Source organism: Mumia quercus (assembly GCF_025506335.1).
Classification (GTDB): Bacteria; Actinomycetota; Actinomycetes; order Propionibacteriales; family Nocardioidaceae; genus Mumia; species Mumia quercus.
This window is the reverse complement of the sequence record NZ_JANZYO010000003.1, coordinates 227,251-284,921: the sequence shown is the minus strand read 5'-3', so window position 1 is coordinate 284,921 and position 57,671 is coordinate 227,251. Positions and strand designations below refer to the sequence as shown.

The 57,671-nt window shown below is 71.2% G+C and carries 48 protein-coding genes and 1 tRNA gene (2 of these 49 only partly in view); 15 read left to right on the top strand and 34 right to left on the bottom strand.

Going from position 1 to position 57,671, the window contains the following annotated elements; translation table 11 throughout:
• Positions 1–316, top strand: the 3' end of a protein-coding gene (locus NYZ95_RS07835; RefSeq protein ID WP_262850394.1) for a serine hydrolase domain-containing protein. The gene continues 857 nt to the left of window position 1, outside the view; 316 of the gene's 1,173 nt are visible here — the last part of the coding sequence; its start codon lies off the left edge, out of view; its stop codon occupies positions 314–316.
• A 66-nt stretch (positions 317–382) separates the two neighbouring features.
• On the opposite strand, the gene NYZ95_RS07830 is transcribed toward NYZ95_RS07835, so the two are convergent.
• Positions 383–464, bottom strand: a tRNA-Tyr gene (locus tag NYZ95_RS07830).
• A gap of 98 nt (positions 465–562) precedes the next feature.
• Here NYZ95_RS07830 and NYZ95_RS07825 point away from each other — a divergent pair.
• Positions 563–1,057 carry a YajQ family cyclic di-GMP-binding protein gene (locus tag NYZ95_RS07825; RefSeq protein WP_262850392.1) on the top strand — a complete coding sequence of 165 codons (495 nt, stop codon included), beginning with the start codon at positions 563–565 and terminating at the stop codon, positions 1,055–1,057.
• Between the two features lie 23 nt (positions 1,058–1,080).
• Here NYZ95_RS07825 and NYZ95_RS07820 read toward each other — a convergent pair whose 3' ends face one another.
• From NYZ95_RS07820 to NYZ95_RS07765, 12 genes are all read right to left on the bottom strand, one after another.
• Positions 1,081–1,629: a hypothetical protein gene (locus NYZ95_RS07820; protein ID WP_262850391.1), complete on the bottom strand. Its 549-nt coding sequence runs from the start codon at positions 1,627–1,629 to the stop codon at positions 1,081–1,083.
• Between the two features lie 190 nt (positions 1,630–1,819).
• Complete coding sequence (gene rnhA / locus NYZ95_RS07815; RefSeq protein WP_262850389.1) at positions 1,820–2,272, bottom strand: ribonuclease HI; 453 nt, start codon at positions 2,270–2,272, stop codon at positions 1,820–1,822.
• Positions 2,273–2,301: 29 nt separating this feature from the next.
• Positions 2,302–3,726, bottom strand: coding sequence for an NADH-quinone oxidoreductase subunit N (locus tag NYZ95_RS07810; RefSeq protein ID WP_262850387.1), 1,425 nt, complete (start codon positions 3,724–3,726; stop codon positions 2,302–2,304).
• Positions 3,723–5,234, bottom strand: coding sequence for a complex I subunit 4 family protein (locus tag NYZ95_RS07805; protein WP_262850384.1), 1,512 nt, complete (start codon positions 5,232–5,234; stop codon positions 3,723–3,725). Before NYZ95_RS07805 ends, NYZ95_RS07810 begins: the two co-directional genes overlap by 4 nt.
• Positions 5,231–7,000: an NADH-quinone oxidoreductase subunit 5 family protein gene (locus tag NYZ95_RS07800; protein WP_262850382.1), complete on the bottom strand. Its 1,770-nt coding sequence runs from the start codon at positions 6,998–7,000 to the stop codon at positions 5,231–5,233. Before NYZ95_RS07800 ends, NYZ95_RS07805 begins: the two co-directional genes overlap by 4 nt.
• Positions 6,997–7,329, bottom strand: a complete 333-nt coding sequence (gene nuoK / locus NYZ95_RS07795; protein ID WP_262850380.1) for an NADH-quinone oxidoreductase subunit NuoK — start codon at positions 7,327–7,329, stop codon at positions 6,997–6,999. The genes NYZ95_RS07800 and nuoK (NYZ95_RS07795) overlap by 4 nt, the downstream gene beginning before the upstream one ends.
• The gene (locus NYZ95_RS07790) at positions 7,329–7,832 is read right to left on the bottom strand and encodes an NADH-quinone oxidoreductase subunit J family protein (protein ID WP_262850378.1); all 504 of its coding nucleotides are present in this window, start codon (positions 7,830–7,832) and stop codon (positions 7,329–7,331) included. Before NYZ95_RS07790 ends, nuoK (NYZ95_RS07795) begins: the two co-directional genes overlap by 1 nt.
• Positions 7,829–8,365: a NuoI/complex I 23 kDa subunit family protein gene (locus NYZ95_RS20555; RefSeq protein ID WP_372500462.1), complete on the bottom strand. Its 537-nt coding sequence runs from the start codon at positions 8,363–8,365 to the stop codon at positions 7,829–7,831. Before NYZ95_RS20555 ends, NYZ95_RS07790 begins: the two co-directional genes overlap by 4 nt.
• The gene (nuoH, locus tag NYZ95_RS07780; RefSeq protein ID WP_262850377.1) at positions 8,362–9,312 is read right to left on the bottom strand and encodes an NADH-quinone oxidoreductase subunit NuoH; all 951 of its coding nucleotides are present in this window, start codon (positions 9,310–9,312) and stop codon (positions 8,362–8,364) included. Before nuoH (NYZ95_RS07780) ends, NYZ95_RS20555 begins: the two co-directional genes overlap by 4 nt.
• Entirely contained in the window at positions 9,309–10,064 is a 756-nt protein-coding gene (locus tag NYZ95_RS07775) for an NADH-quinone oxidoreductase subunit C (RefSeq protein WP_262850375.1), read from the bottom strand. The genes nuoH (NYZ95_RS07780) and NYZ95_RS07775 overlap by 4 nt, the downstream gene beginning before the upstream one ends.
• A 5-nt stretch (positions 10,065–10,069) precedes the next feature.
• Positions 10,070–10,675 (bottom strand): NADH-quinone oxidoreductase subunit B, encoded by a 606-nt coding sequence (locus NYZ95_RS07770; RefSeq protein ID WP_262850374.1) that lies wholly within the window; start codon positions 10,673–10,675, stop codon positions 10,070–10,072.
• Positions 10,666–11,040, bottom strand: a complete 375-nt coding sequence (locus NYZ95_RS07765) for an NADH-quinone oxidoreductase subunit A (protein ID WP_262850372.1) — start codon at positions 11,038–11,040, stop codon at positions 10,666–10,668. The genes NYZ95_RS07770 and NYZ95_RS07765 overlap by 10 nt, the downstream gene beginning before the upstream one ends.
• Positions 11,041–11,118: 78 nt before the next feature.
• On the opposite strand from NYZ95_RS07765, the gene NYZ95_RS07760 reads away from it, so the two are divergent.
• From NYZ95_RS07760 to rarD, 7 genes are all read left to right on the top strand, one after another.
• Positions 11,119–13,098, top strand: coding sequence for a S8 family serine peptidase (locus NYZ95_RS07760; protein WP_262850371.1), 1,980 nt, complete (start codon positions 11,119–11,121; stop codon positions 13,096–13,098).
• Positions 13,099–13,167: 69 nt separating this feature from the next.
• On the top strand, positions 13,168–13,671 hold the full coding sequence (locus NYZ95_RS07755) for a hypothetical protein (RefSeq protein WP_262850369.1): 504 nt from the start codon (positions 13,168–13,170) through the stop codon (positions 13,669–13,671).
• A gap of 103 nt (positions 13,672–13,774) precedes the next feature.
• The gene (locus NYZ95_RS07750; protein ID WP_262850367.1) at positions 13,775–15,397 is read left to right on the top strand and encodes a M20/M25/M40 family metallo-hydrolase; all 1,623 of its coding nucleotides are present in this window, start codon (positions 13,775–13,777) and stop codon (positions 15,395–15,397) included.
• Positions 15,398–15,505: 108 nt separating this feature from the next.
• Positions 15,506–16,552, top strand: coding sequence for a cohesin domain-containing protein (locus NYZ95_RS07745; RefSeq protein ID WP_262850365.1), 1,047 nt, complete (start codon positions 15,506–15,508; stop codon positions 16,550–16,552).
• 71 nt (positions 16,553–16,623) lie between these two features.
• The gene (locus tag NYZ95_RS07740; RefSeq protein WP_308212228.1) at positions 16,624–18,558 is read left to right on the top strand and encodes a 2-oxoacid:acceptor oxidoreductase subunit alpha; all 1,935 of its coding nucleotides are present in this window, start codon (positions 16,624–16,626) and stop codon (positions 18,556–18,558) included.
• Positions 18,555–19,631, top strand: a complete 1,077-nt coding sequence (locus NYZ95_RS07735; RefSeq protein WP_262850363.1) for a 2-oxoacid:ferredoxin oxidoreductase subunit beta — start codon at positions 18,555–18,557, stop codon at positions 19,629–19,631. Before NYZ95_RS07740 ends, NYZ95_RS07735 begins: the two co-directional genes overlap by 4 nt.
• A 73-nt stretch (positions 19,632–19,704) precedes the next feature.
• Positions 19,705–20,625 carry an EamA family transporter RarD gene (rarD, locus tag NYZ95_RS07730; RefSeq protein WP_262850361.1) on the top strand — a complete coding sequence of 307 codons (921 nt, stop codon included), beginning with the start codon at positions 19,705–19,707 and terminating at the stop codon, positions 20,623–20,625.
• Positions 20,626–20,631: 6 nt separating this feature from the next.
• Here the strand turns inward: rarD and NYZ95_RS07725 are convergent, their stop codons facing one another.
• From NYZ95_RS07725 to NYZ95_RS07645, 17 genes are all read right to left on the bottom strand, one after another.
• The gene (locus NYZ95_RS07725) at positions 20,632–23,346 is read right to left on the bottom strand and encodes a SpoIIE family protein phosphatase (RefSeq protein WP_262850359.1); all 2,715 of its coding nucleotides are present in this window, start codon (positions 23,344–23,346) and stop codon (positions 20,632–20,634) included.
• 41 nt (positions 23,347–23,387) lie between these two features.
• A complete protein-coding gene (locus NYZ95_RS07720; RefSeq protein WP_262850357.1) occupies positions 23,388–24,386 on the bottom strand; it encodes a polyprenyl synthetase family protein in 999 nt (332 codons plus the stop codon).
• 29 nt (positions 24,387–24,415) lie between these two features.
• Positions 24,416–26,002 carry an NADH-quinone oxidoreductase subunit NuoN gene (nuoN, locus tag NYZ95_RS07715; protein ID WP_262850947.1) on the bottom strand — a complete coding sequence of 529 codons (1,587 nt, stop codon included), beginning with the start codon at positions 26,000–26,002 and terminating at the stop codon, positions 24,416–24,418.
• Positions 26,003–26,028: 26 nt separating this feature from the next.
• Positions 26,029–27,567 (bottom strand): NADH-quinone oxidoreductase subunit M, encoded by a 1,539-nt coding sequence (locus NYZ95_RS07710; RefSeq protein WP_262850945.1) that lies wholly within the window; start codon positions 27,565–27,567, stop codon positions 26,029–26,031.
• 5 nt (positions 27,568–27,572) lie between these two features.
• Positions 27,573–29,528, bottom strand: coding sequence for an NADH-quinone oxidoreductase subunit L (gene nuoL / locus NYZ95_RS07705; RefSeq protein WP_262850355.1), 1,956 nt, complete (start codon positions 29,526–29,528; stop codon positions 27,573–27,575).
• Between the two features lie 11 nt (positions 29,529–29,539).
• Complete coding sequence (nuoK, locus tag NYZ95_RS07700; RefSeq protein ID WP_262850353.1) at positions 29,540–29,839, bottom strand: NADH-quinone oxidoreductase subunit NuoK; 300 nt, start codon at positions 29,837–29,839, stop codon at positions 29,540–29,542.
• Positions 29,836–30,618: an NADH-quinone oxidoreductase subunit J gene (locus tag NYZ95_RS07695; RefSeq protein ID WP_372500468.1), complete on the bottom strand. Its 783-nt coding sequence runs from the start codon at positions 30,616–30,618 to the stop codon at positions 29,836–29,838. The genes nuoK (NYZ95_RS07700) and NYZ95_RS07695 overlap by 4 nt, the downstream gene beginning before the upstream one ends.
• 26 nt (positions 30,619–30,644) lie before the next feature.
• Complete coding sequence (gene nuoI, locus NYZ95_RS07690) at positions 30,645–31,205, bottom strand: NADH-quinone oxidoreductase subunit NuoI (RefSeq protein WP_262850349.1); 561 nt, start codon at positions 31,203–31,205, stop codon at positions 30,645–30,647.
• 5 nt (positions 31,206–31,210) lie between these two features.
• Positions 31,211–32,467 (bottom strand): NADH-quinone oxidoreductase subunit NuoH, encoded by a 1,257-nt coding sequence (gene nuoH / locus NYZ95_RS07685; RefSeq protein ID WP_262850347.1) that lies wholly within the window; start codon positions 32,465–32,467, stop codon positions 31,211–31,213.
• Positions 32,464–34,977, bottom strand: coding sequence for an NADH-quinone oxidoreductase subunit G (locus NYZ95_RS07680; protein ID WP_262850345.1), 2,514 nt, complete (start codon positions 34,975–34,977; stop codon positions 32,464–32,466). Before NYZ95_RS07680 ends, nuoH (NYZ95_RS07685) begins: the two co-directional genes overlap by 4 nt.
• Entirely contained in the window at positions 34,974–36,293 is a 1,320-nt protein-coding gene (nuoF, locus tag NYZ95_RS07675; protein ID WP_262850344.1) for an NADH-quinone oxidoreductase subunit NuoF, read from the bottom strand. Before nuoF ends, NYZ95_RS07680 begins: the two co-directional genes overlap by 4 nt.
• Positions 36,290–37,102 carry an NADH-quinone oxidoreductase subunit NuoE gene (gene nuoE / locus NYZ95_RS07670; protein ID WP_262850342.1) on the bottom strand — a complete coding sequence of 271 codons (813 nt, stop codon included), beginning with the start codon at positions 37,100–37,102 and terminating at the stop codon, positions 36,290–36,292. The genes nuoF and nuoE overlap by 4 nt, the downstream gene beginning before the upstream one ends.
• Positions 37,099–38,448 (bottom strand): NADH-quinone oxidoreductase subunit D, encoded by a 1,350-nt coding sequence (locus tag NYZ95_RS07665; protein WP_262850340.1) that lies wholly within the window; start codon positions 38,446–38,448, stop codon positions 37,099–37,101. Before NYZ95_RS07665 ends, nuoE begins: the two co-directional genes overlap by 4 nt.
• Positions 38,445–39,185, bottom strand: a complete 741-nt coding sequence (locus NYZ95_RS07660; protein ID WP_372500461.1) for an NADH-quinone oxidoreductase subunit C — start codon at positions 39,183–39,185, stop codon at positions 38,445–38,447. The genes NYZ95_RS07665 and NYZ95_RS07660 overlap by 4 nt, the downstream gene beginning before the upstream one ends.
• The gene (locus tag NYZ95_RS07655) at positions 39,182–39,736 is read right to left on the bottom strand and encodes a NuoB/complex I 20 kDa subunit family protein (protein ID WP_262850338.1); all 555 of its coding nucleotides are present in this window, start codon (positions 39,734–39,736) and stop codon (positions 39,182–39,184) included. Before NYZ95_RS07655 ends, NYZ95_RS07660 begins: the two co-directional genes overlap by 4 nt.
• Before the next feature lies 1 nt (position 39,737).
• A complete protein-coding gene (locus NYZ95_RS07650; RefSeq protein WP_262850336.1) occupies positions 39,738–40,097 on the bottom strand; it encodes an NADH-quinone oxidoreductase subunit A in 360 nt (119 codons plus the stop codon).
• A 282-nt stretch (positions 40,098–40,379) separates the two neighbouring features.
• A complete protein-coding gene (locus NYZ95_RS07645) occupies positions 40,380–41,078 on the bottom strand; it encodes a demethylmenaquinone methyltransferase (protein ID WP_262850334.1) in 699 nt (232 codons plus the stop codon).
• Positions 41,079–41,138: 60 nt separating this feature from the next.
• On the opposite strand from NYZ95_RS07645, the gene NYZ95_RS07640 reads away from it, so the two are divergent.
• Entirely contained in the window at positions 41,139–42,446 is a 1,308-nt protein-coding gene (locus tag NYZ95_RS07640; RefSeq protein ID WP_262850332.1) for an isochorismate synthase, read from the top strand.
• On the opposite strand, the gene NYZ95_RS07635 is transcribed toward NYZ95_RS07640, so the two are convergent.
• Together NYZ95_RS07635 and ggt are read right to left on the bottom strand one after the other, a co-directional pair.
• Entirely contained in the window at positions 42,424–45,828 is a 3,405-nt protein-coding gene (locus NYZ95_RS07635) for a DEAD/DEAH box helicase (RefSeq protein ID WP_262850330.1), read from the bottom strand. The genes NYZ95_RS07640 and NYZ95_RS07635 overlap by 23 nt on opposite strands.
• Positions 45,829–45,889: 61 nt before the next feature.
• Positions 45,890–47,710: a gamma-glutamyltransferase gene (gene ggt, locus NYZ95_RS07630; RefSeq protein WP_262850328.1), complete on the bottom strand. Its 1,821-nt coding sequence runs from the start codon at positions 47,708–47,710 to the stop codon at positions 45,890–45,892.
• A gap of 109 nt (positions 47,711–47,819) precedes the next feature.
• Here ggt and NYZ95_RS07625 point away from each other — a divergent pair, with 109 nt between their 5' ends.
• Complete coding sequence (locus NYZ95_RS07625; RefSeq protein WP_262850327.1) at positions 47,820–48,788, top strand: type IV toxin-antitoxin system AbiEi family antitoxin domain-containing protein; 969 nt, start codon at positions 47,820–47,822, stop codon at positions 48,786–48,788.
• Between the two features lie 26 nt (positions 48,789–48,814).
• On the opposite strand, the gene NYZ95_RS07620 is transcribed toward NYZ95_RS07625, so the two are convergent.
• Positions 48,815–49,585: an SGNH/GDSL hydrolase family protein gene (locus NYZ95_RS07620; protein WP_262850326.1), complete on the bottom strand. Its 771-nt coding sequence runs from the start codon at positions 49,583–49,585 to the stop codon at positions 48,815–48,817.
• Between the two features lie 82 nt (positions 49,586–49,667).
• On the opposite strand from NYZ95_RS07620, the gene NYZ95_RS07615 reads away from it, so the two are divergent.
• Genes NYZ95_RS07615 through pta form a run of 3 tightly spaced genes read left to right on the top strand, consistent with a single transcriptional unit; the run spans position 49,668 to position 54,884 of the window.
• On the top strand, positions 49,668–52,226 hold the full coding sequence (locus NYZ95_RS07615) for a DEAD/DEAH box helicase (protein WP_262850325.1): 2,559 nt from the start codon (positions 49,668–49,670) through the stop codon (positions 52,224–52,226).
• A 30-nt stretch (positions 52,227–52,256) separates the two neighbouring features.
• Positions 52,257–52,775 (top strand): GNAT family N-acetyltransferase, encoded by a 519-nt coding sequence (locus NYZ95_RS07610; protein ID WP_262850323.1) that lies wholly within the window; start codon positions 52,257–52,259, stop codon positions 52,773–52,775.
• Positions 52,776–52,802: 27 nt separating this feature from the next.
• Positions 52,803–54,884 (top strand): phosphate acetyltransferase, encoded by a 2,082-nt coding sequence (gene pta, locus NYZ95_RS07605; protein ID WP_262850322.1) that lies wholly within the window; start codon positions 52,803–52,805, stop codon positions 54,882–54,884.
• A gap of 57 nt (positions 54,885–54,941) precedes the next feature.
• On the opposite strand, the gene NYZ95_RS07600 is transcribed toward pta, so the two are convergent.
• Positions 54,942–56,507 carry an aldehyde dehydrogenase family protein gene (locus tag NYZ95_RS07600; RefSeq protein ID WP_262850321.1) on the bottom strand — a complete coding sequence of 522 codons (1,566 nt, stop codon included), beginning with the start codon at positions 56,505–56,507 and terminating at the stop codon, positions 54,942–54,944.
• 868 nt (positions 56,508–57,375) lie between these two features.
• Here NYZ95_RS07600 and NYZ95_RS07595 point away from each other — a divergent pair.
• Positions 57,376–57,671, top strand: partial view of an alpha/beta fold hydrolase gene (locus NYZ95_RS07595; protein WP_262850320.1) — the 5' end (the start) only. The gene runs 520 nt beyond the window's last position; only the first 296 of its 816 coding nucleotides appear in the window; it begins with the start codon at positions 57,376–57,378; its stop codon lies off the right edge, out of view.

Sequence of the window (57,671 nt, the reverse complement as noted above, 5' to 3'; positions counted from 1 at the left end):
GGAGCAGGCCACCGGACGCTCGTCGTCGCGGCTCAACGCGGCGTACGGGCTCCTGTGGTGGGTCAACCGCAAGGGCCCCGTCCTCGGGACGCGGACGGCGACCGGTGGCGGCGCGGCGGCCTCCTCGTCCCCCGAGGGGCGGCTCGCGCCGCGCGTCCCCAAGGACGCCTTCTGGGCGCTCGGCCTGGGCAACCAGGTCGTCGCCGTGGTGCCGTCGGAAGGGATCGTGGCCGTACGGATGGGGGCCGTCCCGCGCGACCCGCAGGCGGTCTCCCCCGACACCTTCACACGCGCGGTGCTCGACGCCCGGCGCTGAGCGCGCCCCGTACTCCGGACGCGGACGAGCCCGGCCCCGCGCAGGCGGGACCGGGCTCGTCGGACGTGGCAGGTGCAGGATTCGAACCTGCGAAGGCATTGCCGGCTGATTTACAGTCAGCTCCCATTGGCCGCTCGGGCAACCTGCCAGGGATTGTTACTCTGCGCGAGCAACAGCACGACTTTAGCGCAGCAGTCCGGCGCACCCGAAATCGGGTGACCCTGCTGACCTACCGAGAGGATCATCATGGCCGCGGACTCGTCGTTCGACATCGTGAGCAAGCTCGACCACGCCGAGATCGACAACGCGATCAATCAGGCGGCGCGCGAGATCTCGACCCGCTACGACTTCAAGAACACCGGCGCCTCGATCGAGAAGAGCGGCTCGACGGCCGTCGTCATCAAGGCCAACGCCGACGAGCGGGCGCTGGCGGTGCTCGACGTGCTCAAGGACAAGCTGGTCAAGCGTGGGGTCTCCCTCAAGACCCTGGAGGCGAGCGACCCGAAGCAGTCCGGCAAGGAGTCGGTCATCAACGGGACGTTCTCCGAAGGGATCACCCAGGAGCAGGCCAAGAAGGTCTCCAAGCTGATCCGCGACGAGGGACCCAAGGGCGTCAAGGTGCAGATCCAGGGCGAGGAGCTGCGAGTCTCGGGCAAGAAGCGCGACGACCTGCAGGAGGTCATCGCACTGGTGAAGGGCGCCGACCTCGACTTCGCCGTGCAGTTCGTGAATTACCGCTGAGCCGTGCCGCCGAGCCGGTCGCCCTACGACCGCGCGGGTTGGTCGTCCTCGCGGAGCGCGTACGACTCGATCGCGGTCGCGGCCTCGTCGACCGCGGCGCGGGCCTTGCGCCACCGCTCCTGCAGCAACGGGTCGACGTCGTCCATGTCGCAGTCGAAGTCGGTAGCGCACTCGGACCAGAGGCGGTTGGCCTTCACGTAGTGGTTCAGCGCGCGCTCGAGCTTGAGCCCGACGGCGGCGAGACAGCTGTCATCGAGAGTGGGCGCCTCCTTCGCTGCCTGGTCGTAGGCGACCCGGATGTCGCCCACCTCGGTGCCGTACTCCGCGACGCGCAGGCCGACACCGAGCCGTGAGCCGAGCTCCTCGAGGGTGCTGAGCAGATCGGAGAAGACCGCGGCGCACGCGCTTCGTGACGCCGTTGTCGCGTCCGCGAGCTCTTCGGCCCACGGATCCTCCGTCGCTGTGGTCCTGGTCGAGGCTGGGCTCGACTCGAGCGCGTCCTTCGCGTCGGTGGCGCTGCAGGCGGTGAGCAGACCGAGTACGACGGCAAGGACCCCGAGAGGGAGCTTCATGGCGACCGACCTCCAAGACGAGCGAGGGGGCTGCCGTCCAGTCTGGAACGCACCGCATCCCGTTTTGGTCGTTTTGTCGCAATCAGGCTGCCGGCCGTGCGGGCCCGGCGGTGAGTCAGGTCCCACGCGAAGCGCCGCGGTGGGACCCAGCTCACCGCCGCGGACCGGGCGGGGGACGCGGGAGGGGCGGTTAGCGCTGGGCTTTCGCCTCGAGCGCCCCGATGCCGGCGAGGGCGTCGGCGCGCTCGTTGCCGGGATCGCCTGCGTGGCCCTTGACCCAGTGCCACCGGACCTCGTGCACCTGCGCGGCCTCGTCGAGGCGCCTCCAGAGGTCCTCGTTCTTGACGGGCTGCTTGGCAGCGGTACGCCAGCCGTTGCCCTTCCACTTCGCGACCCAGCTCATGATCCCGTTGCGGACGTAGCTGCTGTCGGTGTGGAGGTCGACCACCGCAGGGCGGGTCAGGGCCTCGAGCGCCGAGATGGCCGCCATCAGCTCCATGCGGTTGTTCGTCGTCGCGGGGTCTCCCCCGTACAGCTCCTTCACGTGGTCGCCGTACCGGAGCACGGCGCCCCAGCCGCCCGGCCCCGGGTTGCCGAGGCAGGCACCGTCGGTGTGGATGGTCACGCTCACGTCGTCAGGCACGGACGAAGGCTAGACCGCGCGGTCGGGCGTCAGGGCAGCGCCCCGAGCAGCAGCGTCGGCGCGACCGAGGTCGCCGCGAGGGCGACCGCGCCGACGACCACCACCGCGTACGCGAGCCGGGCTCCGCGGCCCTCGCGGACGCTGGTGACCGGCGGCACGCCGTTGCCGACCCGGTCCGCCGGGGCGTACGCGACGACGACCAGCCGCAGGTAGTAGACGAGGCCCAGGGCGACGTTGACCGCCATCACGCCCGCCAGCCACGCGTACCCTCCGACGACCACCGGCTGGAGGACGAGGTACTTCGCGAGGAGCCCGATCACCGCCGGCGGGAACCCCGCGAGGGTGAGGAGCCCGAGGACGAGCGCGGCGCCGAGGAGCGGGTCGCGGCGCCCGACGCCGGCGAGATGCGCGTACGTCGTGCCGCCGAACCTGCGCGCGGCGACGACGGCGACCGCGAAGACGGTCAGGTTGGCCATCGCGTAGACGGCGAGGTAGCGCAGCGGCGCCGTCAGCACGAGGTCGGCCTGGACGGCGAGCGCGACCATCGGCGCCACGACGAAGCCACCTTGGGCGATCGAGGACCAGGCGAGCATCCCGACCATCTCGCGCTGGACCAGCGCGCCGATGTTGCCGAGCGTCATCGACAACCCGGCGACGACGGCCACGAAGACGTCCCACCGCGGCTGCAGCGGCAGCAGCGGGTACGCGAGCACGACCAGCAGCGCGGCGAGCGCACCGCCCTTGGAGACGACCGAGAGGAACGCCGCCACGGGGATGGGCGCACCGCGGTACGCGTCGGGGATCCACAGGTGGAACGGCACGGCGCCCACCTTGAAGACCAGACCGACCAGGACCATCACGACCACGGCCGCCATCACGCGTACGGGCGCCTCCGACGTCTGCAGCGCCTCGTTGACCCCGGCGTACGTGAGCGTGCCGGTGAGGCCGTAGAGCAGCGACAACCCCATCAGCGTGACGGCGGTCGCGGTGGCCGAGGCGAGGAAGAACGTCCATGCCGCGCTCACGGACTCGCGCCGGTCGCGGCGCAGGGCGACGAGCGCGATGGAGGGCAGCGAGAGCAGCTCGAGCGCGACGACGAGGGTGACGAAGTCCCGGGCCGCGGCGAGGGTCAGCGCACCCGCGGTGGCCGACAGCAGGAGGAACGTCGACTCCCCCGGCGGCATCGCGGGGTCGTCCTCCAGCGACTGGGTGAGGACCACCACGACCAGAGCGGCGACGAGGATCACCCACGAGAAGCCGGCGACGAGCGGACCGTGCGAGCCCGTCTCGGCCAGCCAGGCACCGGCAGCGACCAGCCCTGCGACGGCGACGACGCCCTGACGGCGCCACCCTCCCCCGGGCCAGAACGCGTCCACGAGGAGCGCCGCGATCGCGCCGACCGCGACCAGGAGCGGGACGCCGACCGATGCCCAGTCCACCGCCTCGGGGTTCATCGGGCACTCCCCAGGATCGCGGGGATGCTCGGCTCCACGACCCCCACCACCAGGCCGGGCGCGAGCCCGAGGAGGAGCACGGCGACGACGAGCACAGCCGCGATCCCCCGCTCGGAGCCGACGAGGTCGACGTCTGCGTCGTGCGGGGTGGGGACGCCTTGGAGCGTGCACCGCAGGAGCCGGAGGAAGTACGCCGAGGTCAGGAGCACACCGACGAGCGCGGCCACCAGCAGCACGGTCGCCACGGCCGGGACCAGCCCTGCACCGGAGTCCACCGCCGACTCGTACGCGCTGCGCAGCGCCATCATCTCTCCCCAGAAGCCCGCCAGGCCGGGAAGTCCGAGGCTGGCGAACGCGGCGAACGCCAGCACCACGGCCAGCGCCGGCATCCGCGCGTAGAGGCCTCGCCCGAGCACCGCCATCTCCGCGCTGCCGAAGCGCCGCTTGAGGGATCCGGCGTTGAAGAACAGCAGCCCCGTCACGACACCGTGGGCGACGCTGGCGAACACCGCGGCGGCCACCCCGATCTCGGTGAGGGTCGCGATGCCGAGGACGACGAAGCCCATGTGGCCGACGCTCGAGTACGCGATGAGGCGCTTGAGGTCGCTCTGCCGCAGACACGCGAGTGCCGCGAGGACGATCCCGATCACGCCGAGGGCGCCCAGCCACGGGGCCAGGTCGCGGGCGGGCCCGGGGAGGACCGAGACGAGCACCCGCAGGAGCCCGTACGTCCCGAGCTTGAGGAAGACCGCCGCCAGCAGCACCGAGCCCACCGTCGGCGCCTTCGCGTGGGCGTCGGGCAGCCACAGGTGGAAAGGCCAGATCGGCGTCTTCACCGCGAGGCCGACGGCGATCATCGCGGCGGCGAAGAGCGCCCACCCGCCGTCGAGGACCTCGGAGCGGGCGGCGAGCTCGGGGATCTGCAACGTGCCGCTCAACGCCCAGACCGTGACGAATCCGACCAGCATGAACGCGGACCCGATGACGGTGTAGAGCAGGAAGCGCGTCGCGGCGACGCGCCGGCCCACCGGGTCGTGCGGATCGCCCCACCGAGCGATCACGAACCACATCGGGATCAGGGCCAGCTCGAAGAACACGAAGAAGAGGAGAAGGTCGAGCGACGCGAAGACGCCGAGCGCCGCGGAGAGCACCACCATGATCAGCGCCACCAGGGCGGGTGTGGCGTTGTCACCCGCCGGCGGGTCGTCCACGAGGGCCCAGCAGACCAGGGCGGAGAGCACGGTCGTCATCAGCAGCAGCGGGAAGGAGATTCCGTCCATCCCGAGGTGGAAGTGCAGCCCGAGGACCCGGACCCACACGGCGTCGATCTCGGCCGCGTAGCCGCCGCCGTCGTGCAGCAGCCAGGCGGCCAGGATGAAGACACCCGAGACCACGGAGGCCGCCACACCGGCCCGCGCCGCGACCCGGTCGGTCACCATGCCCCGCAGGCCCCCCAGCAGCACAGCGGTGAGCGCGGGGACGACGAGCGCGACGACGAGGCCGTTCACCGGACCACCACCAGGCCTGCGAGGAGGAGCGCACCGACCGCGAGGACGGTGACGTACGTCTGGGCGTTACCGGACTGCGCCTTGGTGAACCCCTTCGAGAGCGTCACCGCGACCCAGGCCGTCGCGCGCGGGTAGAACCCGAGGATGTCGCGGTCGGTCGCGACGACGACGTCGCCCGCCCCCCGGGCGGCGGTGCCCGCGCGGTCGTACGCGACGTCCATCGCGAGCTCGCGGTCGAACGCGCGGCGGGCGGGCCCGAGCAGGTCGGCCGGGTCGCGGCCCGCGGCCATCGTCTGCCAGGTGAACCACCCGGCAGCGGCGACCAGGACCGTGGTCACCAGGCCGGTCAGCGGGTGCAGCGGCATCGCGAGGCTCAGGAGGATGCTCGCTGCCGCGAGGACGACCAGCGGACCGACCATCAGCGGCGGCGCCTCGTACGAGCGACCGGTGGCGCTGCGCGCCTCGGCGAGCCTCGCCGCGGCCGCCGGATCTGCGGCGAAGAACACCTTCCACCAGGTCCGGAACGCGTACGCGACCGTCACGACGGCGGTGACGAGCCCGACCACCAGCACGAGCGCGGCGACGACCGGCGCGACGGGCGCGTCGTGGCCGATCCCGTGCCACGCGGCCTCGATCACCGCGTCCTTGCTGAAGAACCCGACGGTCGGCACGACGCCCGCGAGCGCGGCGAACCCGATCGTCGCGGTGGCGAAGGTCCACGGCATCACCGCGCGCAGGCCTCCCAGCTCTGCGAGCGCCGTGGACCCGACCGCGTGCGCGACCGACCCGGCCGCGAGGAAGAGCAGCGCCTTGAACGCGCCGTGGGACAGCAGGTGGTCGATGCCGGCGTCGTACCCGCCGACCGACAACGCCGCGAACATGTACGCCAGCTGGCTCACCGTCGACCACGCGAGCACACGCTTGAGGTCGTGGGAGGTCAGCGCGAACATCGCGGCCAGCAGCATCGTCACGCACGCGATCACCGCGAGCACGGTCATCGTCACCGCGGAGGCCGCGAGCACCGGGTAGAGCCGCGCGACCAGGAAGACGCCCGCCGCCACCATCGTCGCGGCGTGGATGAGGGCGCTGATCGGCGTCGGGCCCGGCATCGCGTCGGCCAGCCACGTGTGCAGCGGGAACTGCGCGGACTTGCCGACGACCGCGAGGACCAGCAGCAGACCGATCCAGGTGAGCCCGTCGGGTGCGTCCGGCGACGCCATCGCGCTGAGGACCTCGCTGATCTCGTACGTGCCGAAGGTCTGCCCGATCGCGAAGATCGCGACCAGCAGGCCGAGGTCGCCGATGCGGGTCAGCAGGAAGGCCTTCACCGCCCCCGCCCGCGCCGGCCCGAGCTCCCAGTGGTGGCTGATGAGCAGGTACGAGCACAGGCCCATCACCTCCCAGCCGACCAGGAGCATCCACAAGTTGTCGGCGACAACGACCGTGGCCATCGCGACGAGGAAGAGCTGGATGATCGTCGTGTATGCGCGGTAGCGCGCGTCGCCGGCCAGGTAGGCGACGGAGTAGATCTGGACCAGCAGTCCGACCCCGGCGGCGAGGAGCAGCATCACCGCGCTGAGGTGGTCGACGAAGAACGTCACCGACACTCCGAGCAGGTCGCCGCCGTCGACGAGCGTCGTACGGATGCCGGCCGGCTCCCCGTACGGCCCGGTGCGCTCCCCCAGCCGCGGGAACGCGACGACCGCCGCGCAGAGCGCCAGCAGCGCCGTGATCGCGACGGCAGGCGCGGACTCGCGTCGCCTCACAGCTCGTCACCCCCGTCCGGGAGCACGTCGGGCAGACGTGCCTGCCCGTCGACGTCGGCGCTGCCGACCGTACGGAACATCACGAGCACGATCGCGAGGCCCAGGCCGATCTCGGCGGCGGCGAGCGCGATCACGAACAGGGTGAGCGACTGGCCGGTGTGCAGCGTGTCGGCCCACCAGGTGTCGAAGGCGACCAGGTTGAGGTTGACGGCGTTCAGCATCAGCTCGACGCCCAGCAGCACCATCACGGCGTGCCGGCGGGCCAGCACCGCGTACAGGCCCAGACCGAACAGTCCGCAGGAGACGGTCAACGGGAGCATCAGGGGCATCAGCGATCCCCCCTGCGCGTGAGCACGATGGCGCCGACCAGCGCCGCGAGCAGCACGACCGAGAGGACCTCGAACGGCAGCACCCAGGTACGGAAAACCGCGTCGCCGAGGCGCTCGGCGGTGCCGATCCGGATGGCGTCCTCGTCGATCACCTCTCCGCCGAACCCGGCCCACATCACCGCACCGAGCGCGACGGTCACCGCCGCGGCGACCACGCCGGCCAGCGGCTGGTTCGCCGTCGCCGTGGCGGAGCCGCTGCCGGTCGGAGCCCGGGTCAGCATCAGCGCGAAGAGCAGGAGGACGACGACCGAGCCGACGTAGATGAGCACCTGGACCCACGCCACCAGCTCCGCGGCGAGCAGGACGTACAGCGCGGCGAGGGCGCCCAGCGTCACGACCAGCCAGAGCGCCGCGTGCACGATCTGGTCGCTGGTGACGACCAGGAAGGCCGACACCAGCGTGACGAGACCGAGGGCCGCGAACACCACCGTGACGGCTGTCATGCGGGAGGCTCCGGGGGATCCTGCGCCTTCGCTGCCTCACGCTCGGCCGCCCTCTCCGCCACCCCGATCTCCTTCGGCGGCTCGGCCGCGGGATCGAGCGGCTGAGGGGGCGGGACGGTCCACATCCACTCGCGGAGGCGGTCCTTGTCATGCGTCAGGTCGCGGATGTCGAGCTCGGCGTACTCGAACTCGGGCGACCAGTGCAGCGCGTCGAAGGGGCAGACCTCGACACAGATGCCGCAGTACATGCACAACGAGTAGTCGATGTCGAAGCGGTCGAGGACGTTGAACGACCGCTCGCGCCCGCCCTCGGTCGCCGGCGGCGCCGTCTCCTTGTGCGAGTCGATGTAGATGCACCACGCGGGGCACTCGCGCGCGCACAGCATGCAGGACGTGCAGTTCTCCTCCTGCAGCGCGATGACTCCGCGGCTGCGCGGAGGCAGCTGCGGGAGGACGTCGGGATACTGCTGGGTCACTGCACGGCGGGTGAGGTTGTGCCACGTGACGCGCAGACCCTTGAGGAGACCCTTCATGCGAGCACCACCACCGTCGTCAGGGCCAGCTGCCCGAGCGTGACGGGCACCAGCAGCTTCCAGGCGAGGGCGTTGAGCTGGTCCTCGCGCAGCCGCGGCCACGCGACCCGGAACCACACCACGCAGAACGCCACCGCGAACGTCTTGAGGAGGGCCCACAACCATCCCAGCTCCTCGGAGGACGGGCCGCGCCACCCGCCGAGGAAGAGGGTCGTCGTGAGCGCCGCGAGCACGACGATGCCGGCGTACTCCGCGAGGAGGAACATCGCGAAGCGCATGCCTCCGTACTCGGTGTAGGGGCCGAGGATCACCTCGGCGTCGGCGATCGGCATGTCGAACGGAGGCCGCTGCAGCTCGGCGAGCCCCGCCACCACGAACACGCACAGCGCGGGCAGCTGCCAGAGGAGCCACGACCACTCCCAGGCCTGCACGATCGCGACCAGCGAGAGGGAGCCCGCCATCATCGCCGCCGAGACCGCGGCGAGGACCATCGGCAGCTCGTAGCTCATCAGCTGCGACGCCGTGCGCAGGCCGCCCAGGAGGGAGTACTTGTTGGCGCTCGCCCAGCCGCCCATGAGCGTCCCGAGGACGCCGACGCTCATCACCGCCAGCGCGAAGAAGAGTCCCAGGTCGAGGTCGGCGCCGACCATGCTCGGGCCGAGCGGGATCACGAAGAGGACCACCAGGTACGGCACGAGGGCGACCGCCGGCGCGAGCGCGAAGACGGGACGGTCGGCGGCCCGCGGGACCACGTCCTCCTTCTGCGCGAACTTCACGCCGTCGGCGACCAGCTGGGCCCACCCGTGGAAGCCGCCGGCGTACATCGGGCCGACACGCGACTGCATGTGCGCCATGGTCTTGTGCTCGAGCTGACCCACGGCCAGCGGCAGCACCAGGAACGCCGCGAGCACCAGCAGGCAGCGCAGGAGGTCGACGACGTCGATCACGTCCCCTCCTCCGGCGGGCTGTCGGGCGGTGTGGCGCGCCGGTTGCGCCGCGGACGGGCGGGCCGCGCCGCTGGCCCGGCGGTCGCGTGGCCGAGCGGGTCGGGGGCCGGCGACCCCGGCTCGCGGGGACCCCACTGCTCGGCGTCGGGCACCCCCGGCGGACGCATGCGACGGCGTCCGGGAGAGGAGTCCGCGGCGGCGACGTCGTGGTCGGACTCCCCCGGCTCCTTCGCCCCGGGCCAGGCCTTCACGACCCGCGACGCCAGCACGAACTCCTTGCGCAGCGGGTGACCCTCGAAGGCGTCGGGAAGCAGCAACGTCTCCAGCGGCACGCCGCCGCGGAAGTCGACGCCGAACATCTCGTGCGTCTCGCGCTCGTGCCACGCCGCGCCCGCGTACACGTCGACGACCGAGTCGAGGACGGGCTCGGCACGGGGCACGTGGGTCTGGACGAGGAGGTGGCGCACGGCCGTGCGGCCGACGCCGGGCGAGAGCGACGCGAGGTGGCACACCACGCGCAGCCCGCCGGCGAGGTCGGGCTCGTCGGGGTACGGGCTCGGCGAACCGGCCTCGTCGACCGCGCTGAGCCAGTCGAAGAACTGGCACTGCCCCTGGTCACGGAGCGCGGTCACGACCGGTCGCCACCACCCCGCGGGAACCGTGAGCGTGTGCTGCCCGAACTCCTGCGCCATCGTGACCCGGTCTCCCGCGACCGCGCGCCCGAGGTCGGCGACGTCCTCGGCCCATCCCACGCCGGCTACCCGTCCTGCTCAGGCGTGACGGGCGGGCGGAGGAGCGAGGAGAGCGAACGGCGCAGCCCCGTCCGCCCGTACCGCTGCGCGAGGTCCTCGCCGGCGATCTTGTCCTGGAGGGTGACGATCCCTTGCAGGAGTGCCTCGGGGCGCGGCGGGCACCCCGGCACGTACACGTCGACGGGGATGATCTGGTCGACGCCCTTGGTGACGCAGTAGGAGTCCCAGTAGGGGCCGCCCGAGTTCGCGCAAGAACCGAACGAGATGACGTACTTCGGGTCCGGCATCTGGGCGTACAGCCGCTCGATCGCGGGCGCCATCTTGTCGGTCACCGTGCCCGAGACGATCATCAGGTCGGCCTGGCGCGGGCCCGGCGCGAAGGGGATGACCCCGAGACGGATGAAGTCGTGCCGGGCCATCGACGCCGCCATGAACTCGATGGCGCAGCAGGCAAGGCCAAAGTTGAACACCCAGAGGGAGTAACGACGGCCCCAGTTGAGGAGGTAGCGGACCGGGCGCGGCGCGAGCGCGGACCCGACGCCGAGCTCGGGAGCGTCGAGACGCTGGATCGTCGGGACCCCCAGGTCGACCGACGGACGGGTCACGTCCATGTGAGCACCCCCTTGCGCCAGGCGTACACCAGCCCGACCGCGATGAAGCCGAGGAAGACGGCCATCTCGACGGCGGCCTGCCACCCGATCGCGGCGAAGACCACCGCCCAGGGGAAGAGGAAGACGGCGTCGACCGCGAAGATCACGTAGAGGAACGCGTAGACGTAGTAGCGCACGTTGCTCTGCGCCCAGCCTGACCCGACCGGGTCGACACCGGACTCGTACGTCAGCAGCTTGGCCGGGTCGGCGACGACGGGTCGCAGGAGCCGGTTGGCACCCAGCATCCCGGCCGCGACGAGCACGCCGACGACCAGGATCGCGGCCACCGAGGCGTACGACGCGAGGTAGTCGGCGTAGTCGGACATGCGGCTGAGTCTAGGGGGTCACCAGCCCCTTCGTGGGGCCCGTACGGCGCGACCCCTGCACCCTCCAGACTAGGGCGCATGTCACGACTTTCCCGCGCGTGCGCGCTGGTCGCCGGAGCCAGCCTCGTGCTCGCCGCCGTCGCACCGGCCGCCGCCTCCGACTCGCCCCGCACCGAGGGCCCCACCGACCCGGCCTCGAGCTCGCCGACGCCTCGCGCGGCCGGCCTCGTCGTCACCTACGAGGACGGCGCCCGTCCGTCGCTCACCGCGGCGCGCAGCGTCGTCGCGGACGAGGGCGTCGAGACCGCCCCCACGACGACGCCGGTCGCCGACGGCGTCGACGCGCTCGCCTTCGCCGAGCCGACCACGCTCGCCGAGGCCGAGAAGGCCGCCGCCGAGCTCGCCGCCCTGCCGGGGGTCGCCGGCGTCGAGCCCGACCTGCTCGTGCTGCCCGCGGCCACGCCGAACGACCCGCAGTGGTCGCGCCAGTGGAACATCCACGGCGAGTACGGCTCCAAGTCCTTCGCGGCGTGGCCGTCGACGGCGGGCAGCGTCGTCGTCGGGATCGTCGACACCGGCCGGACCAGCCACCCCGACCTCGACAGCAAGACCGTCGCCGGGATGGACTTCATCAGCAGCGCGTGGCGGGCCCGCGACGGCCACGGGCGCGACGGCAACCCCGCCGACCAGGGAGACTGGGCGGCGGCCGGCGAGTGCGGGGCCGGCATCCCCGCCAACCGCAGCACCTGGCACGGCACGCACGTCGCCGGGATCGCCGGCGCCCGCGCCAACGACGGCTACGGCGTCGCGGGCAACGCCCCCGGTGTCCGCCTCCAGCACCTGCGGGTGCTGGGGCGCTGCGGCGGCTCGATGTCCGACGTCGCCGCCGCCGTGCGCTGGGGCTCGGGCGCGAAGGTCCCCGGTCTCCCGCGCAACGCGACGCCTGCCCGCGTCCTCAACCTGTCGATCGCCGGCGCGGCATCCAGCTGCCCGGCGGTGCTCAGCGACGCCATCCGCGTGGCCCGTTCCCGCGGCACCGTCGTGGTCGTGGCCGCCGGCAACGCCAACCGCAACGCCTGGGGCTTCGCCCCGGCCAACTGTGCCGGCGTCATCACCGTCGGTGCCACCAACAAGCTCGGCCAGGTCGCCAACACCGCCTCCGGCAGCGTCTGGACGCCGTACTCGAACTACGGCACGGCGCTCGACCTCTCGGCCGCCGGCGGCGACGCCGTCGTCGGCAGCCAGGTCTTCTCGACGCTCAACACCGGCGCGACGACGCCGGCCGCGGCGACCTGGGGCGAGCAGGCAGGCACCAGCATGGCCTCCCCCGCCGTCGCCGGGGCCGCCGCGCTGATCCTGTCGCACGGCTCCTACAGCCCAGCCACCGTCGAGCACGCGCTGCGGTGGGCCGTCAAGCCGTTCCCGCGCCTGTCCAACGGCCGGACCAACTGCGTCCCCGCCGACTGCGGCACGGGCATCCTCGACGTGTCGAAGCTGTCGCTCGCCACGGCGGCGCCGGTGATGAAGGGCTCCGGCGTGCGCGGTGCCGTGCTCACCACGACGAACGGCACGTGGACGAGAAGCCCGACGTCCTTCTCGTACCGCTGGCTGCGCAACGGCAAGCCGATCCCCGGCGCCACCGCGGCGTCGTACCGCATCGGCACGGCCGACGGCGGGGCGCTCGTCCAGGCCCAGGTCGCCGGACGCAAGGGGGCCGGCTCGCCCGCGCTCTGGCGGAGCACCAACGGGGTCCGGGTCCCGAAGGTCGCCACGAGCGTCCGCCTGAAGGTCACGCCGAAGAAGACGCGCTACGGGCGGTCGGGCGCCAAGCTCGTCGCCAGGGTCAAGGTCGCGGCCGGCCCGCTCAAGGGCAAGGTCGTCTTCCGTGACGGCAAGAAGAAGATCAAGACCGTCAAGGTCAAGAAGGGCAAGGCCGTCCTCAAGCTGTCGGCCACGAAGCTCAAGCGCGGCAAGCACAAGATCACGGCGACGTACGTGGCCAAGCACCCCGCGTACAAGCGCTCGGTCTCCAGGCCGATCACGCTGCGGGTCCGCTGACCGGTAGCGAGCCCCGTCGCGAGGGCGCGGACGCACGATCGTGTCCGCGCCCTCTCGTACGCTCGGCGCATGGCTGATGTCACCCCCGCTCCCGACCCCGTCATGCAGCGTGTCACCGAGGCGGTGACGCGAGGGCACGAGGGCGACCCCGAGGCGGCGCGCGCCCAGCTCCTCACCCTCTGGGAGGAGGTCGGCGACGGCGGCGACGCTTTCCACCGCTGCGTGATCGCCCACTACCTGGCCGACGTCACGCCTGAGACCGAGGAAGAGCTCGTGTGGGACGAGCGGGCCCTCGCGGCAGCGCACGAGACGACCGACGAACGCGCCCGGTCCTACCACGCGTCGCTGGCGATCGCCGGCTTCTTCCCGTCGCTGCACCTCAACCTCGCCGACGTGCTGCGCAGGCTCGGCCGTTTCGACGAGGCGAGCCGCCACGCCGAGCACGCCGCGGCACGCATCGACGTCCTCCCGCACGACGGCTACGGCACCACCATCCGCGAGTCGCTCGAGGGCGTGCAGGCGATGATCGCCGCCCGTGACAGGACGGCGCGGGCGTCCGCCCCTCACGCCTGAGGGGGGTTCAAACGGTCAGCGGACGGGCCACGTTCGGCATACGCTCATGCCGTTCGGCGGTCTCGGGCAGGGGCCGAGCACTTCACAGGAAGGGCTCGTTCACGTGTCACGCAAGTCGATGACGACCATCTGCGCGGGGTTCGCGATCGCGACCCTCGTCGCCGCCGGCGCCGCGCCGGCCAGCGCCGGGTCACCTCACCACGACGACCAGTCGACCAAGAAGATCACCCACGCCGTCAAGCTCAAGGCAGTGCTCGACCACCTCGAGGAGCTCCAGGAGGTCGCCGACGAGAACGGCGACCGCGCGGCCGGACGTCCCGGCTACGCCGCCTCGGTGGACTACGTCGTCAAGCAGCTGCGCCGGGCCGGCTACGACCCGCAGGTCCAGGAGTTCCCGTTCGAGTACACCGAGGAGAACTCCGAGCTCATCCGGGTCAGCCCGCAGCCGCGGACGTACGAGGAGGGCACGGACTTCCTCCGCAACGCCTTCGACACCGGCAGCCCCGAGGGCACCGTGACCGGGCCGCTGACGCCGATCGACCTCGTCGTCCCGGCCGCCGGGCTCCCCCCGAACAGCAACACCAGCGGGTGTGAGGCCGCGGACTTCGCGGGGCTCCAGCCCGGCGCGATCGCCCTCATGCAGCGCGGCACGTGCGGCTTCGCCGAGAAGGCGCTCAACGCCCAGGCCGCCGGCGCCGGTGGCGTCATCATCATGAACGAGGGACAGCCCGGCCGTACGGCCCTGATCAACATGATCGGTGACGCGACCGGCCTCACCATCCCGACCGTCTTCGCCACCTCGGCGGCCGGCGAGGACCTGGCCTCGGTCCCCGGAGCGACCGTCACAGTGACCGTCGACTACGTCGCCGAGACCCGCACCGCGTACAACGTCCTCGCCGAGACCCGCAGGGGTGACGACTCCAACGTGGTGATGGCGGGCGCACACCTCGACTCCGTGCAGGAGGGCGCGGGGATCAACGACAACGGCACCGGCAGCGCGGCGCTGCTCGAGACCGCGATCCAGATGCGCAACGCCAAGGTGAACAACACCGTGCGCTTCGCGTGGTGGGGCGCGGAGGAGTCGGGCCTGCTCGGGTCCGAGGCGTACGTCGCTGGTCTGTCGCAGGAGGAGCGTGACCAGATCGCGCTCTACCTGAACTTCGACATGATCGGCTCCCCGAACTACTTCTTCGGCGTGTACGACGGCGACAACTCGAGCGGGACGGCCGACCCGGCCACCATCCCGGCGGGGTCCGACGCCATCGAGGACGTGTTCGAGAAGTTCTACGCCGACCGGGGCGAGCCCTTCCAGGACACCGAGTTCTCGGGCCGCTCCGACTATGGTCCGTTCATCGCCGTCGGTATCCCGGCCGGTGGTCTGTTCACCGGGGCCGAGGGGGTGAAGACGGCGGAGGAGGCCGCGCTCTACGGCGGCGTCGCCGGCGCCTCGTACGACCCGTGCTACCACGAGTTCTGCGACAACCTCCGCGGCGACGGGCAGGACCAGGCGCTGTACGACCAGCTGCGTCAGGACTACCGGCTGGTGGGCAACGTCAACACGCACGCGCTCGACGTGAACGCCGACGCCGTCGCGGCGGCGACGTGGACGTTCGCGCAGGACACGTCGACCGTCAACGGCGTCGAGCCTCCGCAGCGTCCGCGTCCCGGCAAGGGGCACGGGCACGGACTCGGGCACGGTGGGCCGTTCCACCGCGCCATCCGCTGAGCACACGCATCCTCGCGGGTCATCGCCCGGGACCGGACACGGTCCCGGGCGGTGTCCAGGACAATGACGAGGACCGGACCGACCACCCACTTCTCGGAGCCGCCTGACATGACGCACCACAAGAAGGCGTGGCTCGGCGCCGCGGCGGGACTGGCCACCGTCAGCCTGGTGGCCGCGAGCCTGGCGGTGGGGGCGTCCAGCGAAGACGAGACCGCCTACTCGGTCGCCACGTCGGCGGCCTCGCTCACCCTCGGCGACACGGTGACGGTGACCGTCGCCGCCCAGGGGCTTCGCGGGGTCCAGGCGTACGACCTCGCGCTCGCGTACGACGAGGAGCAGCTGGCGTACGTCGACGACTCCGCCTCTGCTCCGGCCGGCGGGAAGACGTTCGGCATCGCGGCCGAGGGCAGGGTGCACGTGGTCCACACCGCCCTCGCCGGCGCCGCGCCGCTCAGCGGGGAGGCTGTGCTCGCGACCGCCACCTTCCGCACGCTCAAGCCGGGTCGCGCAGCGGTCGAGGCGTCGTCGTTCGAGGCGGTCACCACCGACGACGGCTCCACGACCGAGTCCGCCCTCGGAGCCGCAACGGTCGAGGTCGCCGCCAAGCCGGCACCGGTGGCCGCCGAGGAGCCACGCATCGGCGGGTCGCCCCGGGTGGGCGCCGTCCTGACCGCCGAACCCACCTCCTGGGACGTCCCGGGGACGACTGCCTCGTACGAGTGGCAGCGCGACGGCGTCCCGATCGACGGCGCGGACGGTCCGTCGTACCGGCTCTCGCCCGCCGACGTCGGCGCTCGGCTCGGCCTGCGTGTCTCGGGGATCAAGGAGGGCCACGAGGTCGGGTCCGCGGCGTCGGCGCCCACCGAGGCCGTCGTCCCGGCCGCCACCTGGATGGCCGCGAAGGCGAAGCGCTCCGTCAAGCGCGGCGCGAAGGTGACCGTCAGGCTCCGCGTCGCCGCCTCGGGAGCGACGCCCACGGGCACGGCGGCGGTGACCTACCGCGGCAAGACCCGTCGCGTCGGGCTGAAGCCGACCGGGACGACGACCGTGAAGTTCACGGTGAAGAAGCGCGGACGGACCAAGATCCGGGTCAGCTACAGGCCCTCTGCCGGGTTCGCCCCGAGCTCCAAGACCTTGCGCCTGCGGGTGCGCTGAGCAGCAGGCACGGGCGGCCGGAGGGTCCAAATCCCGGAGTCGCAACGGCATTCCAAAGTCATCGCCTAGGCTTGATTCAACGCATCAACGCACAGAAGGGCCAAGCCTTGGCGATCGACGGCAAGAAGGTCGAACAGCTGGACCGGGTCGTCATCCGGTTCGCGGGCGACTCGGGCGACGGCATGCAGCTGACGGGTGACCGCTTCACCCAGGAGACCGCAGCTTTCGGCAACGATCTCTCGACCCTCCCCAACTTCCCTGCCGAGATCCGCGCCCCCCAGGGCACGCTCCCCGGCGTCTCGTCGTTCCAGGTGCATTTCGCCGACCACGACATCCTCACCCCGGGCGACCGCCCCGACGTCCTCGTGGCGATGAACCCGGCCGCCCTCGCCGCGAACATCGAGGCGCTGCGACCGGGCGGCATCGTGATCGTCGACAGCTACGACTTCACGAGCCGCAACCTCGCGAAGGCGGGCTACACGTCCTCGCCGCTGGAGGACGACTCGCTCGCGGACTACCAGGTCCACCCCGTGGACCTCACCGGCATGACGGTCGAGGCCGTCGCCGAGTTCGGGCTCGGCCGCAAGGACGCCGCCCGCGCGAAGAACATGTTCGCGCTGGGCCTGCTGTCGTGGATGTACGGCCGCCCGACCGAGGGCACAACCGCGTACCTCGAGAAGAAGTTCGCCTCCAAGCCGGCGATCCGCGACGCCAACCTCGCCGCGTTCAAGGCCGGGTGGAACTTCGGTGAGACCACCGAGGCGTTCGCCGTCTCGTACGAGATCAAGCCGGCGCCGATGTCGCAGGGGCAGTACCGCAACATCACCGGCAACACCGCGCTGTCGTACGGGATCGTGGCCGCGGGCCAGCAGTCCGGCCTGCCGGTGTTCCTCGGCGCGTACCCGATCACGCCGGCCAGCGACATCCTCCACGAGCTGTCGAAGCACAAGGCCTTCGGCGTCACGACGTTCCAGGCCGAGGACGAGATCGCAGGCATCGGCGCCGCGCTCGGCGCGTCGTTCGGCGGCGCGCTCGGCGTCACGACGACCTCGGGCCCCGGCATCTCGCTGAAGTCGGAGACCATCGGCCTCGCCGTCATGATCGAGCTGCCGCTGGTGATCGTCGACGTGCAGCGTGGCGGACCGTCGACGGGCCTGCCGACCAAGACGGAGCAGTCCGACCTGCTCCAGGCGATGTTCGGCCGCAACGGCGAGGCGCCGCTGCCGGTGATCGCCCCGCAGTCGCCTGCCGACTGCTTCGACGCCGCGCTCGAGGCGGCGCGGATCGCCGTCACCTACCGCACCCCGGTGATGCTGCTCTCCGACGGCTACCTGGCCAACGGGTCGGAGCCGTGGCAGATCCCCGACGTCGCGACGCTGCCGCGCATCGAGCCCGACTTCGCCACCGCACCTGCGGAGGGCGAGACGTTCCTCCCGTACGCGCGCGACCCCGAGACCCTCGCCCGCGCGTGGGCACCGCCCGGCGTGGCCGGCCTCGAGCACCGCATCGGCGGCATCGAGAAGGCCGACGGCACCGGCAACATCTCGTACGACCCCGCGAACCACGACCGGATGGTCCGTCACCGCGCAGCCAAGGTGGACCGGGTGGCCGAGTCCATCCCTGACCTCGTCGTCGACGACCCGTCGGGCGACGCACGCGTGCTCGTGCTCGGGTGGGGCTCGACGTACGGACCGATCGGCGCCGGCGTCCGCGCGGCACGCGCGCAGGGCATCGACGTCGCGCACACCCACCTGCGCCACCTCAACCCGTTCCCGCGCAACCTCGGCGAGGTGCTCCGCGCGTACGACCGCGTGATCGTGCCCGAGATGAACCTCGGCCAGCTCGCGCTGCTGCTGCGCGCCCAGTACCTCGTCGACGTCCAGAGCTACGACAAGGTGACCGGCATGCCGTTCGGCTCCGAGGAGCTCGCCGAGGTCGTCGCGCAAGCCGTCAAGACGCTCGACACGCCGAGCCTGGACCGACCCCGCCAGGAGAACCACCGATGAGCATCGACCTTCCCGCACCCACGCTGGCCCGCGACGGCCTCGCGGGGATCCCGTCCACCGACCTCAAGCAGACCGGCAAGGACTTCACGAGCGACCAGGAGGTCCGCTGGTGCCCCGGTTGCGGCGACTACGCCGTCCTGAAGGCCGTCCAGGGGTTCCTGCCCGACCTCGGGCTCAAGCGCGAGAACATCGTCTTCGTCTCCGGCATCGGCTGCTCGTCGCGCTTCCCGTACTACCTCGACACGTACGGCATGCACTCGATCCACGGCCGCGCGCCCGCGATCGCGACCGGCCTCGCGACGTCGCGCGAGGACCTGTCGGTGTGGGTCGTGACCGGCGACGGAGACGCGCTCTCCATCGGCGGCAACCACCTGATCCACGCGCTGCGCCGCAACGTGAACATGACGATCCTGCTGTTCAACAACCGGATCTACGGCCTCACCAAGGGCCAGTACTCCCCCACGTCGGAGCCCGGCAAGGTCACCAAGTCCACGCCGATGGGCTCGCTCGACACGCCGTTCAACCCGATCAGCCTGGCGCTGGGCGCCGAGGCGTCGTTCGTCGCGCGGACCATCGACACCGACCGCAAGCACCTCACGGAGGTGCTGCGCCAGGCGGCGGCGCACCGAGGCACGGCGCTGGTCGAGATCTACCAGAACTGCCCGATCTTCAACGACGGCGCGTTCGACGCGATCAAGGACCCCGCGACCAAGGACCACGCCGTCATCCGGCTGGAGCACGGCAAGCCGATCACCTTCGGACCCCAGGGCGAGCACGGTCTCGTCCGCGACCCCGCGTCGGGCGCGGTCTCTGTGGTGGAGGTCGACGACACGAACCGTGACGCCCTCCTCGTCCACGACGCCCACGCCCAGGACCCGTCGCTCGCGTTCGCGATCAGCCGCCTCACCGACGGCGGTTACCTCGACCGCGCGCCGATCGGCATCTTCCGCCAGGTCGAGCGGCCGACGTACGACGACCAGGCGCGGGCACAGCTCGCCGCAGCCGCCGAGGCGCAGGGCCCCGGCGACCTCCAGAAGCTCCTCACCGGCAGCGACACCTGGACCATCGCCTGACGCAGGCGTGAGCACGGGCCCTCGGCGCACGCCGGGGGCCCGTTCGCGTCCCGGGGCCGCGTAACCTTCCCTGGTGAGGACCGACTGTCGCCCCGACTCCGCCGACGGGCTCGCGCTCGGCGCCGGCGCGTACCTGCTGTGGGGGCTGTTCCCGCTCTACTGGCCGCTGCTCGAGCCGTCCTCCCCGGCGGAGATCCTCGCGCACCGGATCGTCTGGTCGCTGCTGACCGTCGTCGTGCTGCTCCTGCTCACGCGGCGGGTCGGCCAGGCACTGCAGGTCGTACGCGACCGGCGCCGCCTCGCGTACCTGGCTGTGGGTGGCGCCGTCGTGGCGCTCAACTGGGGCACCTACATCTATGCGGTCAACACCGGCCACGTCGTGGAGTCCTCGCTCGGCTACTTCATCAACCCGCTCGTGACCATCGCGTTCGGGGTGCTCTTCCTCCGCGAGCGCCCACGTCCCGTCCAGTGGCTGGCCCTCGCGATCGCGGCGGCGGCCGTCGTGGAGCTCACGTGGGAGTACGGCCGCGTGCCGTTCATCGCCCTCACGCTCGCCCTGACCTTCGGGGTGTACGGGTTGATGAAGAAGAAGGCGGACGTCGGCTCGATCGAGGGACTCGCCGTCGAGACCGCGACCATCGCCCCGTTCGCGCTCGGCTACCTCGTCTTCCTCGCGGCCACCGGCGCCTCGACCTTCGGCACCGACGGTGTCGGCCACGCGCTCCTCCTCGCTTCCACCGGACTGGTGACCGCGCTCCCGCTGCTGCTCTTCGGCGCCGCCGCCACCCGCCTGTCGCTCACCGCCCTCGGCCTGCTCCAGTACCTCGCCCCGATCCTGCAGTTCGCGTTCGGCGTCCTGCTGTTCAAGGAGGAGATGTCCCCCGGGCGCTGGATCGGGTTCGCGCTCGTCTGGCTCGCGCTGGTCATCATCACCGTGGAGGCCGCCCGCCACCGCCGTCGTACGCTCAAGGCCGCCGCCGAGAACGTCGTCTGAGGCCCCTCAGCCCACCGAGGCGTCCGCACGGGGCCCCGCGACCACCTGCGCCCGTACGACCGAGCCCTCCGTCGTGCTCAGCGCCTGCACCTCTCGCGAGAGCCGCCGCACGATGTAGAGCCCTCGGCCGCGTTCACGACCGTCAGACGGCCGGGTCCGGCCGTGCTCGTTGAGGAGCGGGTCGCCACGCCCGTCGTCGGTGGCCTCGATGGTGAGAGTCCGGTCGGTGACCTCGACCGAGAGGACCGCACGGGTCCGCGCGGCGTCGAGGGCGTTGGCGAGGAGCTCGTCGGCGACCAGGAGCGCGTCCTCGCTCACGATCTCGTGCGCCGCCATCCACTCGCGCAGCTCGCGCCGCACGCGGCTGAGCAGGTACGTGGCCTGAGGCGACAGCTCCCAGCGCGCGAACGAGGCCAGCGCGGGCTTCGACGCCCTGCGCACCACCAGCGCGAGCGCGTCGTCGTGACGCTCCGCCCCCTCCAGGGAGCGCTGGACGAGGGTGTCCGAGAGCTCCTGCGCGGGCAGCCCGGCGATCTCGCCCGCGATCTGCTGCAGCTGCTCCATCCCGGCGATGATGTCGCGACGTGCCTCGACGAGGCCGTCGGTGTAGAGGATCAGCGACTCCCCCTCGGCCAGCTGCGTCACCGCGATGCCGCTGCTCCCCACCCCGGGCCAGCCGATCGCGCCGCCGCTGCCGGCCACCTGGCGTACGGTGCCGTCGGGCGCGACGATGATCGCCGGCGGATGACCGCCCGAGGCCACCCGTAGGTCACCGGTGCGGGGGTTGAACCGCGCGACCACGACCGTGGCCACGAGCTCGGAGTCCTGGGCGTCGAGCAGGGTGTCGGCGCGGGCGACCACGTCCTCGAGCGGTGTCCCCTCGACCGCGACGTGCCGCAGGGTGTGGATCACGGTCAGCGCGTCGCGGGTGGCCGTCACGCCGTGCCCCAGCACGTCGACGACGGCCACGTGCAGCTCACCGGTCGGCAGCTCGTGCCAGTCGAACAGGTCGCCGCCCGTGGGCGCGGTCGGGTCGGAGGCGACGTAGGCGACGGCGATGTCGATGCCCTCCATCCCCGGTGGCTCCGGCGCCACCGCCTGCTGGAGGTGGTCCACCACGAGACGCTGGGCGGCCTGCATCTCGACCAGCCGCGCGAACTGCTCGCGCAGCTCGTGGAACTCCGTCGCGGGGGTGATGTCACGGGCGACGACAACCAGCCGGCGTGTGCCGTCGCTGTTCTCGGCCCGGGTGAACGAGCAGGCCAGCTGGCGCTGCTCGCCGCTGGTCGCGGTGATGAGCATCTCGCCCGGGAACTCCGCGACCTCCCGCCAGTTGACGAGGTCGACGGGTCGCCCCGCCGCCGTACGGGCCCGCAGCCGCGGCAGCGCGTCCCGGCGGCCACGGACCTCGGTCGCCGAGAGCCCGGTGATCCTCTCGCACGCTGGGTTCCAAGTCGAGATCGCCCCGGTGGCGTCGATGGTGAAGATGCCGTCGGAGGTGCTCTGGAGGATCTCGGCCAGCGAGCGCTCGTTCTCGACGACCTTCGAGATCGCCCAGCCCCGGCTGAGCGTGTGCACGGTCTGCCGCGCCAGCGTCTCGAGCACCGACACCTGGTAGTGCTCGGCGTACGGCGTGGGGCCCGGGAGGTCGTACAGCACGATCACGCCGACGACGCGAGGACCCAGCTGCATCGGCGCCGAGACGCACGACATCCGGCCGTCCTCACGCAGCAGACGCGCCAGCGCGGAGTTGTCGTTGGCACCGACCCGGGTGAGGACGCCACGTTTGACCAGGCGCCGCTCGAGAGGGTTGACGGGCACCTCGTCCTCGTACGTCCCGTCCGCGGACCACCGGAAAGCCGTCGGACGGTTGTCCTCGCTCACCATCACCAGCACGGCCGTGCTGGCGCCGAAGCGCTCGCGGATCTCCTCGAGGAACGGACGGACCGCCGTCATCGGGTCGACCGGCTCCGACAGGATCCGGCTCGCCTCGCTGAGCGTCTCGACGCGGCCACGGTCGGCGTACGCGTCGGTGTAGAGCCGCGCGGTGAAGAAGATGAGCAGGAGCGGGACAGGGACGAGCAGCACACCAAGCGGGCTGCCCGCCAGCGCGAAGACGAACAGCAGCCCGAACAGCGTGTTGATCGCCCAGTGCGCGGCGGCCACGACGGCGAGGAAGACCGGCTTGCGCACGGCGTACGGCCACGACACGGGATCGGTGATCGCGCCCTCGACGACCAGCCACCCGAAGTTGACCAGAGTGATCACCGCGAGGCTGACGACGAGCCCTCCGGCGACGGAACCCGTGAGCCGCGCGTCCACCCCGAGGGTCTCGGCCACGACGGCGCCGACCGCGGCGCTGAAGGTCCACCGGGCCATCAGGCTCAGGCCGCGCAGCCTCGGGTGCGACCGAGACAGCAGCGACGGCACGTGCCCGAGGGCGACGGCGCCGACGACCGTCGCCACGTCGTAGCCGTAGATCAGCGGCGCGATCGTCGCCGTGACCAAGGTGAACCGGGCCGGGCTCGTCGGCCCGCTGACGGCGATCTGGTACGTCTCAGCAGCAGCGACCGCGAGCACGAGGACGGGCAGGCAGGCGAGCGGGAGCATCGACTCCGGCCCCAGGTCGACGAAGGCGGCGTACGCGGCCAGGCCGGCCGACGCCACCAGCGCCAGGACGGAGAGCAGCGCCAGACCTGTGTTCGACCTGTGCCTGCTCACCCGGGACCTCCACGCCGTGTGATGCCAGTATGCGTCCGGCGTCAGCCCACGCGCGTCACCACGCGGTCGCACAGACCGTGGAGAGCCTGCCGTGCGGCGTTGTCCGGGAGCCGCTCGAGCAGCGCGCGCGCCGCCTCGGCGTCACGGTGGACGAGCGCGCGGGCCTCCTCCAGGGCCGGGTTGACCCGCAGCAGCGCGAGCGCCTCCTCGACGTCCGCATCGGCGCTGATCGGTCCGGAGAGCAGCTCCCGGAGGCGCGCGTCCTCCTCGCGAGCGGCCTGCTGGACGAGCAACGTCGGCAGGGTCGGGACGCCCTCGCGCAGGTCCGTGCCAGGCGTCTTGCCGGAGTCGTCGGTGTCGCTGGCGATGTCGATGACGTCGTCGGCGAGCTGGAAGACCGAGCCGATCCGCTCGCCGAACTCGGTGAGGACCGCGATCGTCTCCTCGTCCGCGCCGCTCATCATCCCGCCGAAGCGCGCGGCCGTGGCGATCAGCGAGCCCGTCTTGTCGGCGACCACGCCGAGGTAGTGCTGGAGCGGGTCGTCGCCCTCGCGCGGGCCGATCGTCTCGTGGATCTGGCCGTGGACGAGACGCTGGAACGTCTCCGCCTGGATCCGGACGGCGTCGGTGCCCAGCCCGGCCACGACGCGAGAGGCCACGGCGAACAGGTAGTCGCCGGTGAGGATGGCGATCGAGTTGTCCCAGCGGGCGTTGGCCGAGGCCGCACCGCGGCGTACGGCAGCCTCGTCCATCACGTCGTCGTGGTAGAGCGTCGCCAGGTGGGTCAGCTCGATGACGACCGCAGCGGGAGGGATCTGGTCCGAGCCCGGGTTGTCGCCGAACTCGGAGGCGAGCAGGACGAGGAGCGGACGGAAGCGTTTGCCTCCCGCCGCCAGGAGGTGGCTCGCCGCCTCGCCGACGAACCCGTCGTCGTCGTGCACGGCCGAAGCGAGCTGCTTCTCGACCTCGTCCATGCGGTCGCGGACACGGGCTTCCAGGGCCGGGTCGGACTCGGCGATGCCCCAGGCGCTTGACGCCACGGCTGCTGCTCCCTCGGTCGTGCGGCAGGTCAACGGACGAACGCCCCGACCTGCTGCACGAGCTCGAGCACCGGGCCGGGGAGAACCCCCAGGACGATTGTGACAGCCGCCGCGACGACCACGACCGACGAGGTCAACGGACTGGGCACAGCGACCGTGGGACCGTCGCCCTGCGGGGCGGCGAAGAACAGCAGCACGACCACGCGGACGTAGAAGAACAGCGCGATCGCCGAGGCCACCACACCGACCACGACGAGCGGCCAGGCGCCACCCTCCCAGGCCGCCGCGAACACCGACCACTTGCTGATGAAGCCGCCGGTCAGCGGGATGCCCGCGAAGGACAGCAGGAAGAGCGTGAAGGCGATCGCCAGGAGAGGCGACTCCTTGCCGAGCCCCGCCCACCTGCCGAGGTGGGTCGTCTCGCCGCCCGCGTCGCGGACCAGCATGACGACCGCGAACGCGCCGATGACGGCGACGCCGTACGCCAGGAGGTAGAAGAGGATCGCCGACAGGCTCGTCAGCCCGGTGCCCGTGACGACACCGGCCAGGCCCACGAGCACGAAGCCCGCGTGGGCGATCGACGAGTACGCCAGCATCCGCTTGACGTCGGTCTGCGCGATCGACACGACCGCGCCGAACAGCATGGTCACGATCGCCACGCCCCAGACGACCGGCGTCCAGTCCCAGCGGGCGCCGTCGAAGGCCACGTAGAAGATCCGGAGCATCGCGACGAACGCCGCGGCCTTCGTCCCGGCGGCCATGAACGCGGTCACCGGGGTCGGCGCGCCCTGGTAGACGTCGGGCGTCCACGCGTGGAACGGCACGGCCGCCACCTTGAAGAGCAACCCGACCATGATCAGTGCCATGCCCGCCAGGAGGAGGTTCTCGCCGCCGATCCGGTTCGAGACGGCGGTGGAGATCTCGCCCAGGTCGAACGAGCCCGCGTACCCGTACGTGAGCGCGATGCCGTAGAGGAAGAACGCCGAGGAGAACGCCCCCAGGAGGAAGTACTTCATCGCGGCCTCCTGGCTCAGGAGGCGACGGCGACGAGCGAGCCCGCACATCAGGTAGAGCGGGAGGCTCAGGACCTCGAGTGCCACGAACATGGCGAGGAGGTCGTTGGCCGTGGCGAAGAACATCATGCCGCCGAGCGCGAAGACGGCCAGGGGGAAGACCTCGCTGTGCTCGATGCGCAGCTGGGTCGCCCGACGCTCGTCGGTGCTGCCCGGCGGGGTCGACGCCTGGCTCGTGAACGCGCTCAGGCCTCCGTCGAGGCGACGCTCGGCGAACAGCAGGACGCCGAGGACGCCGAACAGCAGCAGCATGCCCCACGTGAACACGGCCGGCCCGTCGACGCTCAGCGCGCCCATCGCGGTCGGGCCGCCGCGTGCCGGCACGTCGCCTCCGACCTCGGGGAGGTCGGTGGCGACCCACACGGTCGCACCGAACGCCGCGACGAGACCCACGACCGCGACGACCACCTGGGTGACGAAGCGGTACGCCCGCGGCACGAAGGCCTCGACGAGGACGCCGGCGACGGCGACGCCGAGGACGATCAGCAGCGGCGAGATCGTCGCGTAGTCGATGTCCGGCGCGTCGATCGGCGACGGCGCCATCGGCGCGGCGAGAACGGACACGGCGCTCACTTCGAGCTCCCCTCAGCGGTCGGGAAGGACGGTGTCTGAGGCTCGGGGTCGCTGACCTGGACGTGGTCGAGCGTCTCCGACACGGCCGGGTTGACCACGTCGAGGATCGGCTGCGGGAAGAGACCGAACCCGATGAGCAGCACCACCACGGGCGCGATCGCGATGATCTCGCGGGGCACCATGTCGGTGATCGCGCGGTTGTCGTCACGCAGCGGGCCCGTCATGGTCCGCTGGTACATGAGGAGGATGTACAGCGCGGCCAAGACGATGCCCAGCGTGGCGAACACCGCCGCCGTCGTCGAGACCGTGAACGTGCCCGCCAGCACCAGGAACTCTCCGACGAACGTCGACAGGCCCGGCAGCGAGAGCGAGGCCAGGCCGGCGATGAGGAAGAGGCCCGCGGTGATCGGGGCGATCTTCTGCACTCCGCCGAAGTCGGAGATCCGAGCCGAGCCTCGCCGCTGGATCAGGAACCCGGCGATGAGGAACAGTGCGGCCGTGGACAGCCCGTGGTTGAACATGTAGAACGTCGAGCCCGACGCCGACTGCGAGGTCAGCGCGAAGATCCCGAGCACGATGAAGCCGAAGTGCGACACCGAGGTGAACGCGATCAGGCGCATCATGTGGTCCTGGCCGATCGCGAGCAGCGCGCCGTACAGGATGCTCACGACCGCGAGCGTGATGACGACCGGGCTGGCCCACTGCGAGGCCTCGGGGAACAGGCCCAGGCAGAAGCGGATCATGCCGAACGTGCCGAGCTTGTCGAGGACGCTGACCAGCAGGACGGAGGTGCCGGGCGTGGCCGCCGACGCGGCGTCGGGGAGCCAGGTGTGCAGCGGCACCATCGGGGCCTTCACCGCGAAGGCGAGGAAGAAGCCCATGAAGAGCCACCGGCCCTCGACCGTCCCGACCGAGAGGTCCTTCATGTCCGCGAGCAGGAACGACGGGTCGCCCTGGCTGCTGGAGATGACCCACATGCCGATCACCGAGGCCAGCATGAGCAGGCCGCCGGCGAGGGAGAACATGAGGAACTTCAGCGCCGCGTAGGAGCGCCGTGCGCCCCCGAAGCCTCCGATGAGGAAGTACGCGGGGACGAGGGCCGCCTCGAACAGGACGTAGAAGAGGAAGACGTCGGTCGCCATGAAGACGCCGAGCACGAGACCCTCGAGCGCGAGCATCAGCGCGAAGAACGTCTTGACGCTCCAGCGGGCGCCGTCGGCGTCGTTCCAGCCCGCGACGATCACGATCGGCACGAGGATCGTCGTCATCAGGACGAGCGTCAGCCCGATGCCGTCGACGCCGAGGGAGTAGAACACCCCCAGCGGCGCGATCCACGCGTGCTCCTCGCCGAGCTGGTAGCCCGAGCCGTCGAGGTCGTACTGCGAGAGGACCGCCAGCGAGATCGCCAGCGTCAGGAGGGACACTCCGAGCGCCGACCACTTCGCCATCTCGGGGCGGCTGCGCGGCAGGAGCGCGACCACCGCCGCACCGACGAGGGGGACGACCAGGAGGACGGTCAGCCAGGGAAAGGAGATGTCGTTCACGCGAGGTTCACCGCCAGGAGGGCCAGGACGAGGACGAGGGACCCGCCGAAGATCTCGGCGGCGTACGTCCGGACGAATCCGGTCTGGAGCCGGCGCAGCCCGCGTGCACCGTCACCGACGAGCTCGGCCGTGCCGTTGACCGCGCCGTCGATCCCGCTGCCGTCGACGTAGACCAGCGACCGGGTGAGGTACTGGCCGGGCCGCATGAACAGCGCTTCGTTGACCGCGTCGCCGTACAGGTCGGCACGGCCGGCGCGGGTGAAGACCGAGACGTTCTGAGGTGCGGTGTCGGGCACCTCACGCCGGGCGAAGAGCACGTACGCGAGGGCGACGCCGGCGGCGACGACCAGCACGATGATCGCGGTGATCACGATCGCGGGGACGGGGAGCTCGTGGTGCTCCTCCCCCGTCACCGGCGCCAGCCAGTCGGTGATCCAGCTCGAGAACAGGAGCGCACCACCACCCACCGAGAGCGCGGCGAGCACGATCAGCGGGACCGTCATGATCTTCGGCGACTCGTGCGGGTGGACGTCGTCGCGCCAGCGCTTCTCGCCGAAGAAGGTCAGGATCATCACGCGCGTCATGTAGAACGCGGTGACGCCGGCGCCGAGCAGGGCGGCCAGGCCGGCCCAGAAGTTCGTCGCGAACGCCGACTCGATGATCTTGTCCTTCGAGAAGAACCCGGAGAAGCCGGGGAACCCGATGATCGCGAGGTATCCCATCGCGAACGTCACGAACGTCACCGGCATCACCTTGCGCAGCGCGCCGTAGTGGCGCATGTCCACGTCGTCGTTCATGCCGTGCATGACCGAGCCGGCGCCGAGGAACATGTTGGCCTTGAAGAATCCGTGCGTGATCAGGTGGAAGATCGCGAACGCGTAGCCGGCCGGGCCGAGGCCCGCGGCGAGCATCATGTAGCCGATCTGGCTCATCGTCGAGCCGGCCAGCGCCTTCTTGATGTCGTCCTTCGCGCAGCCGATCCAGGCACCGAACAGCAGCGTCACGGCACCGACGATCATCACCGCCGTACGGGCGACCTCGGACAGGTCGTAGATCGCGGCCGAGCGGACCACGAGGTAGACGCCCGCAGTGACCATCGTCGCCGCGTGGATGAGGGCAGAGACCGGGGTCGGGCCCTCCATCGCGTCGAGGAGCCAGCTCTGGAGCGGGACCTGCGCCGACTTGCCGCAGGCGCCCAGGAGGAGCAGGAGGCCGAGGGCCGTCGCGACGGACTGGCTCGCGTTCGCGACGTTGAGGCCGACCTCATGGATGTTGGTCGTCCCGAACTGCGCGAACATCAGCATGATGCCGAGCGCGAGCCCGAGGTCACCGACGCGGTTGACGATGAACGCCTTCTTGGCCGCCACCGCCGCGGAGCGCTTCTCCTGCCAGAACCCGATGAGCAGGTACGAAGCGAGACCCACGCCCTCCCAGCCGAGGAACAGCACGAGGTAGTCGCCGGCGAGGACGAGCACGAGCATCGCGGCGACGAACAGGTTGAGGAACCCGAAGAAGCGCCGCTTTCGCGGGTCGTCTGCCATGTAGCCGATCGAGTAGACGTGGATCAGGGAGCCGACGCCGGTGATCAGCAGGACGAACAGGGCCGCGAGCTGGTCGTAGTAGACGCTCATCGTGACGTCGAACCCGCCGACCTGGATCCAGGTCCACAGGTCCTGGGTGATCGCACGCTCCGCTGCGTCACGTCCGAGGAGGGCGATGAAAGCGACCAGGCCGACGACGAACGAGGCGATCGACGCGGCCGTGCCGAGCAGGTGCCCGAAGCGGTCCAACGGCCCGTGGTCGCCCGCCCCGTCCCCGATCAGGAGGATCGCTGCGCTGACCGCGGGGATCGCGACCACCAGCCACACCCACGAGAACACGCCGTCGGCAGCGACCGGCACGACCTCGGCGTGCTCGCTCGCCGCCAGCACGACGCTGGAGAGACTCGTCATTCCCGCCCCCTCTAAAGCTTCAGCAGACTGGCGTCGTCGACCGAGGCCGAGCGACGGGTACGGAAGATCGACACGATGATCGCGAGGCCGACCACGACCTCGGCCGCAGCGACCACCATCACGAAGAAGGCGGCGACCTGGCCGTCGAGGTTGCCGTGCGCCCGCGCGAAGGTGACGAACGCGAGGTTGCAGGCGTTGAGCATCAGCTCGACGCACATGAACACGACGATCGCGTTGCGCCGCACGAGGACGCCGACGGCGCCGATCGTGAACAGCAGGGCGGACAGCCCGATGAAGGGCTCGACGCTCACTGGTCCTCCTCCGCTCCGTTGGACCGGCCGGTCTCGATCACGCCGCGCTCACGCGGGGAGCCGTCGGCCTCGAGCTTGCGCAAGGTCACGGCCACGTCGTTCTGGAAGGCGCCCTCGCGGACGACCCCGCGCTCGCGCAGCGTCTTCGACGTGGACGACTCCGCCGGCGAACCGTCCGGCAGCAGGGCCGGCACGTCGACGGCGTTGTGCCGCGCGTACACGCCCGGGGTCGGCAGGTTGCCGGGGTGCTCGCCGTGCTCGGCGTACCGCTGCATCCGCTCCAGCGCCAGGTCGCGCTGCGAGCGCTTCGGCTCGAGCCGCTCGCGGTGCGCCAGCACCATCGCCCCGAGGGCCGCAGTGATGAGCAGCGCGCTGGTGGCCTCGAAGGCGAACACGTAGCGGTTGAAGAGGAGCCGGGCGAGGCCGTGCACGTTCCCGTCCGCATTGGCCTCGCCCAGCCCGATCACGGGACCGACGGTCGTCTGCGCGACCACGGTCACGAGGAGGAAGCCGAACAGCACCCCGACGCCGACCGCGACCAGGCGCTGGCCGCGGATCGTCTCGACGAGGGAGTCGGTCTTGTCGACGCCGACCAGCATCAGCACGAAGAGGAAGAGCATCATGATCGCGCCGGTGTAGACGATGATCTGCACGGCGAAGAGGAACGGGGCGTCCTGCATCGCGTACATCATCGCCAGGCAGATCATCACGACCGCGAGCAGCAGCGCGGAGTGCACCGCCTTGCGCGCGAGCACGACACCGAGCGCGGCCAGCACCATGATCGGTGCCAGCAGCCAGAAGGCGGTCACCGCTCGCCTCCTGCCCCAGCGGACCCGTCGGCGACCGCGCGGGCGGCGGCGTCGCCGCGGTAGTAGTCCCGCTCGGTGTCACCGAGCCGCATCGGGTGCGGCGGCGCCTCCATGCCCGGCAGCAGCGGGGCGAGGAGGTCCGACTTCTCGTAGATCAACGACTCGCGGCTGTCGTCGGCGAGCTCGTACTCGTTGGTCATCGTCAGCGCGCGGGTCGGGCACGCCTCGATGCACAGTCCGCACAGGATGCAGCGGAGGTAGTTGATCTGGTAGACGCGGCCGTACCGCTCGCCCGGGGAGAAGCGCTCGTCCTCGGTGTTGGACGCGCCCTCGACGAGGATCGCGTCCGCGGGGCAGGCCCACGCGCACAGCTCGCACCCGATGCACTTCTCGAGCCCGTCCGGCCACCGGTTGAGCTGGTGCCGGCCGTGGAAGCGCGGCGCCGTCGGCCGCTTCTCGAACGGGTACTGCACGGTGACCGGCTTCTTGAACATCGTCCGGAACGTCACGCCGAAGCCGGCGATCGGGTCCCAGAGCTGCTCCTTCAGCGTCGCCATCGCGATCAGTCCTCCTTCTCGCCGCGCGTGCCCGCGGGCACAGCGGTCGTGGTGGGCGGCTGCTCACCCGGCATCGGGGGTACGGGGAATCCGCCCGCGAACGCGTCGCGCGAGGGCTCGGGCTCCTCGGGTGCGCGGCGCTCGGGCAGGAACTGGACGACCAGCAGGGCCGCGACGACCACCCCGGCGACGATGAGGATCATCGTCGGGTCGAGGTCACCGTCGGTGATGAGGCGGCGCATCACGCAGACCACAACGATCCACGCGAGCGAGACCGGGATCAGGACCTTCCAGCCGAACTTCATGAACTGGTCGTAGCGCATCCGCGGGAGCGAGCCACGCAGCCAGATGAAGACGAAGATGAAGAGCAGGGTCTTGCCGAGGAACCACAGCACCGGCCAGTACCCCTCGTTGGCGCCCTCGATCTGCGAGATGCCCCACGGCGCACGCCAGCCGCCGAGGAACATCGTCGTCGCGAGCGCCGAGACCGTGACCATGTTGATGTACTCGGCGAGGAAGAAGAGCGCGAACTTCAGCGAGGAGTACTCGGTGTGGAAGCCGCCGACGAGCTCGCCCTCGGCCTCCGGGAGGTCGAACGGCGCACGGTTGGTCTCTCCGACCATGGCGATCATGTAGATGATGAACGACGGCAGGAGCGGCAGCGCGAACCAGCCGTCCTCGGCCTGCGCCGCCACGATCTCCGACGTCGACATCGAGCCGGCGTAGATGAAGACCGTGACGAGCGAGAGCCCCATCGCGACCTCGTACGAGATCATCTGCGCCGAGGAGCGGACGCCGCCGAGCAGCGCGTACGTGGAGCCGGAGGCCCAGCCGCCGAGCACGATGCCGTACACGCCGATCGAGGTGACGGCGAGGATGTAGAGCACCGCGACCGGCATGTCGGTCAGCTGCAGCGGCGTCTGCGTGTCGGTGAACGGGATCGTCACCTCGGGTCCGAACGGGATCACCGCCCAGGCGAGGAACGCCGGGACGGTCGCGATCACCGGCGCGAGGAAGTACACGACCTTGTGGGCGTTCTTGGGGAAGATCTCTTCCTTGAGCGCGAGCTTGACACCGTCCGCGAGGCTCTGCAGCAGCCCGAACGGACCCCACACGTTGGGGCCGACCCGGTGCTGCATCCGGGCCACGACCCGGCGCTCGAACCAGATGTTGAACAGCGTGAAGACGACCAGCACCACGAAGATGAGCAGGGCCTTGATGAGGACGACCCACCAGGGCTCGTTGCCGAAGAACTCGCTCACAGCTCGGACTCCTTGCTCTCCAGGCCCGGGGACGTCGACGGGTCGACGGTCGCTTCCGGCTCGACCACGGGCTGGCCCTCAGGCCTCGCCTGCGGTGAGCGCTCCAGGGTGACGACGTCGGCGTACGCCGCGCCGAGGATGCGCGGCAACGACAGCCCGTTGGAGTTCGTGGGCGTCCAGACCACCCCGTCGGCGATGTCGGCCACGGCGACGGGGACCGCGACGGCCCCGCGCTCGGTCCCGAGGACGACCTCGTCGCCGTCGCGCACCCCGACCGCACGCGCGGTCGCGGCCGACACGAGCGCCACGGAAGGCCGTGCCGTCGCCTGGTAGTGACGGTCGCCGTCCTGGCCGCGTCCGTCGTCGATCAGCCGGCGCCAGGTGTCGAGGACGACCTCGCTGGGGTCGGTACGGGCGGCGCGCCCGGGGACGACCTCCGGCTGCGGGGCGCGCGCCCCGTCCCAGAGGCCGAGCTCGTCGAGCTCGGCACCGGCCGCGACGCTCGTACGGAACCCGAGGTCGCGTCCGGCGGCCTCGGCGATGCCGGCGAGGACGCGGGTGTCGGACAGCGCGTGCGGCCGCTCGAAGACGGCGCCGAACGGCCGGCGGCGGCCCTCCCAGGAGACGAACGAGCCAGCCTTCTCCGCCGTCGCCGCGACCGGGAGCACCACGTCGGCACGCTCGGTCACCGCGCTCGTACGCACCTCGAGGCTCACGACGAAACCGGCCGCGTCGAGCGCCTCGATCGCGCCCTGCGGGTCAGCGAGGTCGTCGACCTCGACACCGGCCACGAGCAGGGCGCCGAGCTCTCCGGCACGGGCCGCCGCGAGCATCTCGCTGGTGCTGCGTCCGGGCGTCGACGGCACGGCGGTGACCCCCCACGCGGCAGCCACGTCGGCGCGCGCCTCGGGGTCCGACACCGGGCGTCCGCCCGGCAGGAGGTTGGGAAGGCAGCCCGCCTCGACGGCACCCCGGTCGCCCGCACGGCGAGGGACCCACGCCAGCCGGGCACCGCTGCGGCGCGCGGTCGCGAGTGCGCTGGAGAACGCGCCCTGGACGCGGGCGAGCCGCTCACCGAGCAGCACGATCGTCCCGGCCTCGAGCCCGGCCTCACCGAGCGCCTTGGCCTCGTCGCCCGGGACCGTACGGACCAGTCGGCCGCCCATCTTGTCGAGCGCGCGCGTCGCGTGGCTGGCGAGCGCGACGACCTCGGTGCCGTTCTGGCGCCAGGCCTTGCGCAGCCGCAGGAAGATCGTGGCCGCCTCGTCCTCGGGCTCCAGGCCGACGAGCACGACCTTGCGGGCCGCCTCGAGGTCGGAGTAGGTGACCCCGAGGCCGGTGCCGGCGACGGCGTGGGCCAGGAAGGCCGCCTCCTCCTCGGAGTGCGGGCGCGACCGGAAGTCGACGTCGTTGGTGCCGAGGATCGTCCGGGCGAGCTTGGCGTACGCGTACGCGTCCTCGACCGGGAGCCGGCCGCCGGTCAGCACGCCGACCCCACCGTCGGCCGCGAGCAGCCCACGGGCGGCGGCCGCGAAGGCGGCGGGCCAGGAGGCCGGCTCCAGCGCCCCGGTCTCGGGGTCGCGGACGAGCGGGCGGGTCAGGCGGTCCGGCTGGCGGTCGTACGTGAACGCGAAGCGGTCCTTGTCGCTGATCCACTCCTCGTTGACCTCGGGGTCGTCACCGGCGAGCCGGCGCAGCACCTTGCCACGGCGGTGGTCCACACGGATCGCGGCACCGCAGGCGTCGTGCTCGGCCACCGACGGCGTCGACACGAGGTCGAACGGCCGCGAACGGAACCGGTACGCGCTGCTGGTCAAGGCACCCACCGGGCAGATCTGGATGGTGTTGCCGGAGAAGTACGACGAGTACGGCTCGTTCTCGTAGATCGCGACCTGCTGGAGCGCACCGCGCTCGGCCATCGCGATGAACGGGTCGCCCGCGATCTGCTCAGAGAAGCGGGTGCAGCGTGCGCAGAGGATGCAGCGCTCGCGGTCGAGCAGGATCTGCGGCGAGATGCTCAGCGGCTTGGGGTAGGTGCGCTTCGCCTCCGTGAAGCGGGTCTCTCCGCGACCGTGGCTGAGCGCCTGGTTCTGGAGCGGGCACTCACCGCCCTTGTCGCACATCGGGCAGTCGAGCGGGTGGTTGATCAGGAGGAACTCCATGATCCCCGTCTGCGCCTTGTCCGCGACCGGCGACGTCACCTGCGTCTTCACGACCATGCCCGGCGAGACCGGGAGGGTGCACGACGCCTGCGGCTTCGGGAAGCCGCGGCCGTTGCCGGCGTCGGGGACGTCGACCAGGCACTGGCGGCACGCCCCCACCGGGGAGAGCAGCGGATGGTCGCAGAAGCGTGGGATCTCGACCCCGACCAGCTCGGCGGCCCGGATCACGAGCGTGCCCTCGGGGACGCTGACCTCGACGTCGTCGATGGTCAGCGTGACCAGGTTCTGATCGACGCTGATCTCCTGCGACTCGGTCGCACCGGAGTCGTTGCCCTTGGTGACCGTCATGCCGAGGCTCCCTTCGTCCAGGCGACCGACGCCTCGTACGGGAAGAGCTCCCACGCCGGGGTGTGCATCCCGGCCTCGAACTCGTCCCGGAAGTGCTCGATCGCCGACGTGATCGGGCTGGTCGCACCGTCGCCGAGCGCGCAGAACGCCCGGCCGAGGATGTTGTCGCACTGGTCCAGCAGCAGCTCGATGTCACCCTCGGTGCCCTTGCCGGCCTCGAGGCGCTCGAGCGTCTGCACCAGCCACCACGTGCCCTCACGGCACGGGGTGCACTTGCCGCAGGACTCGTGCTTGTAGAACTCCGTCCAGCGCAGCACGCACCGCACCACCGACGTCGTCTGGTCGAAGATCTGCAGCGCCTTGGTGCCGAGCATCGAGCCCGCGCCGGCGACGCCTTCGTAGTCCAGCGGGACGTCGAGGTGAGCCGCCGTCAGCAGCGGGGTCGACGAGCCGCCGGGCGTCCAGAACTTCAGCTCGGAGCCCTCGCGCATGCCGCCGGACAGCTCCAGGAGCTCGCGCAGCGTGATGCCCAGCGGCGCCTCGTACTGGCCGGGGTTCTTGACGTGCCCGGACAGTGAGTAGATCGTCATGCCCTTGGACTTCTCGGTGCCCATCGAGCCGAACCAGTCGGCACCGCGCTCGACGATGCACGGCACCGACGCGATCGACTCGACGTTGTTGATCACGGTCGGCGCGGCGTACAGACCCGCGACCGCAGGGAACGGCGGGCGCAGCCGCGGCTGTCCGCGACGGCCCTCCAGCGAGTCGAGGAGCGCGGTCTCCTCGCCGCAGATGTACGCACCGGCGCCGGCGTGCACGACGACGTCGATGTCGATGCCCGACCCGAAGACGTCCTTGCCGAGCAGGCCGGCCTCGTACGCCTCGGCGACCGCGGCCTGGAGCCTGCGGATGACGTGCAGAACCTCACCGCGGACGTAGATGAACGCCTGCTTGGCGCGGATCGCGTGGCAGGTGATCGCGACGCCCTCGACCAGGGTGTGCGGCGTGGCCATCATGAGCGGGATGTCCTTGCACGTGCCCGGCTCGGACTCGTCGGCGTTGACGACCAGGTAGTGCGGCTTGACCGTGCCGTCCGGCTCGGGGCCCTGCGGGATGAAGCCCCACTTCATGCCCGTCGGGAAGCCTGCGCCTCCACGTCCGCGCAGGCCCGACCCCTTGACGAGGTCGATGACGGCGTCGGGCTCCATGCGCAAGGCGCTGCGCAGGGCGGCGTAGTCGCCGTACGAGTCGAGAGTCCAGGAGCGTTCGTGGTCCCAGTCCTGGGTGAGGACGGGAGTGAGAGGTGCCACGCTCATTCGGAGTCCTCCGCTTCCTCGCGCTGCGCCGGCGGCGTCTTGGTGTCGTCGACCTTGGTCTCCGACTCGGCGCGCTGGGTGTCCGCCTGCGCGACGGCGGCCTCGGCCGAGCCGGCGTCGGTGGGTCCCGCGCCCTCGGGAGCGTCCGTCGAGGAAGACGCGTCCGCATCCGGCGCCGTCCACCCGTTCTCACGGGCCAGCCGCAGCCCCGCCAAGGACGCCTCGCCCGCGGCGGGTCCCTCGTCCGCGCGTCCGTCGGGGAACCCGGCGAGCACCCGCTCGGCCTCGCGCCACGAGGTGATGCGCGCACCGCGGGTGGCCGTCACCGGCTTGCCCGCGCGGAGGTCGTCGACGAGCTCCACCGCGGAGTCGGGGGTCTGGTTGTCGAAGAACTCCCAGTTGACGGTCATCACCGGTGCGTAGTCGCACGCGGCGTTGCACTCGATGTGCTCCAGCGTCACCTTGCCGTCAGCGGTGCGCTCGTCGTTGCCGATGCCGAGGTGGTCGCGCAGCCGCTCGAAGATCGCGTCGCCGCCCATCACCGCGCACAGCGTGTTGGTGCAGACGCCGACGTGGTGCTCACCGACCTCGCGACGCTTGTACATCGTGTAGAAGGTCGCGACGCCGTTGACCTCGGCCGTCGAGATGTCGAGCAGCTCGGCGCACAGCTCGATCGCCTCCGGCGTCACCCGGCCCTCGACCGACTGCGTCAGGTGCAGCATCGGCAGGAGGGCCGACCGCTTCTGGGGGTAGCGGGCGATGATCGCCTGCAGGTCGTCGCGCACCTGCGCAGAGTCCAGCGCGCTCATCGGTCCACGCCTCCCATCACCGGATCGATGCTGGCGATCGCGACGATGACGTCGGCGAGCATGCCGCCCTCGGACATCGCGGCCGTCGCCTGCAGGTTGCTGAAGGACGGGTCGCGGAAGTGCGCCCGGTACGGCCGCGTCCCGCCGTCGGAGACGAGGTGGCACGCGAGCTCGCCGCGCGGCGACTCCACGCTCGTGTACACCTGGCCGGCCGGGACGCGGAAGCCCTCCGTGACCAGCTTGAAGTGGTGGATCAACGCCTCCATCGACTCGCCCATGATGTGGCGGATGTGCTCGAGGGAGTTGCCCTGTCCGTCCGGGCCGATCGCGAGCTGCGAAGGCCAGGCGATCTTCTTGTCGGCGACCATCACGGGAGCGCCCTCGAGGGCCCGCAGCCGCGTCACGCACTGCTCGATGATCCGCAGCGACTCGTCCATCTCGTCGAGCCGGATGCGGAAGCGCCCATACGCGTCGGGCTCGTCGCGCGTGATCACGTCGAAGTCGTACGTCTCGTAGCCGCAGTACGGCTGCTTCTTGCGCAGGTCCCAGTCGTACCCGGTCGAGCGCAGCGCGGGGCCGGTCACGCCGAGCGCGAGGCAGCCCGCGAGGTCGAGGTACCCGACGTCCTTGAGGCGGCCCTTGAAGATCGGGTTCTGGTTGCACAGCGCGGCGAGCTCGGGGAGCCGCTTGCGCATGAGGCTCACGAAGCGGTCGACCGCGTCGAGACCACCCTCCGGGACGTCCTGGGAGACGCCGCCCGGTCGGATGTAGGCGGAGTTCATCCGCAGACCGGAGAACAGCTCGAACAGGTCGAGGCACAGCTCACGCTCGCGGAACCCGACCGTCATCACGGTCAGCGCGCCGATCTCCATGCCGCCCGTGGCGATGGCGACGAGGTGGGAGGAGATCCGGTTGACCTCCATCATCATCACCCGCAGGACGTCGGCCTTCTCCGGGATCTGGTCGGTGATGCCGAGGAGCTTCTCGACCCCGAGGGCGTACACCGCCTCGTTGTACATCGGAGACAGGTAGTCCATCCGGGTGCAGAACGTCACGCCCTGCGTCCAGTTGCGGTACTCCATGTTCTTCTCGATGCCGGTGTGCAGGTAGCCGATGCCGCAGCGGGCCTCGGTCACCGACTCGCCCTCGATCTCGAGGATCAGCCGGAGCACGCCGTGCGTCGACGGGTGCTGAGGACCCATGTTGACGACGATGCGCTCCGAGGCGTCCGGGTCGACGCCGGCGACGACCTCGTCCCAGTCCTGACCGGTGACGGTGAAGACCGGGCCGGACGTCGTGTCCTGGCTCTGTGCGTACGGATCGGTGCCGGTATCAGTGGTGCTCACGAGTACGACCTCCGCTCGTCCGGCGGTGGGACGGTTGCGCCCTTGTACTCGACGGGGATTCCGCCGAGCGGGTAGTCCTTGCGCTGAGGGTGGCCCGGCCAGTCGTCGGGCATGAGGATGCGGGTGAGGGCCGGGTGGCCGTCGAAGACGATCCCGAAGAAGTCCCACGTCTCGCGCTCGTGCCAGTCGGCGGTCGGGTAGACCGAGACCACCGACTCGATGTGCGGGTCGGAGTCCGGCACGGCGACCTCGAGGCGGATGCGCCGGTTGTGGGTCATCGACAGCAGGTGGTAGACGGCGTGGAACTCGCGGCCGATCTCGTGCGGGAAGTGCACGCCGGAGATGCCGCTGCACAGCTCGAAGCGCAGGGCCGGGTCGTCGCGCAGGTGCTGGCACACCTCGCGGATGCGCTCGCGGCGGACGTGGAGCGTCAGCTCGTCACGGTCGGCGACGACCGACTCGATCGCGCCGCTCCCGATCTCCTCGCCGAGGAGGCGCTCCAGCTGGTCCGCGACGTCGTCGTACCAGCCGCCGAACGGACGGCGCGAGGCCGCCGGCATCGCGACCGGGCGCTGCAGGCCTCCGTACCCCGACGTGTCGCCGGTGCCGTGCACGCCGAACATGCCCTCGCGGACCTCGACGACCTCGAGGGTGCGCGCCTCCGACGGCACGACCTCCTCGCCGCCGACCGCCGTGCTGCTCGGCTCCTGCGTGCCGCCGGTGGGGACGTCGCTCATCGCAGCAGCCCCTTCATCGCCGACGTCGGGACGGCCTCGAGGGCGACCTTCTCGTCGGAGGCGATCTCGGCCGCGCGGTGGGCGCCGAGCTTGGTGTGCTGGATCTTGTCGTGGAGCTTCATGATCGCGTCGATGAGCATCTCGGGACGGGGCGGGCAGCCCGGCAGGTACATGTCGACCGGGACGATGTGGTCGACGCCCTGGACGATCGCGTAGTTGTTGAACATCCCGCCCGAGCTCGCACAGACACCCATCGCGAGCACGTACTTGGGATTGGCCATCTGGTCGTAGATCTGCCGCAGGACCGGCGCCATCTTCTGGCTCACCCGGCCGGCGACGATCATCAGGTCGGCCTGGCGCGGCGAGGCGCGGAAGACCTCCATGCCGAAGCGCGACGAGTCGTACTTCGGCGCGCCGAACTCCATCATCTCGATCGCGCAGCACGCGAGGCCGAACGTCGCCGGCCAGAACGATGCCTTGCGGAAGTACCCCGCGAGTCCCTCGACGGTCGTCAGCAGGACTCCGCTCGGGAGCTTCTCCTCCAGACCCATGTCAGTCCCACTCCAGTCCGCCGCGGCGCCAGACGTACACGTACGCGACGAAGACCGTCGCGATGAACAGCAGCATCTCGACGATGCCGAACCAGCCGAGAAGATCGAACTCGACCGCGAAGGGGTAGAGGAAGATGATCTCCACGTCGAAGATGATGAAGAGCATCGCGGTGATGAAGTACTTCACCGGGATGCGTCCGCCGCCGGCCGCCTGGGGCGACGGCTCGATGCCGCACTCGTACGAGTCGACCTTGGCGCGGTTGTAGCGCTTGGGCCCCGTCAACGGAGCGATCAGCACGGAGAAAACCGCGAATGCTCCCGAGATGGCGGCGAGCACCAGGATCGGGGTGTACTCGGTCACCGCATCCTCCCTTCGTGAAAACCTTCACGAGCCGGTCCACAGGCCCTCACTGGCAAGTGAGTTGCTGTGTTTCACGTCACTATGCCACGCGTCAGGAGTGTCCACGACAGGGGGTGGCCGACCTCACATCGGGCCCCTGAGAACGCTGGTCAGACAGCGTTTCCGCGCAGAATGCGTTGCGTAATTCCGCTCGCGAGAGACCCCCGCTGTGGACACGAGAGACCTAGGCCTCTCGCGGATACGCGAGGGGTCTCTCGCCGGTGGGCGGGAGGTCTCTCGCCGTCAGGGGGTGGGCTTGGTGGCGGTGTGGAGCGCGACGATGCCGCCGGAGAGGTTCTCCCAGCGGACGGGGCCCCAACCGGTCTCCGCGATGACCTTCGCGAGACCCAGCTGGTCGGGCCACGACATGATCGACTCGGCGAGGTACACGTACGAGTCGGGGTTGGACGAGACGGCGCGGGCGACCGGCGGGAGCGCCCGCATCAGGTACTCGAGGTAGACCTTCCGGAAGGGCGCGAACGTGGGGTGGCTGAACTCGCAGACCACCAACCGCCCGCCCGGCTTGGTGACGCGCAGCATCTCCTCGAGCGCGACCGCCGGCTCGTAGACGTTGCGCAGCCCGAACGAGATCGTGACCGCGTCGAAGGTCTCGTCGGCGAACGGGAGACGCATCCCGTCGCCGGCGGTGAACGGCAGGGCGGCGTGGTGGCGCTTGCCCTCACGCAGCATGCCCAGGCTGAAGTCGCACGGGACGACGTACGCCCCGTCCTCGGCGAAGGGCACCGACGAGGTGCCGGTGCCGGCGGCGAGATCGAGCACTCTCTCCCCCGCACGAGCTCCCACGAGCGCACGGACGCGGCGGCGCCACGCACGGTCCTGGCCCAACGACAGCACGTCGTTGGTCAGGTCGTAGCGACGTGCGACGGCGTCGAACATCGACGCGACCTCGTGGGGCTGCTTGTCCAGGCTCGCTCGGCTCACGAGCCCCACTGTGTCACGCACCGCGGCGGCCACGATGTCACGGGTCGTACCCTGGCTGACGTGACCGACACCGTCGTGCCCCTCCAGGGACCGCTCCGTCTCGTGGCCCAGACGGTCCCGCTCGACCCCTCCTCGCTGGACGTCCCCCTGACTCATCTGCTGCCTGCCGAGGGCGGCCTGGCGTGGGTCCGCGACGGCGACGGACTCGTGGCCTGGGGCGAGGCGGCACGGCTCGAGACGAGCGGGGACGGACGCTTCCGCGAGGCCAGCGCGTGGTGGCGCGAGATCTCCGCGCACGCCGTCGTACGCGACAAGGTCGAGGTCGCGGGTACGGGACTGGTGGCCTTCGGGTCGTTCGCGTTCACGAGCTCGTCCGGCGCCACCCGCGGCCGGGCAGGCGGCAGCTCCGTCCTCGTCGTGCCGAGCGTGATCGTGGGACGACGAGGCGGCACGACGTGGGTCACGACGATCCGCGAGTCGGCCCTTGCGCCGGCGCCTCCGGTCCGCCCCACCGACGACCCCGTCGTCCCGCAGGACGTCGCGTTCGCCGACGGCTCGACCTCCGGCGCCCGGTGGGAGTCGATCGTGTCCGAGGCCGTCCGACGGATCGAGGCCGGCGACCTCGACAAGGTGGTCCTCGCCCGTGACCTCGTCGCCGAGCTCTCCGCCCCCCTCGACGTCCGCGCGCCGCTGCGCCGGCTCGCCGCGACCTACCCCAACTGCTGGACGTTCCACGTCGACCGCCTGTTCGGCGCGACACCGGAGATGCTGGTGCGGCGCGAGCGCGGCCTCGTCACCTCTCGCGTGCTCGCCGGGACGATCCGGCGTACGGGCGACGACTCCCGCGACCTCGCCCTCGCCGGCTCGCTCGCGCGGTCGAGCAAGGACCTCGAGGAGCACGAGTACGCGGTGCGCTCGGTCGCCGACGCGCTGGAGCCGTACTGCTCGTCGATGAACGTGCCCGAGGCGCCGTTCGTCCTCCACCTCCCCAACGTCATGCACCTCGCCACCGACGTCGCGGGGGTCGTGGACGCCGAGCACGAGTCGGCGTCTGCGCTCGACCTCGCCGCCGCGCTGCACCCGTCGGCGGCGGTCGGCGGGACGCCCCGCGCAGAGGCGCTCGCGCTCATCGACGAGATCGAGGAGCTGGACCGGGGCCGCTACGCCGCGCCGGTTGGCTGGATCGACGCCGCCGGTGACGGCGAGTGGGGCATCGCGCTGCGCTCGGCGGAGTACGAGGGCGCGCGCGTCCGCCTGTTCGCCGGATGCGGGATCGTCGCCGACTCCGACCCGGAGGCCGAGCTCGCGGAGTCGCAGGCCAAGCTCGTGCCGGTCCGCGACGCGCTCACGGCGACCGACGACCGCTGACCCCGTCGTCGCCGCCGTCGTCGCCCAGCAGCGCCGCGAGGTCGTCGGCGCTCAGCCTGCCCGCCGACGCGCCGCCGTCCAGCACGCTCGCGACCAGCTCGGCCTTGCGGTCCTTGAGCTCGACGACCTTCTCCTCGATCGTGCCGGTCGCGACGAGCCGGTAGACCATCACCGGTGACTCCTGCCCGATCCGGTGGGCGCGGTCCACGGCCTGGGCCTCGACGGCAGGGTTCCACCAGGGGTCGAGCACGAAGACGTAGTCGGCCTCGGTCAGCGTGAGCCCGACTCCTCCCGCCTTGAGGCTGATCAGGAAGACGGGGTCGTCGCCGTTCTTGAAGCCGTCGATCACCGCACCGCGGTCGCGCGTGCTGCCGTCGAGGTAGGACGTCGTGAAGCCTTCGTGCTCGAGCCGGTCCTGGACACGTCGCAGGAACGTCGTGAACTGGCTGAAGACCAGCGCCCGGTGGCCCTCGGCGGCGAGCTCGCGCACGTGCTCGACGAGCAGGTCGACCTTGGCGGACCCGATCGCGTCGTACGCCGGGTCGACGAGGCCCGCGTCGAGAGCGAGCTGCCGCAGACGGGTGAGCGCCGCGAAGATCGTGACCCGGTGCCGCCGCAACGCCACCTCGTCGTCGCCGGCGTCGGCGAGCAGGCCGAGGATCCGCTGGCGCTCGCGCTGGAGATGCGTGTCGTAGACCTTGCGGTGCCGCGCCGAGAGCGCGACCGCGAGCACCTGCTCCTGCTTGGGCGGCAGGTCGGAGGCGACGAGCTCCTTGGTGCGCCGCAGCACGATCGGGCGGATCCGCCGCCGCAACCGCGCGAGCTGCTCGGCGTCACCGCCCTTCTCGATCGGCTGAGCGACCGTCTGGGCGAACTGGAGCGGGTACGGGAAGAGCCCGGGCGCCGTCAGCGACAGTAGGGACCACAGCTCCATGAGGTCGTTCTCGACCGGGGTGCCGGTGATGGCGAGGCTGAACGGCGCCTCGACCCGGCGTACGGCCTGGTAGGTCTTGCCGCGGTGGTTCTTGACCGCCTGCGCCTCGTCGAGGATGCGACCCGACCACGACAGGCGCGCGTACGCGTCGGCCTCGAGCCGCAGCAGCGTGTACGAGGTCACGACGACGTCGGCGCCTGCGGCCACCTCGTCGAGCGGCTGCCGGCGGCGTGCCGCGGACTCGGTCACCGTCCGCACGTCGAGGTCGGGCGCGAAGGCGGCGGCCTCGTTCGCCCACGTCCCGACGACGCTGGTCGGGGCGACCACGAGGAACGGCGGCGCGTCGGGCTCACGCTCGCGGACGTGGGCAATCAGCGCGAGCGCCTGCAGCGTCTTGCCGAGGCCCATGTCGTCGGCCAGGATGCCGCCGAGGCTGTGCTCGGCGAGGAAGGCGAGCCACGAGAACCCGTCGCGCTGGTACGGGCGCAGGGTTGCTTTCAGGCCGACCGGCACGGCCGCCTCGGGGACGCCGTCTCGACCGGCGAGCCGGCGCGCGAGCGCGACCCAGCGCGCCGCCTCCACGTCCACGACGCCGAGCTCGTCCAGCTCCTCCCACAGGTCGAAGGCCTGCGTGGCGACGCTCATCGTCGACTCGTCACGGGGGCGGTCGTCGAGGGCGCGCGCGTCCGCGAGCATCCGGGCGAGCGCATCGAGCTCGGGGTGGTCGACCGAGACGTAGAGGTACGTGCCCTTGCGCTCTGTCTGGTGCAGCAGGATCTTGTCCTGGCCCGTCGCGATCGCCTCGATGATGGTCGCGAGCCCGACCTGGCGGCCGCCGATGGTGACGACGACCTCGAGGTCGAGCCAGTCCGTACGGCCTGACGGGGCCGGCGCCGCGGTGAACTGGATCTCGGGCTTGCCGAGCACCTCGCGGAACTGCGGCTGACCGTCGGCGTGGACCTCGAACGCGGGGTGGCGCTGCAGCGCGGGGAGGATCTCCTCGGCGAACCGGACCGCGTCCATCTCGCGCAGCACCAGCTCCGCGTACGGGCGGGGCCCCGCGGTGCCCGCGCGCAGCAGCAGCACCGAGGCGGCGTCGTCGAGCACCAGCCGGTCGAGGGCGTCGCGCTCGAGGCTCTCGTCACGCACGCCGTACGGGGCCGGCTCCTCGTCCAGCCCGAAGACCCGGACGGTCTGGCCGGTCCCCGGCGTCCGGTAGTGCCACGACCACGCCAGGCGCACCTCGTGGCCGCCCACCCACGACACGGCGAGGACGAGGTGAGGCACGGGCGGGTCGGGGACCGCCACCGAGTCGTCGCGCGAGGTCACCTCGACGAGCCGGCGTACCCGCGGAAGGTACGTGTGGAGCAGGTCGTCCATGCCCTCGCGCGGCACCGCGACCTGGCGGCCCGTGGTGAAGAGCTCGCGCACGGCAGGCGTCGGCGTCCGGTCGAGGGGAGCGAGCGTCACCACGGCCTCGTCGCCGTCGCCCTCCCAGAGCGCGACCCCGTGCTCGGGCGAGCCGAGCAGGGTCGCGTCCTCCGCAGGCACCCAGGCCCCGCCGACCCCGGCACCCGCGAGGAGCACCGCTCCCCCGTCGCCGTCGGACTGCGCGTCCATCGAGAGCCGGGCGGGCTGGGCGGCGACCCGGACGTCGGCGAACCCGGAGGCGACCAGCGGCAGCCCGACCTCGTGGGCCTCGCGCAGCAGCCGCCACAGCGACGCGCCCAGCTTGCCGAGGGCGAGCGTGTCCTCCGAGCCGAACCCGTACGACATCCGCGCGCGGTGCGTGCCGTGGATCGCCCGCAGCACGTCGACGTGCTCGGGCACGAACCGGCCGTCTCGCGGATCGGCGACGATGAGGTCCCGCCACCCGACTCCCGACTTGATCCAGTCGCCTCGTCGGCCGCGGGTCACCGGGCGCAGCCGCAGCGACGGCCGGCGCGACGTGGGCGCGGCCCGTCCGAACCGCCGCTCCTCGAAGCGCGGCGGCGTCACCTCGAAGCGCAGCGCCAGCGCGCCGACGGCCGTACGGGGCGCTGGGGCAGCGCCTGCGTCGTCGCCGACGTCGGCGACGAGCTCGTCCAAGATCCGCTCCCACGTCGGTCCGGAGGCCGCCGACGCGACCGTCGTCGGCGCGGCCTCGCGGGCGTGCGCCACCAGGACGGTCGCGACCGCGTGCTTGCAGAACCGGCCGACCGGGCACGAGCAGGCCGTGTAGAGCTCGACCGGCGCGTCGTGGTCGCGGCGGGCGGAGACGACCGTCTGGTACGTCGCCGCGCCGCTGCCGACCACGCTGCTCTGGAGCACGTAGCCGTCCCGGTTGCGCGCCACGTCGAGGTCGATCACGTACCCCTGGCGGGCGTACGCCGCACCGCGGTCGATCGTGCCCTCGTCCACGTGCAGACGCAGGAGGGCCCGGTCGGCGAGGTCGGCGAGGGTCAGCACCCGTCAAGCCTAGGTCGCGCCGCTGACGGCCCGCGGCGTTCGTCCCCAGGCGGGCGCGCCCCTACCGGCCGCGGTGGGGACGCACCACCAGCCCTGTCCCACCTCCACGTCGTACGGGCTCGGCCGCCGCGATCATCGTGCCGCGCCGCCCGACCTCGATCGTCGCCGCGGCACCGATCTCCGCCGCGGACGTGAACGCGTCGCCGGAGGGCACCAGACGCTGCTGGTACGGCGCGAGCGCCGCCCCGTACGCCTCGATGAAGGACGGCTCGGCAGGAGTCGTCGGTGCGTTGCGGCTCGACGCGCGCGGGGCGGCGACCGCCTCGGGAAGCGTCATCCCCAGGTCGATCCGGTTGACGAGGATCTGCAGCACCGTCGTGATGATCGTCGCACCGCCGGGCGAGCCGAGGACGTACTTCACCTTGCCGCCGTCGACCACGATCGTCGGCGCCATCGACGAGCGCGGGCGCTTGCCGGGCTGGATGCGGTTCGGGTCGTTCGCGTCGTAGACCGTGCTGAAGTCGGTCAGCTCGTTGTTCAGCAGGAACCCGCGGCCGGGGACCGTGATGCCGGAGCCGCCGGTCTGCTCGATCGTCAGCGTGTACGCGACGGCGTTGCCCCACTTGTCGACGACCGAGAGGTGGGTGGTCGAGACGTTCTCCGTGTCCGGCTTCTCCGTACGGGCGGCGGTGCCGCAGCCGCGCCCGTCGAGCGCACCCGGCGCCACCGGGCGTACCGCGGCCTTCGTCGGGTCGATCACGCAGGCGCGCGAGTCGGCGAAACGCTGGCTCAGCAGCGTCTTGGTCGGGACGTCCACGAACGCCGGGTCGCCGACGTACGCGTTGCGGTCGGCGAACGCGTGCGCGCTGGCCTCCAGGAAGAGGTGGAGGCTCTGCGCGGTGCCGGAGCCGCCGCGGAGGCGGTAGTTCTCGAGGATGTTCAGCGCCTCGCCGACCGTGGTGCCGCCCGAGCTCGACGGCGCCATCGAGTAGACGTCGTGCCCGCGGTAGCTCACCTTCGACGGCGCCTGGTGCCGGACGCGGTACGACGCGAGGTCGTCGGTGGTCATCGACCCGGGCGGGGCGGGGAGGGCCGAGGCCGGGTCCTTCGGCGGAGCCTGGACGGTCTCGGCGATCTCGCCGGCGAGCGCCCCCTGGTAGAACGCCCTGGGACCACGCTGGGCGATCGCGGCGTACGTACGGGCGAGATCGGCGTTGCGGAAGGTGGTGCCGACCTGCGGCGCGTCACCGCCGGGCAGGAAGAGCGCGGCGGTGTCCGGGAACGCCGCGAACCGCGCCTTGTTGTCCAGGGTCTGGCTCCGGAACGTCTGGTCGACCGGGAAGCCCTTGCGGGCGACCTCGATCGCCGGGGCGAGCGAACGGGCGAGGCTGCGCTTGCCGAAGCGCTTCAGCGCCGCGTCCCACGTCGCGACCGTGCCGGGGACGCCGACAGCGACGCCGGAGGAGACGAGCTCCGGGGAGAACCGGTACGGCTGACCGGTCGCCGGGTCGATGAACGCGTCGGGCGTGATCCCGGCCGGCGCGGTCTCGCGGCCGTCGATCGTGGAGACCTTGCGCTTCTTCGCGTCGTAGAAGACGAAGTAGCCTCCGCCCCCGATGCCCGCGCTGTACGGCTCGGTGACGCCGAGCGTGGCCGCCATCGCGACCGCGGCGTCCGCCGCGTTGCCGCCGCGCGCCAGCACGTCGCGTCCGACCCGGCTCGCGGTCGCGTCGACCGAGGAGACGGCCCCGCCCGTGCCGTACGACGTGGGCGTGGGTTGAGGAGGCGGCGAGGGTCGGTGCGCCTGCGCGGGGGCGGCGCCGACGAGTCCGGTCGCGGTGAGGGTCAGGGCAGCGGCGAGGGTGATGCTCGGAAGCCTCATCGCTCGACGGTCTCAGGGCCTGCCGCAGCGCGCAACCCCTCGCGGCGCCGGTGAGCCCGCCTGTGGACGACGCCAGCGAGCGAGCGTCGGATTACGCGACCCTTCCGTCGTGGACGCTCTCGCACTCGCCGACCTCCTGTCCACACAGCGGGGCGTCGTCGCCCGGCGACAGCTCCTGGAGCTCGGCCTCGAGTCTCATGACATCCGTCGGCTCATCCGCCGCAAGGACCTCGTGCCGCTCTTCGCGGGCGTCTACGTGAACCACACCGGACACCCGACGTGGATCCAGCGCGCGTGGGGTGCCGTTCTCTACGCGTGGCCGGCGGCACTCGGTGGCGAGTCGGCGATACGAGCAGCCGAGCGGCGGGCACTCGAGACCACGGTCCCGGAGACCGTGACGATCGTCGTCTCGCGCGACCGCCATCTCAAAGCTGCTCCCGAGCACGTCGCGATCTCCAGGTGTGCGCGCGTGGAGGATCGCGTGCAGTGGCACCAGTCTCCTCCGCGTCTGAGGTACGACGAGGCGGTGCTCGACGTCGCCCTCGCAGCGACCGACGAGGTGGGCGCGGTCGCCGCGCTCGCCGCAGCGTGTGCGTCCCGACGGACGACGGCACGACGGCTCGCGGAGGCGCTCGCCGCGCGGTCCCGCGTCACGGGCCGGCGGTGGGTGCAGGCTGTGCTGCAGGACATCGCGGACGGAACCCACTCCGTACTCGAGCACGGCTACCTCCACCGTGTCGAGCGACCACACGGGCTCCCGCGCGGACGGCGCCAGGTCGCCAGCGCGGGCGGCGGGACCTCGGTCTACCGCGACGTCGAGCACGGCCGCGTCGTCGTCGAGCTGGACGGGCGGATCTACCACGAGTCGAGCGAGCGCCGCGACGCCGACCTCGAGCGCGATCTCGACGTCCTCGTCGCGGCGCGTACGACGGCACGGCTCGGGTGGGGACAGGTGTTCCGACGGCCCTGCAGCACCGCGGTCAAGCTTGCGCGCCTGCTCCAGCACCACGGCTGGGACGGTGCTCCTCGCCCGTGCGCGTCACCCGAGTGCGCAGTGCGGTCCCTCGGTGCCACCTGATGACACCAAGGGACCGCGCTGTCGCCTCAGATGCGCTCGAGCGTGGGGCGCTTGGGCTTGACCGAGTCGCCCGAGGAGGTGCCGTTGATTCGCCGCTGGACCCACGGCACCGCGAACTCCTTCGCCCACTGGAGGTCGGCGTCGCGCTTCTGCTTCTTGCTGGGCGGCTCGGCCTTGGGCAGGCGCGGCTTCTTGAGGTCGTGGCTGATGCCGAGGGTGTCGAGGACGTGGATCGCCATCTGCTTGTGGCCGTAGCTCGAGAGGTGGAGCCGGTCGGTGTCCCAGTAGCGGTCGTCACGGAACTCGCGGAAGCGCCAGAAGTCGACGAGCGTCGCGCCGTGGGTGTCGGCGATCTCGCGCACGATCTCGTTGTAGATCGCCACCCGGCCGCGCAGCTTGCCGAACACCGGCGCGTACCCGAGGTCGTACCCGGTGAACATCACGACGCGCCCTCCGCAGACAGCGAGGCGCCCGATCGCGGCGTCGTACAGCTCGCCGAGGAGGTCGAGGTCGACCTTCGGCCGCAGGATGTCGTTGCCGCCGGCGTAGATCGTGACGAGGTCCGGCGAGAGCCGCAGCGCCGGCTCCAGCTGCTCGGCGATCACCGGCTTGAGCAGCCGTCCGCGGACCGCGAGGTTGGCGTACCCGAAGTCGTCGGACTTCGTCGCCAGCACCTCGGCCACCCGGTCGGCCCAGCCGCGCAGGCCGTTGGGACGGCGCTTGTCAGGGTCGCCGACGCCCTCGGTGAACGAGTCGCCCAGCGCGACGTAGCGGTGGTACAGGGGTTCGCTGGCCATGGGCCGATTCTCGCACCGGGGGACCTGAGGACCGTGGAGGTGGCGTCCGACGGTGGTGTCTGGGTGCGATGATGGCTGCATCATGCGCCTCGTCGACCACCTTCCCGCCGCCGAGGAGTCCGACGACGCCGACGTCGTCTTCGACGCGTTCAGCAGCTGGGCCGAGGGCGAGGGCCTGACCCTCTACCCCGCCCAGGAGGACGCCCTCATCGAGATCGTCTCCGGCTCGAACGTGATCCTCGCGACACCGACCGGCTCGGGCAAGAGCCTCGTCGCAGCGGGCGCGCAGTTCGCCGCGCTCGCGAAGGGGCGGCGCAGCTTCTACACGGCCCCCATCAAGGCGCTGGTCTCGGAGAAGTTCTTCGCGCTGGTGGACATGTTCGGCGCCGACAACGTCGGGATGATGACCGGCGACGCCTCAGTGAACGCCGACGCGCCGATCATCGCCGCAACCGCGGAGATCCTCGCCAACAAGGCCCTGCGCGAGGGCGCGACGGCCGAGGTCGGACTCGTCGTGATGGACGAGTTCCACTTCTACTCCGAGCCGGACCGCGGCTGGGCGTGGGAGGTGCCGCTGCTCGAGCTGCCGCACGCGCAGTTCCTGCTGATGTCCGCGACGCTCGGCGACACCACGCGCTTCGAGCAGGACCTCACCCGTCGTACGGGCCGCGAGACGACCCTCGTCGCCGGCACCGAGCGACCGGTCCCGCTCGTCCACGAGTACGTGACCTCGCCGGTGCACGAGACGGTCGAGGAGCTCCTGGCGACCGGGCAGGCGCCGATCTACATCGTCCACTTCACCCAGGCCTCGGCCATCGAGCGTGCGCAGGCCCTGTCGAGCATCAACGTGACGACGCGGGCGGAGAAGGACACGATCGCGCGCGAGCTGGGCGACTTCCGGTTCCAGACCGGCTTCGGCAAGACGCTGTCGCGGCTGGTGCGGATGGGCATCGGCGTGCACCACGCGGGGATGCTTCCGCGCTACCGCCGCCTCGTCGAGCGGCTCACCCAGAAGGGCCTGCTCAAGGTCGTCTGCGGCACCGACACGCTCGGCGTCGGCATCAACGTCCCCATCCGTACGGTCCTGTTCTCGGGTCTGTCCAAGTACGACGGCATCCGCCAGCGACACCTGCACGTGCGCGAGTTCCAGCAGATCGCCGGGCGTGCCGGACGGGCCGGGTACGACACGATCGGCCGCGTGGTCGTGCAGGCGCCCGAGCACGAGGTCGAGAACGCCAAGATGGTCCGCAAGGCCGGCGACGACCCCAAGAAGCTGCGCAAGATCCAGCGCAAGAAGCCGCCCGAGGGCTTCGTCAACTGGTCCGACCGGACGTTCGACAAGCTCTCCACCGGCCAGCCGGAGCCGCTCGCGTCACGGATGCGGATGACGCACGCGATGGTGCTCAACCTCGTCGCCCGTCCCGGCGACGCGCGGGCCGCCGTACGCTCGCTGGTCACCGACTCCCACGCCAGCGAGGCCGACCAGGAGCGGATGCTCGCCGAGGCGGAGTCGATCTTCGAGACCCTGATCGAGGGCGGCGTCGTCGAGGAGCTCGCCGAGCCCGACGCCGAGGGCCGTTCGGTGCGGCTCACGGTCGACCTGCAGGAGGACTTCGCGCTCAACCAGCCGCTGGCACCGTTCGCGGTGGCCGCGCTGGAGATCCTCGACCCCGACTCCCCCACGTACGCGCTCGAGGTCGTGTCGGTGTTCGAGGCGATCCTCGAGGACCCGCGTCCGATCATCACCGCCCAGCGCAACCGCGCGAAGGGCGAGGCGGTCGCCGAGATGAAGGCGGAGGGCCTGGAGTACGAGGAGCGCATGGAGCTCCTCGAGGACGTCGAGCACCCGCAGCCGCTGCGCGACGAGCTCGAGGTCGCGTACGAGGCGTACCGCTCGGGCCACCCGTGGGTCTCCGACTACCAGCTCAAGCCGAAGTCGGTCGCCCGCGAGATGTGGGAGCGGTCGATGACGTTCGCCGAGTACGTGAGCATGTACCAGCTCGCGCGCTCGGAGGGGCTCGTCCTGCGCTACCTGTCCGACGTCTACCGCACGCTGCGGCACACCGTTCCTGACTCCTACGTCACCGACGAGATCGACGACATCACCTACTGGCTCGGCGAGGTCGTGCGTCAGACCGACTCGAGCCTCCTCGACGAGTGGGAGGCGCTGGCTGCCGGCGAGGGCGGCTCGGTCGACGTCGTCATCGCGCAGCACGACGCCGTCGACGCCGGGCCGCCGCCGGTGACGTCCAACGAGCGGGCGTTCCGGGTGCTGGTGCGCAACGCGCTGTTCCGCCGGGTCGAGCTGATGGCGCTGCGCCGGTGGATCGACCTCGGGGCGATGGACGGGGCGGCCGGGTGGAACGCCGACGTGTGGCAGGAGGCGATCCAGGACTACTTCGCCGAGTACGACACGCTCGGCACGGGCCCGGACGCACGCGGGCCCGCGATGCTCGTGGTGGACACCGACCCCGAGGGCGCGGAGAGTCGCGTCTGGCACGTGCGTCAGATCCTCGACGACCCCGAGGGCGACCGCGACTGGGCGATCTTCGCGACGGTGCACCTCGACGCCTCCGACGAGGCCGGCGAGGCAGTCGTGCAGATCACGGACGTGGGCCCCCAGACGGACGTCGGCGCCTGAGGCCGCGAACGCGTCTCGTACCGTCTCCGCGTGGCTCTCTTCTTCGTCGCTGACCCGACCGTCACCCGGACGCTGCGCGCCGGCCTGCTCAAGACCTGGACCGACGCCTCGAACGCCGGGGGTGCGATCGGTTTCGTCCCGCCCGTCTCGCCGCTCGACGTCGAGCCGGTCCTCGACGAGCAGCTGCGCGCGGTCGAGGAGGGGCGGATGCGGCTGGTCGTCGGCCTCGACGGCGAGCGGGTCCGCGCCGCGGGCTTCCTGGAGACCAACACCCACCGGCTCATGCAGCACTGGGTCTGGGCGAAGACGGTCATGGTCCACCCGAAGGCGCAGGGGCGCGGGGCGGGCTTCGCGCTGATGCTCTCGCTCGCGTCGCTGGCGCGCAGCATGCCCGGCATCGAGGCCGTACGGCTCAGCTGCCGCGGCGGGCTCGGGCTGGAGGACTTCTACGCGCGGTGCGGCTACAAGGAGGTCGGACGGGTGCCGGGCGCGATCCGCGTCGGCCCTCACGACGACCGCGACGACATCACGATGCTGCTGTCGCTGTGAACGCCGCTCGCGCCTAGGCTCGTGCCCGTGGGAAGCAGCGTCTACATCGCGTCCGTCGAGGGGTTCACCGGCAAGTCCACCGTGGCGCTCGGCGTGGTCGAGCAGCTGTCACGGCGCGTACGACGCGTGGGCGTCTTCCGGCCGATCGTGCGGGGCGACGTCGCCGCCACGGGGGGTCGGGACTACGTGCTCGACATGCTGGTCGCGCACGACGCGGTGACGACGTCGTACGAGGACGCGGTCGGGACCACGTACGAGGAGATCCACGCCGATCCCGTCGCGGCGATGGAGCGGATCATCGACCGGCACGCCGCCGTCGCGGCCACGTGCGACGTCGTCGTGGTGGTCGGCACCGACTACACGGACGTCGCCGCGCCGACCGAGTTCGTCTACAACGCCCGCGTCGCGGCCAACCTCGCCTCCCCCGTGCTGCTGGTGCTCAACGGCGCCGACCGTACGCGCGCGGAGGTCGCGAGCATCTCCGACGTCGCCGTGGCCGAGCTCGAGGCGAACCACGCCGAGCTGTTCGCCGTGGTCGTCAACCGCGTGACCGACCCCGAGGTCTCCGCTGATCCTGCGTCGCTCGTGGACCGCGACGTGCTCGTGTACGCCGTGCCGGACGAGCCGGTGCTCTCGGCCCCGACCGTCGCCGACCTGATGGCCGCCTGCGACGGCACCCTCGTACGGGGTGACGAGCGGCTGCTGGGTCGCGAGGCCAGCGGCTTCGTCGTGGCGGCGATGACCCTCCCGAACGTCCTCGACCGGCTCTTTGAGAGCGCCGTCGTGATCGTGCCGGGCGACCGGCCGGAGATCGTGCTCGGGGTTCTGACGGCGCACGCGTCGACGGAGTTCCCGCAGATCGCCGGCATCGTGCTCAACGGCGGCATCGCCCTGCCGGAGCAGGTCGACCGACTTCTGCAGGGCATCGGCTCGACGATGCCGATCATCGCCACCGAGCTCGGCACTCACGCGACGTCGCAGGCGCTGACCGGTCGCCGTGGTCGGCTGACGCGCGAGTCGCCGCGCAAGATCGCGACGGCCCTTGCGGTGTTCGCCGAGCACGTGGACGGCGACGCCCTCCTCGACCGGCTGGAGGTGTCGCGGACGACGGCGGTGACCCCGCTGATGTTCGAGCACACGATCCTCGACCGGGCGACGGCCGACCGACGGCACATCGTCCTGCCGGAGGGTGAGGACGAGCGCATCCTGCGCGCCGCCGACATCCTGCTGCGGCGCGGCGTCGCCGACCTGACGCTGCTCGGCGACCCGATCGCGGTGACCGGGCGCGCCGCGAGTCTCGGCGTCGACGTCTCCGCGGCAAAGGTGATCGACCCACGGACGTCGGACGACCGCGAGCACTTCGCCCAGGAGTACTACCGGCGGCGCAAGCACCGTGGCGTCGACCTCGACGACGCGCGTACGACGGTCACCGACGTGTCGTACTTCGGCACGATGATGGTCGAGCTCGGCCACGCCGACGGCATGGTCTCCGGTGCCGTGCACACCACGGCCCACACGATCCGCCCGGCGCTGGAGGTCGTGAAGACGGTGCCCGGGGTGTCGACCGTGTCGTCGGTGTTCTTCATGTGCCTCGAGAACCAGGTCCTGGTCTACGGCGACTGCGCCGTCGTCGTCGACCCCGACGCGACCCAGCTCGCCGACATCGCGATCTCGTCGGCGTACACCGCGCAGGCGTTCGGCATCGAGCCGCGCGTCGCGATGCTGTCGTACTCGACCGGCAGCTCCGGCAGCGGCGCCGACGTCGAGAAGGTCCTGAACGCGACCGGCCTCGCTCAGGAGCGGGCGCCGGAGCTGATGATCGAAGGGCCGATCCAGTACGACGCCGCGATCGACCTCGCGGTCGCCCGCACGAAGCTGCCCGAGTCCGAGGTGGCGGGGCGCGCGACCGTGTTCGTCTTCCCGGACCTCAACACCGGCAACAACACGTACAAGGCCGTGCAGCGGTCGGCGGGCGCGGTGGCCGTCGGGCCGGTGCTGCAGGGGCTGCGCAAGCCGGTCAACGACCTGTCACGCGGCGCCACGGTGCGCGACATCGTCAACACCGTGGCTATCACCGCGATCCAGGCCCAGCAGCTCACCGCCGGCTGACCGCGGGCGCGCTGGCCGGCCACTCTCCGTTGGGGCCAACGGAAAGTGTGGGCGGGGTCAGCCCTTGAGCTGCTTGCCGCCGTGCAGCACGGACAGCAGCGTCGTGAGCGTCTTGTCCTGAGCGGCGGTCCGCTTGAAGCTGGTGAGCACCATCGCCGGCTTGAACCGCGGCACGGTCACGGCGTGGGCGTACGTGAACTCCTTGAGCCCGTCCTCGCCGTGGATGCGTCCGAAGCCGGACTCGCCGACCCCGCCGAACGGCAGCGACGGCACGCCCGCGAACGACGTGACCGAATTGACCGACGTCATGCCCGACCGGATCCGGTGGGCGATCGCCTCGGCACGCTCCTTGCCGAAGACCGCCCCGCCGAGCCCGTACGAGGTCGCGTTGGTGCGGCGGATGGCGTCCTCCATCGACGGCACGCTGTTGACGACGAGCGTCGGGCCGAAGGTCTCCTCGGTGACGGCGACCGAGTCCTCCGGAACGTCGACGAGGACCGTCGGCTGCACGTACCGGTCCCCCACCGCGTCCGCGCCGCCGACGACGGCACGGCCGCCACGCTCGAGCGCGTCGTCGATGTGGCGCTTGATGATCGGGAGCTGGCCAGGCATGGTGATCGGCCCGAACTTGGCGTCGGCGTCGCTGCCCGCCCGTACGTTCGAGGCCTGCGCGGTCAGCTCGGCGACGAAGTCGTCGAAGACCTTCTGGTGGACGTACACGCGCTCCATGCCGATGCACGTCTGGCCCGCGTTGGACATGCCGGCCCACAGGGCGGCGTCGGCTGCGGCAGCGAGGTCGGCGTCCTCGTCGACGATCATCGCGTCCTTGCCGCCGGCCTCGATGACGACGGGCGTGAGGTTCTTGGCGGCCGCCTCCATGACCTTGCGGCCCGTGCCCGGCGACCCGGTGAAGGCGACCTTGTCCACCTTCGCCGACGCCAGCGCCGCTCCGGTCTCGCCGAGCCCGGTGACGAGCTGGAGCACTGGGTGTTCACTCACGACCTCGGTGAACGAGTCGACGAGCCACTGGCCGACGCCCGGCGTGTACTCGCTGGGCTTGAACACGACCGCGTTGCCGGCCGCCAGGGCGTACGCGATCGAGCCCATCGGCGTGAAGACCGGGTAGTTCCAGGGGCCGATGACGCCGACGACCCCGAGCGGCTTGTACTCGATGGTGGCCTTCTGGTTGACCATGAGCAGGCCAGGGTTGACCGTACGGCGGCCGAGCAGCTTCTTGGCGTGGCCCGCGGCCCACGCGAGGTGGTCGATCGCGAGCCCGATCTCGAGGACGGCGTCGCTGTGCGGCTTGCCGGTCTCGGCGTGGACGACGTCGGCGAGCTGGTGGATGCGGCGCGTGATGACGCCCTTCCAGCGGTTGAGGATCTCCTTGCGGTCGGCGAAGTCGAGCGACCCCCACCATGCCGCCGCCGGGCGCGCACGCTCGACAGCGGCGTCGACCTCCTCGCGCGACATCGCCGGGTAGGTGCCGACGACGTCGCCCGTCACCGGGCTCAGCGAGTCGAACGTCTGCGGCGCCGCAGCCGTCTGCTCCTCGTTCGCGCTCGTGTCGGCGGACTTGCGGGAGCGGGAGCGCTTCTTCGGCGTCGAGCTGGTGGTCGTCATCGGATCCTCCGGTTGTGACGTGCGGCACAGGCGGTGCCCTCGAAGCCTACTGCGCGGTAGCGCGCGATCACAGACGGTAACCAGGCGCTGCCGACGACGGCGAGCACCGCGTCGGTGGCGAAGAGCGCCGAGGTCATCATGGCAAGCGCCCATCCAACGCCGTCCCCGCACGACTGACCCGGCGAGAAGACCTCACTGGGTATCGGCCGCGGCCACTCGATGCCCCAGGAGGATGGCGAGTAGACCCGGCGCCGTGAGTGCAATTGCGCATATGAGCGCTATTGACCTATATATCGATTCGCCGGTTACTACGAATGCAACCCAAAGGGCCGGGGCCGCGCCAATAGCGGGCATTAACGCCAGGTCAAACTCCCATCCACCGCGTCGCGATGCACTGTCTCCGCCGCGTCGATGCTCCTGAATAATCAATAAGGTGATGGAGATAAGCACCATCAGCGGGACCAGCCCGATTACCGGATATGGACTGAAAAACAGAACGATCGATACAGGGAGGAGAAAGATGCACTGGATGAAAAATCGTAACCGTATCAACTTCATCGAAACTCCGCGGCGACAATTGAGTGACTACCTGCGCGCGAGCAGGCCGCCAAACCGCCTCGTGCTACGCATGACGCGATTGGACGTGGGGGGCTTCTGTACGAACTCCAGTCCATCGGGACCTGGGGAGTGTGCGGCCGGCGAACGACGACGTCCCCGTTCACCCGAAAGGCGAGCCGCCGAAGCACACCATCCTGGCTTGTGGCCATCCCCGGCAAGCCCGCCCGCCGGTTTGTGACCGAACCTTGTTCATGTTCTGACACAGCACCCTGCCGCGATGAGTTCGGCCTGCACCTACGGTCGTACGGGCATGAGCGCTCCCCAGCCGATGCGCGGTTGCGTCGCGTCCGCCGACGGCACCGTGATCGCCGTGACGCGGCGCGGGAGCGGACCGCCGGTCGTGCTCGTCGACGGGGCGCTCACGTGCGCGCGCACGGATCCGGGGCGCCCACTCGCGGCGGCGCTGGCGACGCGCTTCACGGTCTTCGACTACGACCGCCGCGGGCGCGGCGGGAGCACCGACACCCACCCGTACGCGCCGGCGCGCGAGGTCGAGGACCTCACGGCCGTGGTCGCCCTCGCCGGCGGCGACGCGTGCCTCTTCGG

What these genes read in the sequence shown, in the direction of transcription:
- NYZ95_RS07825 (WP_262850392.1), top strand. Translation starts at nt 563, where the DNA reads ATGGCCGCGGACTCGTCGTTCGACATCGTGAGCAAGCTCGACCACGCC.
- NYZ95_RS07820 (WP_262850391.1), bottom strand. Translation starts at nt 1,629, where the DNA reads ATGAAGCTCCCTCTCGGGGTCCTTGCCGTCGTACTCGGTCTGCTCACC.
- NYZ95_RS07810 (WP_262850387.1), bottom strand. Translation starts at nt 3,726, where the DNA reads ATGAACCCCGAGGCGGTGGACTGGGCATCGGTCGGCGTCCCGCTCCTG.
- nuoK (WP_262850380.1), bottom strand. Translation starts at nt 7,329, where the DNA reads ATGCCCCTGATGCTCCCGTTGACCGTCTCCTGCGGACTGTTCGGTCTG.
- NYZ95_RS07790 (WP_262850378.1), bottom strand. Translation starts at nt 7,832, where the DNA reads ATGACAGCCGTCACGGTGGTGTTCGCGGCCCTCGGTCTCGTCACGCTG.
- NYZ95_RS20555 (WP_372500462.1), bottom strand. Translation starts at nt 8,365, where the DNA reads ATGAAGGGTCTCCTCAAGGGTCTGCGCGTCACGTGGCACAACCTCACC.
- NYZ95_RS07770 (WP_262850374.1), bottom strand. Translation starts at nt 10,675, where the DNA reads ATGGACGTGACCCGTCCGTCGGTCGACCTGGGGGTCCCGACGATCCAG.
- NYZ95_RS07765 (WP_262850372.1), bottom strand. Translation starts at nt 11,040, where the DNA reads ATGTCCGACTACGCCGACTACCTCGCGTCGTACGCCTCGGTGGCCGCG.
- NYZ95_RS07760 (WP_262850371.1), top strand. Translation starts at nt 11,119, where the DNA reads ATGTCACGACTTTCCCGCGCGTGCGCGCTGGTCGCCGGAGCCAGCCTC.
- NYZ95_RS07755 (WP_262850369.1), top strand. Translation starts at nt 13,168, where the DNA reads ATGGCTGATGTCACCCCCGCTCCCGACCCCGTCATGCAGCGTGTCACC.
- NYZ95_RS07745 (WP_262850365.1), top strand. Translation starts at nt 15,506, where the DNA reads ATGACGCACCACAAGAAGGCGTGGCTCGGCGCCGCGGCGGGACTGGCC.
- NYZ95_RS07735 (WP_262850363.1), top strand. Translation starts at nt 18,555, where the DNA reads ATGAGCATCGACCTTCCCGCACCCACGCTGGCCCGCGACGGCCTCGCG.
- nuoN (WP_262850947.1), bottom strand. Translation starts at nt 26,002, where the DNA reads ATGGCGCCGTCGCCGATCGACGCGCCGGACATCGACTACGCGACGATC.
- nuoL (WP_262850355.1), bottom strand. Translation starts at nt 29,528, where the DNA reads ATGACGAGTCTCTCCAGCGTCGTGCTGGCGGCGAGCGAGCACGCCGAG.
- NYZ95_RS07695 (WP_372500468.1), bottom strand. Translation starts at nt 30,618, where the DNA reads ATGGTGCTGGCCGCGCTCGGTGTCGTGCTCGCGCGCAAGGCGGTGCAC.
- nuoI (WP_262850349.1), bottom strand. Translation starts at nt 31,205, where the DNA reads ATGGCGACGCTGAAGGAGCAGCTCTGGGACCCGATCGCCGGCTTCGGC.
- NYZ95_RS07680 (WP_262850345.1), bottom strand. Translation starts at nt 34,977, where the DNA reads ATGACGGTCACCAAGGGCAACGACTCCGGTGCGACCGAGTCGCAGGAG.
- nuoF (WP_262850344.1), bottom strand. Translation starts at nt 36,293, where the DNA reads ATGAGCGTGGCACCTCTCACTCCCGTCCTCACCCAGGACTGGGACCAC.
- nuoE (WP_262850342.1), bottom strand. Translation starts at nt 37,102, where the DNA reads ATGAGCGCGCTGGACTCTGCGCAGGTGCGCGACGACCTGCAGGCGATC.
- NYZ95_RS07660 (WP_372500461.1), bottom strand. Translation starts at nt 39,185, where the DNA reads ATGAGCGACGTCCCCACCGGCGGCACGCAGGAGCCGAGCAGCACGGCG.
- NYZ95_RS07655 (WP_262850338.1), bottom strand. Translation starts at nt 39,736, where the DNA reads ATGGGTCTGGAGGAGAAGCTCCCGAGCGGAGTCCTGCTGACGACCGTC.
- ggt (WP_262850328.1), bottom strand. Translation starts at nt 47,710, where the DNA reads ATGAGGCTTCCGAGCATCACCCTCGCCGCTGCCCTGACCCTCACCGCG.
- NYZ95_RS07620 (WP_262850326.1), bottom strand. Translation starts at nt 49,585, where the DNA reads ATGGCCAGCGAACCCCTGTACCACCGCTACGTCGCGCTGGGCGACTCG.
- NYZ95_RS07615 (WP_262850325.1), top strand. Translation starts at nt 49,668, where the DNA reads ATGCGCCTCGTCGACCACCTTCCCGCCGCCGAGGAGTCCGACGACGCC.
- NYZ95_RS07600 (WP_262850321.1), bottom strand. Translation starts at nt 56,507, where the DNA reads ATGACGACCACCAGCTCGACGCCGAAGAAGCGCTCCCGCTCCCGCAAG.